The organism is Micromonospora sp. NPDC005205, assembly GCF_040608275.1.
Lineage (GTDB): Bacteria > Actinomycetota > Actinomycetes > Mycobacteriales > Micromonosporaceae > Micromonospora.
The window spans coordinates 1-57,671 of record NZ_JBEXHV010000024.1 but is presented as its reverse complement, the minus strand read 5'-3'; the positions used below and the strand labels follow the sequence as shown (position 1 = coordinate 57,671).

At 71.7% G+C, this 57,671-nt stretch carries 46 protein-coding genes (1 of these 46 running past the window's edge); 20 read left to right on the top strand and 26 right to left on the bottom strand.

The features are described 5' to 3' along the window. A protein-coding gene (murD, locus tag ABZU43_RS29725; protein ID WP_355009706.1) for a UDP-N-acetylmuramoyl-L-alanine--D-glutamate ligase crosses the window boundary here: on the bottom strand, nt 1-1,028 show its 5' portion. Its footprint begins 319 nt before the window's first position; 1,028 of the gene's 1,347 nt are visible here — the first part of the coding sequence; its start codon is at nt 1,026-1,028; its stop codon lies beyond the left edge, outside the window. A gap of 82 nt (nt 1,029-1,110) precedes the next feature. On the opposite strand from murD, the gene ABZU43_RS29720 reads away from it, so the two are divergent. Further along, nucleotides 1,111-2,463, top strand: a complete 1,353-nt coding sequence (locus ABZU43_RS29720; protein ID WP_355009705.1) for a hypothetical protein — start codon at nt 1,111-1,113, stop codon at nt 2,461-2,463. Between the two features lie 147 nt (nt 2,464-2,610). Here the strand turns inward: ABZU43_RS29720 and ABZU43_RS29715 are convergent, their stop codons facing one another. From ABZU43_RS29715 to ABZU43_RS29705, 3 genes are all read right to left on the bottom strand, one after another. Next, entirely contained in the window at nt 2,611-4,410 is a 1,800-nt protein-coding gene (locus tag ABZU43_RS29715) for a PucR family transcriptional regulator (RefSeq protein WP_355009704.1), read from the bottom strand. Between the two features lie 96 nt (nt 4,411-4,506). After that, entirely contained in the window at nt 4,507-5,958 is a 1,452-nt protein-coding gene (argG, locus tag ABZU43_RS29710; RefSeq protein WP_355009703.1) for an argininosuccinate synthase, read from the bottom strand. A 47-nt stretch (nt 5,959-6,005) separates the two neighbouring features. Then, nucleotides 6,006-6,827, bottom strand: a complete 822-nt coding sequence (locus ABZU43_RS29705; RefSeq protein ID WP_355009702.1) for an RNA methyltransferase — start codon at nt 6,825-6,827, stop codon at nt 6,006-6,008. A 118-nt stretch (nt 6,828-6,945) separates the two neighbouring features. On the opposite strand from ABZU43_RS29705, the gene ABZU43_RS29700 reads away from it, so the two are divergent. After that, on the top strand, nt 6,946-8,793 hold the full coding sequence (locus ABZU43_RS29700; protein WP_355009701.1) for a thiamine pyrophosphate-requiring protein: 1,848 nt from the start codon (nt 6,946-6,948) through the stop codon (nt 8,791-8,793). Nucleotides 8,794-8,921: 128 nt separating this feature from the next. Here ABZU43_RS29700 and ABZU43_RS29695 read toward each other — a convergent pair whose 3' ends face one another. From ABZU43_RS29695 to ABZU43_RS29680, 4 genes are all read right to left on the bottom strand, one after another. Beyond that, the gene (locus ABZU43_RS29695; RefSeq protein ID WP_355009700.1) at nt 8,922-11,120 is read right to left on the bottom strand and encodes a transglycosylase domain-containing protein; all 2,199 of its coding nucleotides are present in this window, start codon (nt 11,118-11,120) and stop codon (nt 8,922-8,924) included. A gap of 253 nt (nt 11,121-11,373) precedes the next feature. Further along, complete coding sequence (locus ABZU43_RS29690; protein WP_355009699.1) at nt 11,374-12,141, bottom strand: hypothetical protein; 768 nt, start codon at nt 12,139-12,141, stop codon at nt 11,374-11,376. 195 nt (nt 12,142-12,336) lie between these two features. Then, the gene (locus ABZU43_RS29685) at nt 12,337-13,443 is read right to left on the bottom strand and encodes an SPFH domain-containing protein (protein ID WP_355009698.1); all 1,107 of its coding nucleotides are present in this window, start codon (nt 13,441-13,443) and stop codon (nt 12,337-12,339) included. A gap of 4 nt (nt 13,444-13,447) precedes the next feature. After that, complete coding sequence (locus ABZU43_RS29680) at nt 13,448-13,921, bottom strand: NfeD family protein (protein WP_355009697.1); 474 nt, start codon at nt 13,919-13,921, stop codon at nt 13,448-13,450. 107 nt (nt 13,922-14,028) lie between these two features. Between ABZU43_RS29680 and ABZU43_RS29675 the strand changes: the two genes are divergently transcribed. Next, complete coding sequence (locus ABZU43_RS29675; RefSeq protein WP_355009696.1) at nt 14,029-15,330, top strand: serine hydrolase domain-containing protein; 1,302 nt, start codon at nt 14,029-14,031, stop codon at nt 15,328-15,330. Between the two features lie 22 nt (nt 15,331-15,352). On the opposite strand, the gene ABZU43_RS29670 is transcribed toward ABZU43_RS29675, so the two are convergent. Further along, nucleotides 15,353-16,165 carry a DUF3097 domain-containing protein gene (locus ABZU43_RS29670; protein ID WP_355009695.1) on the bottom strand — a complete coding sequence of 271 codons (813 nt, stop codon included), beginning with the start codon at nt 16,163-16,165 and terminating at the stop codon, nt 15,353-15,355. A 320-nt stretch (nt 16,166-16,485) separates the two neighbouring features. On the opposite strand from ABZU43_RS29670, the gene ABZU43_RS29665 reads away from it, so the two are divergent. Further along, nucleotides 16,486-17,280 carry a hypothetical protein gene (locus ABZU43_RS29665; protein ID WP_355009694.1) on the top strand — a complete coding sequence of 265 codons (795 nt, stop codon included), beginning with the start codon at nt 16,486-16,488 and terminating at the stop codon, nt 17,278-17,280. A gap of 35 nt (nt 17,281-17,315) precedes the next feature. Here ABZU43_RS29665 and ABZU43_RS29660 read toward each other — a convergent pair whose 3' ends face one another. The 4 genes from ABZU43_RS29660 to fabG all read right to left on the bottom strand — a co-directional run bounded on the left by ABZU43_RS29660 (nt 17,316) and on the right by fabG (nt 20,738). Next, nucleotides 17,316-18,095: an HAD-IIA family hydrolase gene (locus tag ABZU43_RS29660; RefSeq protein ID WP_091403868.1), complete on the bottom strand. Its 780-nt coding sequence runs from the start codon at nt 18,093-18,095 to the stop codon at nt 17,316-17,318. 15 nt (nt 18,096-18,110) lie between these two features. After that, complete coding sequence (locus tag ABZU43_RS29655) at nt 18,111-19,139, bottom strand: ferrochelatase (protein WP_355009693.1); 1,029 nt, start codon at nt 19,137-19,139, stop codon at nt 18,111-18,113. Nucleotides 19,140-19,238: 99 nt separating this feature from the next. Beyond that, nucleotides 19,239-20,006 (bottom strand): enoyl-ACP reductase FabI, encoded by a 768-nt coding sequence (gene fabI / locus ABZU43_RS29650; protein ID WP_088949179.1) that lies wholly within the window; start codon nt 20,004-20,006, stop codon nt 19,239-19,241. A gap of 27 nt (nt 20,007-20,033) precedes the next feature. Next, on the bottom strand, nt 20,034-20,738 hold the full coding sequence (fabG, locus tag ABZU43_RS29645; protein WP_355009692.1) for a 3-oxoacyl-ACP reductase FabG: 705 nt from the start codon (nt 20,736-20,738) through the stop codon (nt 20,034-20,036). Between the two features lie 154 nt (nt 20,739-20,892). Between fabG and ABZU43_RS29640 the strand changes: the two genes are divergently transcribed. From ABZU43_RS29640 to ABZU43_RS29620, 5 genes are all read left to right on the top strand, one after another. Then, a complete protein-coding gene (locus tag ABZU43_RS29640; RefSeq protein ID WP_355009691.1) occupies nt 20,893-22,122 on the top strand; it encodes a histidine kinase in 1,230 nt (409 codons plus the stop codon). Next, complete coding sequence (locus ABZU43_RS29635; RefSeq protein WP_355009690.1) at nt 22,119-22,781, top strand: response regulator transcription factor; 663 nt, start codon at nt 22,119-22,121, stop codon at nt 22,779-22,781. Before ABZU43_RS29640 ends, ABZU43_RS29635 begins: the two co-directional genes overlap by 4 nt. Before the next feature lie 99 nt (nt 22,782-22,880). Further along, on the top strand, nt 22,881-23,786 hold the full coding sequence (locus ABZU43_RS29630; protein ID WP_355009689.1) for an alpha/beta hydrolase: 906 nt from the start codon (nt 22,881-22,883) through the stop codon (nt 23,784-23,786). After that, complete coding sequence (locus ABZU43_RS29625) at nt 23,783-25,051, top strand: acyltransferase family protein (protein ID WP_355009688.1); 1,269 nt, start codon at nt 23,783-23,785, stop codon at nt 25,049-25,051. The genes ABZU43_RS29630 and ABZU43_RS29625 overlap by 4 nt, the downstream gene beginning before the upstream one ends. 62 nt (nt 25,052-25,113) lie before the next feature. Next, complete coding sequence (locus tag ABZU43_RS29620; protein WP_196925116.1) at nt 25,114-25,329, top strand: hypothetical protein; 216 nt, start codon at nt 25,114-25,116, stop codon at nt 25,327-25,329. 75 nt (nt 25,330-25,404) lie between these two features. Here ABZU43_RS29620 and ABZU43_RS29615 read toward each other — a convergent pair whose 3' ends face one another. The 3 genes from ABZU43_RS29615 to ABZU43_RS29605 are packed head-to-tail and all read right to left on the bottom strand — an operon-like array spanning nt 25,405 to nt 28,429. Continuing rightward, entirely contained in the window at nt 25,405-26,355 is a 951-nt protein-coding gene (locus tag ABZU43_RS29615) for a VWA domain-containing protein (protein WP_238682141.1), read from the bottom strand. Beyond that, the gene (locus ABZU43_RS29610; protein WP_355009732.1) at nt 26,352-27,353 is read right to left on the bottom strand and encodes a DUF58 domain-containing protein; all 1,002 of its coding nucleotides are present in this window, start codon (nt 27,351-27,353) and stop codon (nt 26,352-26,354) included. Before ABZU43_RS29610 ends, ABZU43_RS29615 begins: the two co-directional genes overlap by 4 nt. Next, entirely contained in the window at nt 27,332-28,429 is a 1,098-nt protein-coding gene (locus tag ABZU43_RS29605; protein WP_196924350.1) for a MoxR family ATPase, read from the bottom strand. Before ABZU43_RS29605 ends, ABZU43_RS29610 begins: the two co-directional genes overlap by 22 nt. A 240-nt stretch (nt 28,430-28,669) precedes the next feature. On the opposite strand from ABZU43_RS29605, the gene ABZU43_RS29600 reads away from it, so the two are divergent. The 3 genes from ABZU43_RS29600 (at nt 28,670) to ABZU43_RS29590 (ending at nt 31,234) form a co-directional block, all read left to right on the top strand. Continuing rightward, nucleotides 28,670-28,897: a hypothetical protein gene (locus ABZU43_RS29600; RefSeq protein ID WP_355009687.1), complete on the top strand. Its 228-nt coding sequence runs from the start codon at nt 28,670-28,672 to the stop codon at nt 28,895-28,897. 266 nt (nt 28,898-29,163) lie between these two features. Beyond that, nucleotides 29,164-29,673 carry a PH domain-containing protein gene (locus ABZU43_RS29595; RefSeq protein WP_355009731.1) on the top strand — a complete coding sequence of 170 codons (510 nt, stop codon included), beginning with the start codon at nt 29,164-29,166 and terminating at the stop codon, nt 29,671-29,673. Between the two features lie 43 nt (nt 29,674-29,716). Continuing rightward, on the top strand, nt 29,717-31,234 hold the full coding sequence (locus tag ABZU43_RS29590; protein ID WP_355009686.1) for a PH domain-containing protein: 1,518 nt from the start codon (nt 29,717-29,719) through the stop codon (nt 31,232-31,234). A gap of 138 nt (nt 31,235-31,372) precedes the next feature. Here ABZU43_RS29590 and ABZU43_RS29585 read toward each other — a convergent pair whose 3' ends face one another. Further along, nucleotides 31,373-32,449: a phosphatase PAP2 family protein gene (locus tag ABZU43_RS29585; RefSeq protein WP_355009685.1), complete on the bottom strand. Its 1,077-nt coding sequence runs from the start codon at nt 32,447-32,449 to the stop codon at nt 31,373-31,375. Nucleotides 32,450-32,576: 127 nt separating this feature from the next. On the opposite strand from ABZU43_RS29585, the gene ABZU43_RS29580 reads away from it, so the two are divergent. Further along, the gene (locus ABZU43_RS29580; RefSeq protein WP_030488289.1) at nt 32,577-32,981 is read left to right on the top strand and encodes a hotdog domain-containing protein; all 405 of its coding nucleotides are present in this window, start codon (nt 32,577-32,579) and stop codon (nt 32,979-32,981) included. Then, nucleotides 32,978-33,808, top strand: coding sequence for an MBL fold metallo-hydrolase (locus tag ABZU43_RS29575; RefSeq protein ID WP_355009684.1), 831 nt, complete (start codon nt 32,978-32,980; stop codon nt 33,806-33,808). Before ABZU43_RS29580 ends, ABZU43_RS29575 begins: the two co-directional genes overlap by 4 nt. Before the next feature lie 4 nt (nt 33,809-33,812). On the opposite strand, the gene ABZU43_RS29570 is transcribed toward ABZU43_RS29575, so the two are convergent. From ABZU43_RS29570 to ABZU43_RS29560, 3 genes are all read right to left on the bottom strand, one after another. Beyond that, entirely contained in the window at nt 33,813-35,639 is a 1,827-nt protein-coding gene (locus tag ABZU43_RS29570) for an RICIN domain-containing protein (RefSeq protein WP_355009683.1), read from the bottom strand. A gap of 283 nt (nt 35,640-35,922) precedes the next feature. Next, nucleotides 35,923-36,858 (bottom strand): carbohydrate kinase, encoded by a 936-nt coding sequence (locus tag ABZU43_RS29565; protein ID WP_355009682.1) that lies wholly within the window; start codon nt 36,856-36,858, stop codon nt 35,923-35,925. 114 nt (nt 36,859-36,972) lie between these two features. After that, a complete protein-coding gene (locus ABZU43_RS29560) occupies nt 36,973-38,136 on the bottom strand; it encodes an XdhC/CoxI family protein (RefSeq protein WP_355009681.1) in 1,164 nt (387 codons plus the stop codon). A gap of 368 nt (nt 38,137-38,504) precedes the next feature. Here ABZU43_RS29560 and ABZU43_RS29555 point away from each other — a divergent pair, with 368 nt between their 5' ends. Continuing rightward, the gene (locus tag ABZU43_RS29555) at nt 38,505-39,584 is read left to right on the top strand and encodes a lytic polysaccharide monooxygenase (RefSeq protein WP_355009730.1); all 1,080 of its coding nucleotides are present in this window, start codon (nt 38,505-38,507) and stop codon (nt 39,582-39,584) included. Nucleotides 39,585-39,680: 96 nt separating this feature from the next. On the opposite strand, the gene asnB is transcribed toward ABZU43_RS29555, so the two are convergent. Then, complete coding sequence (asnB, locus tag ABZU43_RS29550; protein ID WP_355009680.1) at nt 39,681-41,642, bottom strand: asparagine synthase (glutamine-hydrolyzing); 1,962 nt, start codon at nt 41,640-41,642, stop codon at nt 39,681-39,683. Between the two features lie 132 nt (nt 41,643-41,774). On the opposite strand from asnB, the gene ABZU43_RS29545 reads away from it, so the two are divergent. The 3 genes from ABZU43_RS29545 to ABZU43_RS29535 all read left to right on the top strand — a co-directional run bounded on the left by ABZU43_RS29545 (nt 41,775) and on the right by ABZU43_RS29535 (nt 47,948). Further along, the gene (locus ABZU43_RS29545) at nt 41,775-43,256 is read left to right on the top strand and encodes an aminopeptidase P family protein (protein WP_355009679.1); all 1,482 of its coding nucleotides are present in this window, start codon (nt 41,775-41,777) and stop codon (nt 43,254-43,256) included. Between the two features lie 861 nt (nt 43,257-44,117). Continuing rightward, a complete protein-coding gene (locus ABZU43_RS29540; RefSeq protein ID WP_355009678.1) occupies nt 44,118-46,010 on the top strand; it encodes a hypothetical protein in 1,893 nt (630 codons plus the stop codon). A gap of 291 nt (nt 46,011-46,301) precedes the next feature. Further along, the gene (locus tag ABZU43_RS29535; RefSeq protein ID WP_355009677.1) at nt 46,302-47,948 is read left to right on the top strand and encodes a hypothetical protein; all 1,647 of its coding nucleotides are present in this window, start codon (nt 46,302-46,304) and stop codon (nt 47,946-47,948) included. Between the two features lie 81 nt (nt 47,949-48,029). Here the strand turns inward: ABZU43_RS29535 and pulA are convergent, their stop codons facing one another. The 5 genes from pulA to ABZU43_RS29510 all read right to left on the bottom strand — a co-directional run bounded on the left by pulA (nt 48,030) and on the right by ABZU43_RS29510 (nt 56,551). Beyond that, nucleotides 48,030-53,573, bottom strand: a complete 5,544-nt coding sequence (gene pulA, locus ABZU43_RS29530) for a pullulanase-type alpha-1,6-glucosidase (protein WP_355009676.1) — start codon at nt 53,571-53,573, stop codon at nt 48,030-48,032. Nucleotides 53,574-53,682: 109 nt separating this feature from the next. Beyond that, the gene (locus ABZU43_RS29525) at nt 53,683-54,375 is read right to left on the bottom strand and encodes a cellulose binding domain-containing protein (RefSeq protein WP_355009675.1); all 693 of its coding nucleotides are present in this window, start codon (nt 54,373-54,375) and stop codon (nt 53,683-53,685) included. A gap of 151 nt (nt 54,376-54,526) precedes the next feature. Beyond that, nucleotides 54,527-55,201, bottom strand: coding sequence for a hypothetical protein (locus tag ABZU43_RS29520; RefSeq protein ID WP_355009674.1), 675 nt, complete (start codon nt 55,199-55,201; stop codon nt 54,527-54,529). A gap of 98 nt (nt 55,202-55,299) precedes the next feature. Further along, nucleotides 55,300-55,689 carry a hypothetical protein gene (locus ABZU43_RS29515; RefSeq protein ID WP_355009673.1) on the bottom strand — a complete coding sequence of 130 codons (390 nt, stop codon included), beginning with the start codon at nt 55,687-55,689 and terminating at the stop codon, nt 55,300-55,302. A 37-nt stretch (nt 55,690-55,726) separates the two neighbouring features. Next, on the bottom strand, nt 55,727-56,551 hold the full coding sequence (locus ABZU43_RS29510) for a hypothetical protein (RefSeq protein ID WP_355009672.1): 825 nt from the start codon (nt 56,549-56,551) through the stop codon (nt 55,727-55,729). A gap of 19 nt (nt 56,552-56,570) precedes the next feature. On the opposite strand from ABZU43_RS29510, the gene ABZU43_RS29505 reads away from it, so the two are divergent. Both ABZU43_RS29505 and ABZU43_RS29500 read left to right on the top strand, forming a co-directional pair. Continuing rightward, nucleotides 56,571-56,759, top strand: coding sequence for a hypothetical protein (locus tag ABZU43_RS29505; RefSeq protein WP_238671532.1), 189 nt, complete (start codon nt 56,571-56,573; stop codon nt 56,757-56,759). Between the two features lie 65 nt (nt 56,760-56,824). After that, entirely contained in the window at nt 56,825-57,547 is a 723-nt protein-coding gene (locus ABZU43_RS29500) for a hypothetical protein (RefSeq protein WP_355009671.1), read from the top strand. Nucleotides 57,548-57,671 lie beyond the last annotated feature (124 nt).

Genomic DNA, 57,671 nt, shown 5'->3' with positions numbered 1-57,671 from the left:
CGCCCGTCGTACGCGTCGATGGCGTGCATGGCCGCGTACGGGCTGGTGGCCAGGGTGTCGTCGACGAAGGTCAGCCCGGACGGGTCGGTGATCTCGGTGAGCCGGTGGGCCAGCCCCTGGAACTCGGCGACCGCAACGGCGAGGTGGTCCTTACCGGCCACCACGTCCACGCCGAGCGCGTCGAGAACAGCGAGCGCGACACACAGGTTGCCCTCGTTGTGCCGGCCGACCAGCGGCAGCACCGCACGCGGGAACAGCGGCTGGTCACCGAAGTGGAACCACTGCGTACCGTCGAGGCCGGGGGCGACGTGAGTGGTGTCGGGGCTTCCGGCGCGGACCGCCGGCAGCTCACCAAGCTCCGCGGCCAGCCGGGGGTCACCACCGTTGACCACGATCGTCTGCGGGTCGTGGGCGAGCAGGTTGAGCTTGTCCCGGTAGTACTCCCGCTCCCCGCCGTGCGCGTCCAGGTGCTCGGGGAAGAGCGCGGTGACCACCGCCACCCGCGGCGAGTCGGTGAGGTCGCTGCACTGGTAGCTGGACAGCTCCAACACGTACAGCTCCGCCTCCGGCAGGTCCAGGGTCGGCACCCCGATGTTGCCTCCGAAGACGTTCGGCCGCCCCATCGCGGTGAGCAGGTGACTGATCAGGCTGGAGGTGGTGCTCTTGCCCTTGCTGCCGGTGACCCCGACGGTGCGCGCGGCGTGGTCGGCCATCCACAACGCGGTGCCCTGGGTCACCATGACCCCGCGGCGGCGCAGCTCGACCAGCCACGGGTGGGTCTGGGGCACGCCCGGGGACCGCACCACCACGTCCGCGGCGGCCAGCCGCTCGAAGCCCGCCTCGCCGGTGACCAGCGGCGCCGCCTCGGCCAGGGGGCCGTCCCACGGCAGCGACAGGAAGTTCGCGCTGTCGTCCACGGCGACCATCTCGGCCGGGCCGTGCGCGGCGATGGCTGTCACAGCGGCCCGGCCCTCCCGACCGGTGCCCCAGACGGCGACGGTACGTCCGCGCAGGTCAGACAGGCGCACTGGTGTCTCCTCGGGGGTCACGGCGGCGGCTGGCAGGGCCCGGTCCGGACACGGCCGGACGAACCAGGGCCTAGTATGGCGTGTGCCCAACGAGCAGCTCCGGCGGATGGACGCCTTCACCTTCCCGTCCTACTCGATCGACTTCGCCACCGGCGAGGTGTTGTTCGACTACGCCCTGACCGGCCCGGCCGGCGAGCAGCGGTTCACCGAGGTGATCACGCTCCCGCTGCCAGCGGAACCGCCCTCCGACGAGACGGTGGCGACCCTCAACCGGGTGCTGGAGGTGCTCCACCTCGTCGCCGGGGTCAGCTATTACAAGGCCGCCGCGCCGCCCCGGCTCGTGCTGCCGACGCCGCTGGGCGCGGCCACCGTCGACTACGTCACGGCCGTCTACACCAGGGGCCTCGCCGAGTACGCGTACCGCAACCAACTGCCGCACGTGCTCGAACTGCGCCCCGAGGTGCCAACCGGTGTGGTGACGCCGGCCCGGGTGTACGACGACTCGGACCGTCGCCCGCTCTCCGCCGTCGGCGGCGGTAAGGACTCGATCGTCAGCCTGGAGGCGCTGCGCCGCGCCGAACTGGACCCGGTGCCGTTCTCGGTCAACCCGAATCACGTGATCGTCGCCGTCAACGAGGCGTCCGGGCTGGTTCCGCTGGCCGCCCGGCGGCGCATCGACCCGGTGCTGTTCGACCTGAACGCCGCCGGCGCGCTGAACGGGCACATCCCGGTCACCGCCATCAACTCCCTCATCGCGGTGGCCACCGCCGTCCTGCACGGGCTGGGCCCGGTGGTGATGTCCAACGAGCGTTCGGCGTCCGACCCGAACCTGGTCTGGGACGGTCACGAGATCAACCACCAGTGGTCCAAGGGCGTCGAGGCGGAGGGGCTGCTGCGGGCGTCGCTGGCCGAGCACGCCGGTCTGACCGACCCGTACTTCTCCCTGCTGCGTTCGCTGTCCGAGCTGCACATCGCCCGGCTGTTCGCCGAGTTCACCCGGTACGACGACGTGGTGACCAGCTGCAACCAGGCGTTCAAGCTGCGCGACGCGAGTGAGCGCTGGTGCCGGGACTGCCCGAAGTGCCGCTTCGTCTTCCTGGCCATGGCGCCGTTCATGCCGCGGGAGCGGGTCACCCACATCTTCGGCGGCGACCTGCTGGCCGACGAGTCGCAGATCCCCGGCTACCGCGAGTTGCTGGGCGTGGACGGGCACAAGCCGTTCGAGTGCGTGGGCGAGGTCGAGGAGTCGGTGGTGGCCCTCGGCCTGCTCGCCGAGCAGGACCAGTGGCGCGACGCCCCGGTGATCCAGGCCCTGGTCGACGCCGTCCCGGAGACGGCCTGGTCCGCAGTGGCCACGTCCGACGTCTTCACCCCCGGGGGCCCCAACCACATCCCCCCAACCTACGCAAAAGCCCTGAACGACCTAGCAACCTAACCCCTAACCCCACCCCCGCACCCCGCGCGCCCCGCACCCCTCCGTCCCCGCCGATCTTGCACTTCGTGTTGTCGATACGCCGTCTTCGCGAGGTTTGTCCCAGCAGAAAGTGCAAGATCGCGGCGTGAGGGGGTGGGGCGCGGGGGGTTACGGGGTTCGGACTGCGTCCAGGGCCAGCAGGGCCACGTGTAGGGAGAGGGCGGCCTCTACCGAGTCGAGGTCCACGTCGAGGATGCGGGCGATGCGGGCCAGCCGTTCGTAGAAGGCCGGTCGGGACAGGTGGGCGGCGGCAGCGGCTGCGGACTTGTTGCGCCCCTGCTCCAGGTAGGCGCGCAGGGTGTCCAGCAGCCGCTCCCTCGGGTGCCGGGCGTCGTACTCCAGCAGGGCGCCGAGTTCGCGTTCCACGAACGTCTGCAGGCGGGGCTCGTCGCGCAGCAGGTGCAGCAGACCGGCCAGCCCGACGTGCGGGAGCCGGAAGATCGGCAGGTCACGCCGGTCCCGTCGGGCCGCCTCGGCGATCTGCCGTGCCTCGACAAGCGACCGGCGGGCCTCCCGCAGTGTGCTCACCCCGGACCCGGCGGCCACGATCACGGCACCCGGACCAACACCTCGGGCCCCCTCGACACCTGTCCGAGCGGCCTCGACACCGGGAGCCGTGCGGGACGGCTCCGCGCCGGAGGAGGAGCGGGACACGTCGACGCCGGGTCCCGGCCGGCCGGCGCTGGCGTCGAGGCGTACCTGACGAAGGGCGCTGGCGAACGCGGACAGCGCGCGGTCCTCGGCGGCCGGGTCTGGCAGGGCCAACAGCGCGCCCACCGAGTTGTCGTCGACGGCGCTGGTCAGTGCGGTCAGCTTCGCCTCCCGCAGGGCCTGGCCGACGGCCTCGGAGAGATCACGTAGCCGGGCCTGGCCGACCTCGGGGCCGACTTCCCCGGCGGGGTCGTCGGCGCGGTGCCGGACCATCACGCCGACCAGGTGCCGCCGGTCGAGCACCACGCCGAGCGCCTTGGCCCGCAGTCCCACCTCGTCCACCGGGCGGGAGTGGTCGAGCAGCGCGGTGAGCAGGGTGCGGTGGATCTGCCGTTCCAGGCCCTCGGCGTCGCGGCGGATCAGCCGGCCCAGCGCGAGGGTGGACGCGGCCCGCTCGATCAGGATGGTGAGCCGGGTGGGCGAGCCCGCGCTCGGTTCGACGGCCTGGGCGCTGGGCACGTCGCCGCTGGCCGGCCAGCGCAGCAGCAGCCGACCCCAGTCCTGCCCCCGGGCGCCGACGGTGGTCACCAGCCAGCCGCTGTCCGGGTCGTACGCGGTCCGCCCGGCCGGACGGATCCGCCGGGAGTGCTGCTCCCAGCCGTCCAGCAGCAGCTCTGCGCTCTCCCCCGCCGGGTCGTACCCGAGCACCTGCCGGGACAGGTTCTCCAGCACCACCGGGCAGCCGGACAGCTCGGCGGCCTGTCGGATCACCTCGGCGGCGTCGGCGCCCTCCACGGACAGGTCGTTGAACCGCTGGTGAATCTCCTCGGTGGCGCGCAGCTCGGTGAGCTGCGCGTCGACGATCAGCGCGTGCACCGCCTCGGTGATCCGGACGAACGGGGTGGCCCGGCGCAGTTCCACCAGGGGCAGCCCACGCCGCTCGGCGGCGGCTGCCATCACCCGGGGCACACCGCTGACGTACCGGCGGCCCAGCTCGACGACGAGCCCGGAGACCCCGACGTCGGCGAGATCGCCGATGAACGCCCGCAACCCGGCGTCGTCCCCGGGCAGACCGATGCCGGTGGTGAGCACCAGTTCGCCACCGCCGAGCAGGGTGGCGATGTCGGGCACCTCGGCGACGTGCACCCAGCGGACGGGTCGGTCCAGCCCCTCGTCGCCGGCGACGACGCGTGGCGCGCCGTGGCGGACCGGGCCCAGGGCGAGGACCTCACGGACGGTAGGGAACACGGCCGACACGCTACCGTCCGTGACGCCGGATCTCGAACAGCGGCCGGCGACGCGAGCCGGGGCGGCGGCGTGGGCTGCCCCGGCCTGGCGGCGTGGTAGGAGGGATCAGTCGACGCCGAACTCCATAGCGGCGCGGTCGAGCGCCGCGTCCTCCGCCGAGGCGACGCCCCGGGACGCGATGGCTTCCGCGCCGCCCTCGGGCATCGCACCGATCAACCCGGTGGAGGCGGCCTGCGCGGCCCCGATCATCCGCTGCGGGTTTCCGCCGCCGACCAGGCCGAGGGAGGCGTACTGCTCCAGCTTCGACCGCGAGTCGGCGATGTCCAGGTTGCGCATCGTGAGCTGGCCGATCCGGTCCGACGGGCCGAACGCCGAGTCCTCGGTGCGCTCCATGGACAGCTTGTCGGGGTGGTAGCTGAACGACGGACCGGTGGTGTCCAGGATCGAGTAGTCCTCGCCCCGGCGCAGCCGCAACGTCACCTCGCCGGTGACCGCCGTGCCGACCCACCGCTGCAACGACTCGCGCAGCATCAGCGCCTGCGGGTCCAGCCAGCGGCCCTCGTACATCAGCCGACCGAGGCGGCGACCCTCGTTGTGGTAGTTCGCCAGGGTGTCCTCGTTGTGGATGGCGTTCACCAGCCGCTCGTACGCGTAGTGCAGCAGCGCCATCCCGGGCGCCTCGTAGATGCCGCGGCTCTTGGCCTCGATGATCCGGTTCTCGATCTGGTCCGACATGCCCAGGCCGTGCCGGCCGCCGATGGCGTTGGCCTCCAGCACCAGGTCGACGGCGCTGCCGAACTCCTTGCCGTTGATCGTGACCGGTCGACCCTGGTCGAAACCGACTGTGACGTCCTCGGTCGGGATCTCCACCGACGGGTCCCAGAACCGGACGCCCATGATCGGGTTGACCGTCTCGATGCCGGTGTCGAGGTGCTCCAGGGTCTTCGCCTCGTGCGTGGCGCCCCAGATGTTGGCGTCGGTCGAGTACGCCTTCTCGGTGCTGTCGCGGTAGGGCAGGCCGCGCTCCAGCAGCCACTCGGACATCTCCTTACGGCCACCCAGTTCGGTGACGAAGGCGGTGTCGAGCCACGGCTTGTAGATGCGCAGCATCGGGTTGGCCAGCAGGCCGTACCGGTAGAACCGCTCGATGTCGTTGCCCTTGAAGGTCGAGCCGTCGCCCCAGATCTGCACGTCGTCGGCGACCATCGCCCGCACCAGCAGGGTGCCGGTCACGGCGCGGCCCAGCGGGGTGGTGTTGAAGTAGGCCCGACCGCCGGTGCGGATGTGGAAGGCGCCGCAGGTCAACGCGGCGAGGCCCTCCTCGACCAGGGCGGCGCGGCAGTCGACCAGGCGGCCGAGCTCGGCGCCGTAGCTGAGCGCACGACCGGGCACCGAGGCGATGTCGGGCTCGTCGTACTGGCCGATGTCGGCGGTGTAGGCGCAGGGAATGGCGCCCTTGTCGCGCATCCACGCGACCGCGACCGAGGTGTCGAGGCCGCCGGAGAAGGCGATGCCGACACGTTCGCCGGTGGGCAGGGAGGTGAGAACCTTGGACACGGGGAAAATTATGCAATAGAACGCATGGCCATGCAAGCCGATGTGGTCTACCCGCCGTCGACCGGCGCGTCGTCGCGCCCCAGCTCCCAGAACGCGACCGCCGCCGCGGCGGCGACGTTCAACGAGTCCACGCCGCGCCGCATCGGAAGGACCACCCGCACGTCGCTGGCGGCCTGCGCCGCCGCGGTGAGGCCCGGCCCCTCGGCGCCGAGCAGCAACGCCGCCCGCTCACGCTGCGCCGGGGTCAACCGCTGCATCGGTACGGCGTCCGGCGCGGGCGTCATCGCGAGCACCGTGAAACCGGCCTCCCGCACCTGGTCCAGGCCCTCCGGCCAGCGGTCGAGTTTCGCGTACGGCATGGCGAAGACCTCACCCATGCTGACCCGGACGCTGCGCCGGTAGAGCGGGTCGGCGCAGGTCGGCGAGAGCAGCACCGCGTCGACACCGAGCGCGGCGGCGCCCCGGAAGATCGCGCCCAGGTTGGTGTGGTTGTTCACGTCCTCCAGGACGACGATCCGGCGCGCGGTAGCGAGCACCTCGGCCGCCGTCGGCAGCGGCCGGCGGTGGAACGACGCCAGCACCCCCCGGTGTACGTGGAAACCGGTGGCCCGTTGCAGCACGTCCTGGGTCGCGGCGTAGACCGGGGCGTCGCCGGTGTCCAGGTCGGCGAGCTGGTCGGCCCGCTTGGCGTCGACCAGGTACGACCGGGCCGGGTAGCCCGCGCGCAGCGCCCGGCGCAGCACCAGCTCCCCCTCGGCGATGAACAGGCCGTGCGGTGGTTCCCAACGGGTGCGCAACTCGACGTCGGTGAGCGCCCGGTAGTCGGCGATCCGGTCGTCGGCGGGGTCGGTGATCTGGTGGACGGGCACCCGACGATTCTGCCGGACGCGGAGCAGCGCGCTCCGCGGCCCGCCCGACGAGGTGTTTTGTCCGAAGAAGAAGGGGAATGACCGGCAGACAACGGACGTGACGGGAAGGACCAGCCAGGTGAGCGCAGACGACACCACCCCGGGCGAAGCGGGCGCCCTGCCCCGGCGTCCGACCGTCGCGGACCACATCGTGTCGCGACTGTTCAGCTGGGGCGTGCACCGCTACTTCGGCTACCCCGGCGACGGCATCAACGGCCTCACGTCCGCGCTGCAACGCACGAACGGACGAGCCCAGTTCATCCAGGTCCGCCACGAGGAGACCGCCGGCTTCGCCGCCTCCGCACACGTCAAGTACGGCGGCGGCCCGCTGGGCTGCGCGCTGGTCACCAGCGGGCCGGGCGCCATCCACCTGCTCAACGGCCTGTACGACGCGAAGCTCGACCACCAACCGGTCATCGCCCTGGTCGGGCACACCGCGACCACCGCCGAGGGCGGCGGCTACTACCAGGAGGTCGACCTGCTCGCCCTCTACAAGGACGTGGCGGCAGCGTTCCTGGCCCAACTCGACAACCCCGCACAGGTACGCCACCTGGTCGACCGGGCGTGCCGCACGGCGCTGGCCCGGCGTACCGTCACCGCGCTGATCCTGCCCCTGGACATCCAGGACGAGCCGGCTGTCCCGAACCCACCCCACGCGCACGGCTACTACCAGACCAGCAACGCGCCGAGCAGCACGCCGACGGTGCCACCGGAGGCGGACGTACGCCGGGCGGCCGAGGTCCTGCGCGGCGGGCAGCGGGTGGCCATGCTGGTCGGCCAGGGTGCCCTCGGCGCACGCGACGAGGTCCGCGAGATCGCTGATCGGCTCGGGGCCGGCGTGGCCACCGCACTGCTCGGCTTCACCGCCGTCGACCACCGCGAGCCGTGGGTGACCGGCGCGATCGGGCTGCTCGGCACCCGACCGAGCTGGCAGCTGATGAGCGGCTGCGACCGGCTGCTGATCGTGGGCAGCAACATGCCGTACTCGGAGTTCTACCCACAACCCGGGCAGGCCCGCGCGGTCCAGATCGACCTGGACGGCACCCAGCTCGGGCTGCGCTACCCGACCGAGGTGAACCTGACCGGCGACGCCCGCCCCACGCTGCGGGCCCTGCTGAACGAGCTGGGCCCCGGCCCCGGACCGACCGCCTGGCGGACGGAGGTCACCGAGGCCACCTCGGCGTGGCGTCGGGTGCAACACGACCTGGCTGAACAGGCCGCCGATCCGGTCAACCCGCAGTTGCTCTTCCACACCCTGAACGAACGGCTGCCCGACGACGTGCTGCTCGCCGTCGACTGCGGCACCACCACCGCCTGGTACGCCCGACACATCCAGGTACGCCCCGGCATGCTGGCCAGCCTCTCCGGCACGCTGCTGTCCATGGGCGGCGCCATGCCGTACGCGCTGAGCGCCAAGTTCGCCCACCCGGACCGACCGCTGGTCGCGCTGATCGGTGACGGTGCCATGCAGATGAACGGCGTCAACGAGCTGATCACCGTGGCGAAGTACTGGCGCAGCTGGGCCGACCCGCGCTTCGTGGTGCTGGTGCTCAACAACCGGGATCTGGCGTTCGTCAGCTGGGAACAGCGCTCCACCGAGGGGACGCCGATGTTCCCGGACAGCCAGCAGTTGCCGGACATCGCCTACCACCAGTGGGCGGAGGTGCTCGGGCTGCACGGCGAGTTGATCGACTCACCGGATCAGGTGCGCGACGTCTGGGACCGGGCGCTCACCGCCGACCGGCCGGTGGTGATCAACGCCCTGGTCGACCCGGCGGAGCTGATGCTGCCACCGCACTTCACCGTCGAGCAGGCCCGCAAGACCGCTGCGGCGGTGCTACGCGGCGACACCGACTGGGCCGGAATCATCCGCCGCGGCCTCCCCGCCACCCTGGCCAGCTACCGCCCCCGCCGCCGAGACCGCTAACCCCGCACCCCGCGCCGGCTCCCGCGATCTTGCACTTTCTGCACCGACAGAAGCTGCCAAAAGGGTGCTTCTCGGCCACCAAAAGTGCAAGATCGCGAGGGCTGGGGCGGGCGGGGACGGGTGGGTGGTCAGCCGCGGCGGTCGAGCCAGCGTTGCAGGGCTGAGCGGGGGTCCTGGGTGGGCTCCTGCTGACGCTCCGGGACCGCTGGCCGCTCGACCGGGCGGCGCGCGTCGCCGGCCAGCTCGCGGCTCGGTGCGACGAACGCCTTCTCCGGTTGGCCCTTCACGGCGGTGGCGATGACCCGGGCCACCGCGTCGATCACCTTGGTTTGCACGGCCGACCCCACCGAGTCGGCCGGGTCGTCCGGGTTGGCGGCGATACCGGCCACCGCGACCTGCGGGGTGAAGCCGACGAACGTCTCGGTGGAGTTCTGCTCCGAGCTACCCGTCTTACCAGCCACCGGTCGGCCGTCGAGGATGTCGTTCACACCGGTGGCGGTGCCGCCGTTGCACTGCCCGAACGCCGACTGCTGACCCACCGGGCAGCGCGCCGCGTCGGTCGCGGCACGCGCGACGTCCGCGTCGAGCACCCGCTTGCAGGACGGCTGCCCCACCGGCACCTTCGTGCCGTCCGCGCCGGTCACCGAGACCACCGGCACCGGCGTGCAGTAGGTGCCCTCGGCGGCCACCGTCGCGTACGCGTTGGCCAGGTCCAGCGGGGTGGTGGCCGCCACTCCCAGAGTGAACGAGCCCCAGTTCGCGGCGTTGTTCTTGGCGAAGGCCGCGTCCGAGTCGGCGCGGAACGTGATGCCGAGCCGCTGCGCCATCTGGACCACCTTGTCCTGGCCGACCTGCTCGGCCAGCCAGACGAAGTAGGTGTTCACCGAGCGGCCGAAGCCGTCCCACATCATCCGGTACCCGTCCATCCAGTCCGGGTTGGCGTTCGCCGGGCACCAGTGACCGTCACAGCTGCCCGGCCCCTCAGCGGGGTACCGGGTGGGCAGTTTGGCGGGCGCGTCGAAACCGGTGGAGAGGGTACGGCCCGACTCCAGCGCGGCGAGCATCGTGAACATCTTGAACGTCGAACCCGCCTGGTATCCGTCGACGCTGGCTCCGCCGGAGATCAACGGGTTGACGGTGTTCGGGTAGTTCGCCTGCCCGGCCGGGTTGTCGGCGAGGCTGTAGTGCCTGTTGACCGCCATCGCCAACACCCGCCCGGTCCCGGGCTGGACCGCCGCGATCGGCAGGGCGCGCTTGTTGTCGTACCCGTAGACCTTTGTGGCCTGCTGTTGCGCGGTGGCCTGGATCTTCGGGTCCAGCGAGGTGACCACGGTGTAGCCGCCCGAACGCAGCGCCTGCTCGCGCTCCGCGACGGTCGCCCCGAAGGCCGGCTGGGTCAGCCACCACTGGCGCAGGTAGTCGCAGAAGTAGCCCCAGTCGTCGTGGCCGTGGGAGACGGCGGTGCAGCCGTTGGGCTGGGCGGTGGGGCGCAGGGCCAGCGGCTCGGCCTTGGCCTGGGCGGCCTGCGCTGCGGTGATCGCGTTGGTGGCGACCATCGAGTCCAGCACGTACGACCGGCGGGTCACCGCCTCGTCCTTGTCGCCGCTGATCGGGCTGTACGCGTCCGGGGACTGCACCAGACCGGCCAACAGGGCCGACTCGGCGAGGGTCAACTGCGCCGGAGGCTTGCCGAAGTACCGCTGGCTGGCCGCCGCGATCCCGTACGCGCCGGAGCCGAAGTAGGCGATGTTCAGGTACCGGTCGAGGATCTCGTCCTTGCCGAGGTTCTTGTCGAGCGCGCTCGCGTACCGGATCTCCTGGATCTTGCGGCCCACTGTGGGATCGGTGGCGGCGGCGCGCTCCTCGGCGGTGCGGGTGGGGTCGGTCTTGAGCACGTTACGGACGTACTGCATGGTCAGCGTCGAGCCGCCCTGCTCGGTGCCGCCACCCTTGACGTTGGCCACCAGCGCCCGGGCCAGGCCACGCAGGTCCGCACCACCATGGTCGTAGAAGCGCCGGTCCTCGGCCGCCACGATCGCCTGCCGCATGACCGGAGCGATCTCCGACAGGGGTACGTCGGTGCGGTTCACGTCGTAGAACGTGGTGATCAGCGTCTTGCCGTCGTTGGCGTAGAGGTACGAACGCTGCGGCGTGGCCGGGGTCTTCAGCGAGGCAGGCAACGCGGCGTACGACCCGAGCGCGGAGCGGGCGGTGAGCCCGAGCAGCAGGTTGCCCGGCAGTGCGGCGACTGCCAGGACGAGCCCGGCCAACACGCCGGCGAGCAGCACGGTGAACAGCCGCGACAGCGGCGAGCGAGGGGCGGCCATGCTCCCCAGGATTGCCACGAAAGCCGCCAACCGACCACCCCCACAGCCAGATTGTCAGCAACTTCACGGCCCCCCACCAGCCAATCCCCACCCCAAGCCCCAACCCCGCACCCCCGCCCCGAGCGCGCGGGCCGGGCGGCCGACACTCGTTGATCATGAAGTTATTGCCGGGACACGCCGAGGGCGAGCGCAATAACTTCATGATCAACGGGCGCGGGGCAACCGGCGCGGGGCGGGACCCGGGCGGGTGGGGTTAGGGGTTTGGGGTGCTCAGGCTGGCGCTGGCGGCGTCTCTGGCGGTTTCGCGGGGCATCAGGCGGCCGGAGCGGTAGCCGATGCCGATGCCGGCGATCAGCACGAAGATCGCGCCGAAGGTCTGCAACGAGCCGATCAGGGCGCCGCCGAGGCCGAGCAGCGGCGCGGCGATGATCAGCATGACGCCGTCGCCGAGGCTGAAGGTGCCCGAGCGGGCCACCGCCCACCCGGTGAGGAACCAGCCCGCGCTGTAGAACGTCGCGCCGAGCAGGACCAGCGACCGCGCGGTGGCACCGAAGACCGGTGTCTGCTCCTCGAACCCGGCGAATGGCAGCATCAGCACGGTGCCGGCGATGCTGACCAGCAACCCGGCGGCGGCCACCCGGCGGCTGCGGGTCGCGGCCAGCAGCCCGGTGAGGGCCAGCAACGCGAGCAGGCCGAGCCAGACCGCGGCCACCCAGCCGATCAGGTAGACCGCTCGGCCGTCGGCCGGATAGGGGTCGTTGCCCACCCCTCCGTCGCTGGCCATCGCCACCGCGCCGTAGAGGATGGCGTACGCAGGCAGCAGCCAGACCGCCGCCCGCGCGAACCGACGCAACGACCAGGCCCAACTGGCGTTCGTGGCGGGGGCGCCCGGGGTCGGCTCGCCGACGAAGGGCAGTACGCCGAACCCACCACCGCTGCGCCGGGAGCCCAGCGGGGCGACCGGGTCGTGCGCGCCGGGCACCGGGGCCGAGGACCACATCCGATTCGCCGGATCCTTCATACGTCACCTCGCTCGCCGACGAGCGGTGCGGGACGCGCCGGGGCGCCCCGATTGCCTGGTCACCACCCGTCCTAGGACCGATCGTGGCAGGCGTCGGAGCGCCCCATGAGTCTTTTTCGTATTAAGGCCATGTGTCAAAGCCTCGGTCGAGGCTTTGACACAGACCCTTACCGGCCAGGTGGCCGGCGTAGGAGATCAGCCGCGTTCGCGCTGGTCGGCCGGGTCCTCGACGAGGCTGGCCGGCGACACCGGCTCCGGCGCGGGCAGCCCCTGCGGCTTGTTGCCGCCGGTGGCCTGCGCCTCGGCGACGCGTACCTCGTCGTGGATCTGCTGGGCAGCGTCCGCCGCCGCCTGCGCCGCCGCCGCGGCCTCCCGCTCGACCTGGCTCGCGTGCTCGGCTGCCTCCGGTGCGGGAAGGTCCCCCACCATCTGGCTCAGCCCGCCCAGCGCGCCACCCATGCCCTCCAGGGCCTTGGTCAGCTCGGCCGGGACGATCCAGACCTTGTTGGCGCTGCCCTGGGCGATCTGCGGCAGGGCCTGCAGGTACTGGTAGGCGAGCACCTTCTGACTCGGGTTGGCCTGGTGGATCGCGTCGAACACGGTCCGGATGGCCTTCGCCTGACCCTCGGCCTGCAGGATCCGGGCCTGCCGGTCACCGTCCGCACGCAGCACCGCGGACTGCTTGTCACCCTCGGCGGTGAGGATCACCGACTGCTTGTGCCCCTCGGCGGTGAGGATCGCCGCACGGCGGTCCCGCTCGGCGCGCATCTGCTTCTCCATGGAGTCGCGGATGCTGGCCGGCGGCTCGATCGCCTTGATCTCGACCCGGGTCACCTTGATGCCCCAGCGGCCGGTGGTCTCGTCCAGCACACCCGAGAGGTGCCTGTTGATCTCGTCCCGGCTGGTGAGCGCCCGCTCCAGATCGAGCGAGCCGATCACGTTACGCAGCGTGGTGACGGTCAACTGCTCGATGGCCTGAAGGAAGCTGGAGATCTCGTAGGTCGCCCGGACCGAGTCGACCACCTTGAAGTAGAGAACCGTGTCGATCGAGACCACCAGGTTGTCCGAGGTGATCACCGGCTGCGGCGGGAAGCTGACCACCTGCTCCCGCATGTCGACCTTGGTACGCACCGCGTCGATGAACGGCACCAGCAGGTTGAGGCCGGGGTTGAGGGTGCGCTTGTACTTGCCGAGCCGTTCCACCACGTCCTGGCGTTGCTGCGGCACGATCCGCACCGCCTTGGCCAGCGTTATCACGGCGATCAACGCCACCGCGATGATCAGCACACCTATGACCGTCATCGGTTCACCCTCTCGCTTCCGGCAATTCGCCGGCGGAAGAAACATCGTCCTGCCAGACCAGGGCTGTCGCGCCCCGGACCTTTATCACCCGAACCCGTTCACCGGGCTCGAAAGTCTGCGTCGTGTCGTACGACCGGGCGGTCCACAACTCACCGTCGATCTTGACCAGGCCGTGCTCGGCGTCCACTCGTTCCAACACCAGTGCCGTGGAGCCCTCGATCGCCTCCACGCCGAACGGCTGCTCGCCGCTCTCCAGCGCGGAGCGGCTGTGCCGCCGGATGACCGGTCGGACCACCACCAGGCTCAACGCCGACACCACAGCGAACACCAGTGCCTGCACCGCGACCGGCGCACCCAGTGCGGCCGCACCGGCGGCGGCGAACGCACCGACCCCGAACATGATCAGAAATAGCGTCGTCGTGAAAATCTCGGCGACGGCCAGCACCACACCCAAAACGATCCACACCACGGCGTCCACACCGCAAGGGTGACACGTTAATGCACGAGCAGCCCACCCGTGATGATCAGTAGGCTCGGCGACACGAGCGCCGTCCACCGCATTCACCGGCCGAACGAGGAGATTCCTTGACCCTGCTGCCCGCGACCGCCCGGCAGATCGACACCCAGGTCGCCCAGGCGCAGATCGACGGACGTACCCCGTCACTGGTGCTGGGCGTGGTCCGCGACGGCACGCTGGTCCACCTCGCCACCGCCGGCGAGCACCCCCGCCCGGACGCCGACCTGCAGTACCGGGTCGGCTCGATCAGCAAGACGATGACCGCCACCTTGATCATGCAGTTGCGTGACGCTGGCCAGCTCTCCCTCGACGACCCGCTGGACCGGCACCTGCCCGGCACCGCGGCGGGCGCGCTCACAGTGCGTCAGCTGCTCGGGCACGCCAGCGGCATGCAACGCGAACCCGAGGGCGACTGGTGGGAGCGGAGCGCGGGCGCCGACCTGGCCAGGCTGCTCGACGGCCTCAACGCCGACAAGATCGCCTACCCGCCGCACACCGCCTACCACTACTCCAACCTGGCCTACGGGCTCCTCGGTGGCGTGCTCGAACGGCTCACCGGAATGCGGTGGGCCGACCTGCTCGACGAAAGGGTGTTCGGCCCGCTGGGCCTGCGCCGCACCACCTACGCGGCCACCGAGCCGTACGCCCCCGGCTACGTCGTCCACCCCTGGCACGGCACCCTGCGCGAGGAACCCCGTACCGACACCGGCGCCATGGCCCCCGCCGGGCAGCTCTGGTCGACGATCGAGGACCTCGGCCGCTGGGCCGCATTCCTGGCCGACCCCGACCCGTCGGTGCTGGCCGCCGAGACGCTGACCGAGATGTGCGCCCCCGTGGTGATCAGCGACCTCGACTCCTGGACCGGCGGGCACGGCCTGGGGCTGGAGCTCTACCGCGACGGCGAGCGGGTGTACGTCGGGCACGGCGGCTCGATGCCCGGGTACGTGGCCGCCCTCATGGTGCACCGACCCAGCCGCACCGCCGTGGTCGGCTTCGCCAACTCGTACGGCTTCCCGATCACCGGGCTCGGCCGTCAGCTGCTGACCATGGTGCTGGACGCCGAGCCGGCGCTTCCGCAGCCGTGGCGGCCCGCCACCGCCGCACCCGACGCGGGGTCGGCCGAGCTGACCGGTCGCTGGTGGTGGATGGGCACCTCGCTGGACCTGAGCTGGGACGCGGGTGACCTGGTGGCCCACGTACGCGGTGAGCGGGTGAGCCGGTTCACCGCCGAGGGGACGGACCGCTGGCGGGGACGTTCCGGCCCGGAGAACGGCGAGATCCTGTCGGTGCTGCGCGACGACAGCGGACGGGCGCTGGCAGTCGACATCGCCACGTTCGTCTTCACGCGCAGCCCGGACGAGGTTCCCTGACCGGCCGCCGGGGGTCGGGCGGTCAGGCCGGCTCGGTGACGAAGTCGATGAGCCGTTCCATGGCGTTGATCAGAGGGGTCTCCACGTCGGCGAAGCTGTTCACCCTGGACAGGATGTGCCGCCACATGTCGGCCGGCTCGGCCACCCCGAGGGCCGCGCAGACCCCCTCCTTCCACGGCCGCCCCGGCGGCACGACCGGCCACGCCGCGATACCCAACGCCGCCGGTTTGACCGCCTGCCAGACGTCCACGTACGGGTGGCCGGTCACCAGCACGTAGGGCGAGTTCACCCGGGCCACGATCCGGCTCTCCTTGCTGCCCGGCACGAGGTGGTCGACGAGCACGCCGAGTCGCCGGGTCGGGCCGGGGCCGAAGTCGCGTACGTCGGCGTCGAGGGCATCGATGCCGTCCAGCGGCTCGACCACCACACCCTCGATCCGTAGGTCGTCGCCCCAGATCCGCTCGACCAGCGCGGCGTCGTGGATGCCCTCCACCCAGATCCGGCTGGCCTTGGCCACCTGGGCGCGGACGTTGTCCACCGCCACCGAACCGGACGGGGTGCGTCGACGGGCCGCCGGAACCGGCGCACGGGTGGGGCGGCGCAGCGTCACCGGGCGGCCGTCGAGCAGAAACGCCGCCGGCAGCAGCGGGAAGTTGCGCCGTTTACCGTGCCGGTCCTCCAACACCACCGCGCCGGCCTCGAAGCCCACCACCGCTCCACAGAACCCGGAGTCGGCATCCTCGACCACGAGATCCGGTTCGGCGTCCACCTCGGGGGTGACCTTGCGCCGTCGCCAGTCGCCCGCCAACACGTCCTCGCCGTATCGCCCCGCCATGTCGATCACGCTAGACCCAGCCCGCTCCCACCCCACCCCCGACACACCGCCCCGCCCCCGCCCCCCACCCCCACCCTCCACCCCCCACCCCTCCACGTCAGCCACCCCCCACCGCTGTCGATCATGCAGTTGTGGTGCTCCACGAAACGGCTACAACCGGTGCCTGTCACCCACCACCACTGCATGATCGACGCGACCCGGGGCGCGGAGACAGGGGCGGGCCGGAGCGGGGATCGGGGCGAACAGGGCAGTTGGGGGCAGGCCGGGCGACCGGAGCGGCAGCCGAGACAGGGCCGGTCGTGACCACGTACCCTTTCGGCATGTCCACCCCCGCAACGGGCGCGGTCACACTCGCGCCGCGCCGGTCCAGCCGGTTCGTTGCCTGGGTGCGCGCGTGGCGCGCCGGGTTGGTGCCCTTCGACGAGGTCGCCGACGCCATCGCCGGCGACGAGGAACACCTCGTTGCGGACGCCCCGGGCACCTGGACCGACGTCCCGCTGGGTGCCGCGCTGCCCACCCTGGCCAAGCTCTCCCCGGACGAGATCCGCCTGGTGCTGCCCGCGCCGGGCGACCCGAGGGGTCTGCCCGGCCCCGGTGACTTCGCCGGTGCGGCGCTGGTCACGGGTGAGGCGGTGGTCGCCGGCGGGCTGGGGTTGATCCCGGAGGTCCGCTCGCACACCTCCGGCTCGGGAGACTGTTTCGAGACGGTGCTGTGGCGGGTCTACCCGCTGCCCGCCAACGCCCCCGCCGCGTCACTCTCGTTGCCTGGCGCCGCCGAGGCGGAGGCCGAGTTGGCCACCGCGCTGGCCGAGACGACAGCCGTGCTGACCCGCCTCGACGTCGCCCAGTGGCGGCCCGAGTTGGCCGGTGCGCTGGCCGCGCTCCGCCGCCCGGACGGCACCACCGACCTCCCACCGGGCTTCGACCCGCGGGCCCGCCGACTCTTCGCCCGGGCCGCGGTGCTCGACCGGGTGCTGGCGTTGGCCGGGCACGCCGCCCCGGGCGGCGCGATCAACAACTACGAGGCGCAGCAGCGGGACGCGGCACTTCGCCCCCTGACCGCAGCCTGCCGGCAGGCGCTGGTGGCCGCCTGCAACGCCCCCCTGCGCCCCTGACCAGCGCCGGCACCAGACAGCAAGACCGGGGCAGGTCAGATCTCGTCGAGCAGGTCCGCGACCGAGTTGATGATCCGCGACGGGCGGTACGGGTAACGCTCCGCCTCGGTGCGGCTGCTGATCCCGGTGAGCACCAGGATGGTCTCCAGCCCAGCCTCCAGGCCGCACAGGATGTCGGTGTCCATCCGGTCACCGATCATCGCGGTGCTCTCCGAGTGGGCGTTGATGGTGTTGAGCGCCGAGCGCATCATCATCGGGTTGGGCTTGCCGACGAAGTACGGCTCGACCCCGGTCGCCTTGGAGATCATGGCGGCGACCGAGCCGGCGGCGGGTAGTGCGCCCTCCACGGACGGGCCGGTCACGTCGGGGTTGGTGCAGATGAACCGGGCGCCGTCGTTGATCAGGCGGACGGCCTTGGTGATCGCCTCGAAGCTGTAGGTGCGGGTCTCGCCGAGCACCACGTAGTCGGGGGCGAAATCGGTCAGCACGTAGCCGACGGCGTGCAGCGCCGTGGTCAGCCCGGCCTCACCGATGACGTACGCGGTGCCACCCGGGCGCTGGTCGGCGAGGAACTGGCCGGTGGCCAGGGCGGAGGACCAGATCGACTCCTCCGGCACGTCCAGCCCCATCCGGCTGAGCCGGGCCGTCAGGTCCCGCGGGGTGTAGATCGAGTTGTTGGTCAGCACCAGGAACGGCTTGCCGGAGGCGCGCATCCGGTTGATGAACTCCGGCGCGCCGGGCACCGGCTGGCCCTCGTGCACCAGCACGCCGTCCATGTCGGTCAGCCAACTCTGCACGGGCTTACGGTCATGCATGATGATCCTCAGAGGTCAGGGGCGACGGGTCGGCACGCAACAGACGGTGGCGCAGGTGTCCCACATCGGCAGCTCGCCCAGGCGTCGGCGCAGCTGCGCGCCGTCCGGGTCGGTCCGCTCGGTGACCAGCTCACGCACCATGGTCACGAAACGCGGGTCGGTGCCCGGCGTACCGGCCCGGACGAAGTCCAGGCCGAGCTGCTTCGCCGTCTCCAGCGCTTCGGTGTCCAGGTCCCACACGACCTCCAGGTGATCGGAGACGAACCCGATCGGGCTGACCACCACACCGGTGGTGCCGCCCTGCGCGAGGGCGGCCAGGTGGTCGTTGATGTCCGGTTCCAGCCACGGGACCTGCGGCGGGCCGGAGCGGCTCTGCCAGACCAGGTCGTACCCCAGGTCGGGTGCGGCGGCCGCGGCGACGAGCCGGGCGGTCTCGTGCAGCTGAGCCTCGTACCGGCCGCCGTGCGGGCCGGCGTTGGCCGCCATCGAGTTGGGGATGGAGTGGGCGGTGAAGACCAGCCGGGTGGTGTCCCGCAACGCCGGGTCGAGCTGGCTCAACGCCGCCCGGACCGCGTCGACGTGCGGCTCGACGAAGCCGGGGTGGTCCCAGAACTGTCGCAGCTTCTCGATCACCGGGGCGTCCGGGCCGACGGCGGCACGCGCGGCGGCGATGTCCTCCTGGTACTGCCGGCAGGAGGAGTAGCCGCCGTACGCGCTGGTGACGAAGGCCAGTGCCCGGGTGACCCCGTCGTCGCGCATCTGGGTCACGGTGTCGGCGAGCATCGGATCCCAGTTGCGGTTGCCCCAGTAGATGGGCAGGTCGACACCGTGCGCGGCGAAGTCGGCGCGGACGGCGGCCAGGAGGTCCCGGCACTGCTGGTTGATCGGGGACACCCCACCGAAGTGCTGGTAGTGCTCGGCGACCTCGACCAGTCGTTCGGGAGGCACACCCCGGCCCCGGGTCACGTTCTGCAGAAACGGCATCACGTCCTCGGGCCGTTCGGGCCCGCCGAAGGACACCAGCACCAGCGCGTCGTACGACATGGGGTCATTCTTGCCCCTCGGCCGGGACGCCACGGCGACGCCCCCTGGTCCGGACGCGTAGATCACGCGGACGGCGACCAGTGGGCGTCGCGGGGAGCGTCAGGAACCGATGGCGTGGTAGCCGCCGTCGACGTGGACGATCTCGCCGGTGGTGGCCGGGAACCAGTCGGAGAGCAGCGCCAGGCAGGCCTTGGCCGCGGGCTCCTGGTCGGTGAGGCTCCAGCCCAGCGGGGCCCGCTCAGCCCAGGCGTCCTCGAACTGGTCGAAGCCGGGGATCGACTTGGCGGCGATGGTCCGCAGCGGCCCGGCGGCGACAAGGTTGCTGCGGATGCCCTGCTTGCCCAGGTGCATCGCCAGGTAGCGCGACGCCGACTCCAGGCCGGCCTTGGCCACGCCCATCCAGTCGTAGACCGGCCACGCCTTCGTCGCGTCGAAGGTCAGGCCGACCACCGCGCCGCCGGGCGACATCAGCGGCAGCGCCGCCATGGCGAGCGACTTGTACGAGAAGGTGGAGACGTGCAGGGCGGTCGCCACGTCCTCCCAGGGCGCGTCGAGGAAGCCGCCACCCAGGCAGCTCTGCGGGGCGAAGCCGATCGAGTGCACGACACCGTCGAGGCCGTCGACGTGCTCGCGTACCCGGTCGGCGAGGCCGGCCAGGTGTTCGGTGTTGGTGACGTCCACCTCGATGACCGGTGCCGGCTCGGGCAGCCGCTTGGCGATCCGCTCGACCAGGGAGAGCCGGCCGTAGCCGGTGAGCACGACCTGCGCGCCGTTCTCCTGGGCGAGCTTCGCCACCGAGAAGGCGATCGAGGCGTCGGTGATGACACCGGTGACGAGCAGCCGCTTACCGGCGAGCAGTCCGGACATCGCTGATTTCCTCCGTAGTCAAAAGGGTTAGTGGCCCATGCCGAGGCCGCCGTCGACCGGGATGACGGCGCCGGAGACGTACCCGGCGCTGTCGGACGCCAGCCAGGTGACCACGTCGGCGACCTCGTCCGGGCTGGCCATCCGGCCGGCCGGGATGGACTTGAGGATCTCCGCCTTGCGGTCGTCGGTGAGGCCGGCGGTCATGTCGGTGTCGATGAAGCCGGGCGCCACCACGTTCGCGGTGATGTTGCGGCTGCCCAGCTCCCGGGTGATCGAGCGGGCGACGCCGACGAGGCCGGCCTTGCTGGCGGCGTAATTGACCTGCCCGGCGCCGCCGGCGAGGCCGACCACCGAGGAGATGAAGATCATGCGACCCCACTTGGCGCGGAGCATCTTGCCGGAGGCCCGCTTCGCGACCCGGAACGCGCCGGTGAGGTTGGTGTCCACCACGTCGGTGAACTGCTCCTCGGTCATCCGCAGCAGCAGCGTGTCGGCGGTCATGCCGGCGTTGGCGACCAGCACCTCGACCGGCCCCAGCTCGGCCTCGACGGCGGCAAAAGCGGCGTCGATCGAGGCGGCGTCGGTGACGTCGGCGCGGACGCCGAACAGCCCTTCAGGCGCCTCGCCGCTGCGGTGGGTGACCGCCACCCGGTCGCCCTGCTTGGCGAAGGCCTGCGCGATGGCCAGGCCGATCCCCCGGTTGCCCCCGGTCACCAGCACGGTGCGAGCCACTGTTCCCCCTTGCGATGGTCAGCACGGACGCGTCGGAGCCTAGGCGTTACCGGCAGGTAAGCGCTAACGGGAGTCGCGTCACACTGGGGTACGACACCGGGATCAACCCCTGGTGGCACGCCTCGTGGCGGGGTCGGCCCGTAGCCTCCGGGTGGTGAACCGGCATCCGATCGCGGTGGCCCTACGGGCCCTGCGGCAGACAGTTCTCGGCCCGGACGTCCGGCCCGAACGGCCGCTGCTGGCCCGGTGGCCCCGGCTGGCGCCGTACGCCGCGCCGGTCGGCCTGCTCGCCGCGCTCGGCCTCTTCCTGATCACGTTGACGGTGGAGAGCGACTGGGGCCTGCCGCCGCCGATCGCGCTCCTGTTCGCGGCGATGACGGTGGCGCCGCTGCTGGCGCTGCCCCGGCGTCCGCTGCTGGCCTGGCGGCTGACGGTGCTGGCCCTGCTGATCTGCACGTTCAACGCCCCGGCCGACCAGGCCTGGCCGTGGACCCCGCCGCTGGCACTCGGGTCGATCGCGGTGGCGGCGGTGGTCGTCGCACGGGTCGACCGCCCGGTGCTGGCCTGGGTGGTGGCGATCAGCACGGTGCCGGTGTTCACCCTGGTCCACCCCGACAACCGGGTCCCGGTCCTGCTGCTGCTCGGCGCGCTGGCGATCGCTGGCGACCTCATCCGGCGCAACCGGCTGTCCCGGCGGGCGCTGGTCGCGCAGACCGAGCTGAGCGAACGCGAGCAGGAACGTCGGGCGGTGCTGGAGGAACGCACCCGCATCGCCCGGGAGCTGCACGACGTGGTGGCCCACCACATGTCGCTGATCGCGGTGCAGGCGGAGACCGCCCCGTACCGGCTGACGGACGTGCCGGCCCCGGCAGCCGCGGAGTTCGTCGCCATCGCCGCGTCGGCCCGTGACGCGCTGACCGACATGCGGCGACTGTTGGGGGTGCTGCGCAGCGAGACGAGCGGGCCGCAGACCGCGCCGCAGCCGGACCTCACCGACCTGGGCGCGATGGTGGACGCGGCACGCCGGGCCGGGCTGCCGGTGACCCTGGACGCCGAGTCGGTGGACGACGACCGGGTGCCCGCGCCGGTCGGGCTGGCCGCGTACCGCATCGTGCAGGAGGGCCTGGCCAACGCGGCCCGCCACGCTGCCCGCGCCGCGGTGCGGGTCACCGTCCGCACCGGTCCGTCCGGTCTGGGGGTACGCGTCGAAAACTCCCCGGCCGACGTCCGACCGACCGATGACGGTGGCTCCGGGCACGGGCTGACCGGCATGCGGGAGCGGGCCACCTCGCTGGGCGGTACGTTCACCGCCGGGCCGCTGCCCGACGGGGGTTACGCGGTGGCGGCCGAGTTGCCGTACGACGCGGAGGGCGGGGACCGATGATCCGGGTGCTGATCGCCGACGACCAGGCGATGGTCCGGCAGGGTTTCGGCGCGCTGCTCGCCGCCCAACCGGATCTGCTGGTGGTGGGGGACGCCGCCGACGGCGCGCAGGCAGTGGCCGCCACCCGCCACCTCGACCCGGACGTGGTGCTGATGGACGTGCGGATGCCGGTCATGGACGGGCTGGAGGCCACCCGCAAGCTGCTCGGTGACCGGTCGACGCAGCGGCCCCGGGTGCTCATCCTCACCACCTTCGACCTGGACGACTACGTGTACGAGGCGCTGCGCGCCGGGGCCAGCGGGTTCCTGCTCAAGGACGCCCCGGCGGCCGACCTGGTGCAGGCGGTGCGGGTGGTGGCGGCCGGGGACGCGCTGCTCGCCCCGGGGGTGACCCGTCGGCTGATCGCCGAGTTCGCGGCCCGTCCGGACCGCCGCGGCCCGCGCCCCACCGACCTGGCCGGGCTCACCCCGCGCGAGACCGAGGTGCTGCGGTTGATCGCCCGGGGCCGCAACAACGCGGAGATCGCGGGTGACCTGGTGGTGGCCGAGCAGACGGTGAAGACGCACGTCGGGCGGATCCTGGCCAAGCTGGGTCTGCGCGACCGGGTCCAGGCAGTGGTGCTGGCGTACGAGACGGGTCTGGTGGCCGCCGGCGAGTAGCCCTGTGGAGCCAGCCCGGAAACGGCTCTGCGGGACGACGACCGGGCCCCGCCCCTGGGCGCAGTCTCCCTCCGGATGACATTCCGGAGGGAGACCGTGATGCGACGACGAGGTGCCAGCCGGGTGGCGATGGCCGCGCTGCTCGGCGTGAACCTGGTTCTACCGACCCGACCCGAGCCGGCCACGACGGTGGGGTTCGTCGAGGCGTACCCCGTGACGGCGGCGGCGATGCGCGCGGCCGGCCCCCCGTACGCGGACTGGGCGGCCGACGGACGCCGGTTCCTGCTGTTCGACGAGCGCGGTGACGGCCGCGCGGTAGAGGTTTTCGGCGACCTCGCCGACGCGGACCGGATCGCGGTGCTGGTGCCGGGGGTCGGCAGCACCCTCGCCGACTTCGACAGGGGGTTGGGCGGGGTGGCCCGGCGGGCGCCGGCGGTGCAGGCCGGGCAGCTCTACCGGGAGCTGCGGGCGCTCGACCCGGCGGCGCGGGTCGCGGTGCTGGCCTGGCTCGGCTACGACCCGCCCGACGGGGTCCTGACGGCCGCCGGTGGCGTCAGCGCGCGGCACGGCGCGGCCGGGCTGGGCACGCTGCTCAGAGAACTGGCCGGACGCCGTCCGGCGGCGACGATCACCCTGGTCGGGCACAGCTACGGGGCGCTGGTGGTGTCGCTGGCGGCGGCGGAGGCCCCGGCCCAGGTCACCGACGTGGTCAGCCTCAGCGGCGTCGGCGCCGGGGTGCAGCGCGCCGACGACCTGCCCGGCGGGCGGCGGTTCTGGGCGGCCGAGTCGCCGACCGACTGGATCCGTCGGGTACCGCCGGTGCGGCTGCCCGGCCTGGGTTTCGGCCGGCGACCCGGCGATCCGGCGTTCGGTGCCCGGCCCCTGCCGGTGGGTGGGGTGGCGGGGCACGACGGCTACCTCGCGCCGGGCAGCGCCACGCTGGTCGCGGTGGCGGCGGTCGTGCTGGGCGGCGTCGACACCGACGGGATCGGGGACGCCCGGTGAGCCGGGACCGTGCCGTCGACGCCTTGCGGGCGTACGCCATCGGCGGGGTCGTGCTCGGGCACTGGCTGGTCACCGGGTTGGTGCTGACCGGCGACGGCGGGCTGCACCAGGCCAGTCCGCTGACCGCCCTGCCCGACCTGGCCCCGATGACGTGGGTGTTGCAGACGCTCGGTTTGTTCTTCTTCACCGCCGGGTTCGGCTCGACCCGGTCGCTGGCCCGTCACCCGGGCGGCGCGGGCGGTTGGGTGGCCGGTCGGCTGCGGCGGCGGCTGCTGCTGCCCACCGTGGCGCTTCTCGGTGTGGGGGCCGCCGTGCTGCTCGCCGCGACCGTCGTCGGCACCTCGGACGACACGCTCGCCGTCGCGCTGCGGCTGGCGGTCAGCCCGCTGTGGTTCCTGCTACCGCTGGTGATCCTGGTCGTGGTGACCGGTCCGCTGCGCGTCGCCGTACGCCGGTGGGGGGTGGCCCGGTGCGCAGCGCCGGCGGTGACCGTGGTCGCAGCGGTCGACCTGGCCGTCCGGCTGCTGCCGTCCGGCACCGACCTGCCCCCGGTCACCGTGCTGGCGGCCTGGTCGGTGCCGTACCTGCTGGGAGTGGCGCACGCCGACGGGCGGCTGGATGGCCGGCGGGCGGGCGGCACGTTGGCGGCCGGTGGGGCTGTCGCGCTGGCGGCGCTGGTGGCGCTGGGCTACCCGGTGAGCGCGGTCGGCGTACCCGGGGCCGGGGTGTCCAACCTGAACCCGCCGTCGCTGCTGGTCGTGGCGTTGGCGGTGACCCAGGTCGGGCTGGGGCTGCTCGCCCGGCCGGCACTGCAGCGGCTGCTGACGCGACCGCTGCCGGGCCGGGCGGTGACCGAGGTGAACCGGTCCGCCGTCCGGATCTACCTGTGGCACCAGCCGGTACTGGTGGCGGTGACCGCGCTCACCGCCCGCGGCGGGCTGGCCCTGCCCGGTCTGCACACCGCCCCGGACGGCCCGGGGTGGGTGCTGGCGCGCTGCTGCTGGCTGCCGTTGCTCGCCGTGGTGCTGGTCACCGTGGTGCGGGTGGGTCAGCCGAGGTCGTTTCGGCGGGGCGTACGCGCTGGTGGCGGGTGGCGTCGCCAACCGGGCGGTGGAGGGGCGGCCGACCGGTCGGCCGAGTGCGTTCCGTCGGTACCGCAGGTGTACGATCATCGACGTTCCGGCCCGCCCGACTTGCAGGAGGTGATCGCTGTGCGAGATAGCGATCCTCCCAGTCGTGGCCGGGCCGATGGTCAGTCCCGCTGAGCCACGACTCAGTCTGGTGAGCTGACCCCGCTCCGCTCCCCACCGCGTCGGCAACTGCCGAGGTGAGTGTGCCGCGCCGCCCGATCCCGGGCGGTCGCCGGGAGCCGCCCGGTCACGACTTCGTGTGCGCGTCCCCACCCCCTGCGGTCCGCCCCCGCACGCGGACCGTCCAGCCGCCACCCGGAGCCGTCATGAGCCGCTACGTCGCCCCGCTGGGCTTCACCCTCGCCGCCGTCTGGGTGGCCATCGTCTTCGTGCTCGCCGGTGGCGGTCACTGACCGCTCCGGCCCGGCAGCTCGCGCTGCCTGGTGCTGGTGCCGGCGGCGATCGTCGACCGCCGCCGGCGCAGCCGTTCACAGCATCCGGGACGACCACAGCAGACTGAACGCGCCCGCGCAGAGCGCCAACAGCAACGCCACCCCGGCGTACCACTGGGTCACCTCACGCGGCTCGGTGCGGAACCCGATCGAGCTGCCCATGTCCTGATAGACCTGCTTCAACTCGCTCACCGAGGCCGCCTCGTAGAAGTAACCCTCGGTGGTCTCGGCCAGCTCGGCGAGGGCCATCCGGTCCACCGGCACCCGCTGCAACTGCCCGCCGATGTCGACCTGACCGGTGTCGGTGCCGAAGGCGATGGTGGAGACCGGAACGTTTGCGGCCTGCGCGGCCGCCGCCGCCTCCTCCACCGCCCGACCGGAGGTCCGGAAACCGTCGGAGAGCAGCACGATCCGGGCCGGCGGAATACCCGCCGCGCCATCGGCCGGCACCGACCGGATCGCCTCCAGGCAGGTGAACACCGCCTCGCCGGTCGCGGTCGCCTCAGCCAGCACCAGCCCGTCGATGGCGCTGGTCACCGCGTCCCGGTCCTTGCCCGGCGGCACCAGCACGTTGGCCGCCTTGGCGAACGACACGAGGCCCAGGTTGTAGCTCTCCGGCAGCTCACTGACGAACTGCTTGGCCGCCTCCTGGGCCGCCTCCAGCCGGTTCGGCGCCACGTCGTCGGCCTGCATCGACAACGACACGTCGATGGCGAGCATCACCGTGGCCCGCTCCAGCGGTTCCTTGGTGTCCACAGCGGGACGGGCCAGCGCGGTGGCCAGCACCAGCAGGCAGAGCAGGAAGGCGGTCGCCGGGACGTGCCGACGCCAGCCCAGGCCCTTCGGCGCGACGGTACGCAGCAGGTCCACATTGGTGAACCGCATCGCGTACGCCCGGCGGTGCAACTGCCGCCAGACGTAGAACGCGGCGAGGGCGAAGACCGGCAGCACGGCCAACAGCCACCACGGTTGCAGAAAACGGATCATCGTGTCGTCCCCCGGGTACGCGCGTGCCGCTGCGCGGCCACGAATCGCACCATGTCCAGCAGCCAGTCTCGGTCGGTACGCAGACGCAGGTGGGCCGCGCCGGCGCCGCGCAGGGCAGCGGCGATCGTGGCCCGTTGGGCGGTGGCGGCCTCGGCGTAGCGCTGCCGCAGCCGCGGGTCGGCGGTCTGCACCTCGTGCAGCTCGCCGCTCTCCGGGTCGACCACCGGCAACACGCCCACGTCGGGCAACTCCAGCTCACGCGGGTCGACCACCTCGATCGCCAGCACGTCGTGGCGGACGCGCAGCTTGCGCATCGGCCGCGCCCACTGCTCGGCCGGCGCGAGGAAGTCCGAGACCACCACGGCCACCCCACGACGGCGGGGCGGACGGTTGAGCATCTCGATCAGGGCGCCCAGATCACCACGGCCGGGCTGGATGGCGGTGCCGGCGACGGCACGCAGCAGGCCCTGCGCCTCCTTGCGCCCGGAGCGGGCCGGCAGCCGGGTGAGCACCCCGGGCCCGGCCGGCGGTGGTACGCCACGCCAGCGTCGGACCGGGGCGGACACTCCGCCACCGGTGCCGATCACGGCGCCGATCCGGTTACCCCCGCGCACGGTCAGGTGGGTGATGGCAGCCGCGGCGGCCACCACCACCTCCCGTTTGAGCCACTGCCCGGTCCCGAAGTCCAGGCTGGCGGAGAGGTCCAGCGCGAGCCAGGTCTCCAGCTCCCGGTCGGCGACCGTACGCCGCACGTGCGGTGTGGTGGTCCGGGCCGTGACCGGCCAGTCCATCCGGCGTACGTCGTCGCCGGGGCGGTACTCCCGGGACTCACCCGCCTCACTGCCCGGTCCGGGCAGCAGGCCGGCGTAGTCGCCCTGGAGCAGACCGTCGAGCTTGCGGGTGACGAGCAGCTGAAGCCGGGACAGCACGGCTTCACTACGGTCGGCCAGGGGGGCCGGACGAGGGGTGGGTGAGGTCACGGGCGCTGCCCGGGCCAGCCAGCGCCCGGCGGCGGCGCGATCGACGGCGGGGTGGCCTGCTGCCGGGGAGCGACCGCCGGGAGCGGAATCGTCGACATCACCCGCTGCACGATGTGGTCGGCGGGTACGTCGTCGGCGAGCGCGTCGTAGCTGAGCACCAACCGGTGCCGCAGGATGTCGGGCGCGATGTCCTGCACGTCCTGCGGCAGCGCGTAGTCACGCCCGCGCAGCAACGCCAGGGCACGCGTGGCCCGGACCAGACCCAGCGAGGCACGCGGGCTGGCCCCGTACTGGATCAGTTGAGCGACGTCCGGCATGCCGTGCTCGGCCGGGGCCCGGGTGGCCAGCACCAACCGGACCGCGTAGTCGACCAGGGCGTTGTGGACGAAGACCTGGTCCGCCTTGCGTTGCAGGGCGATCAGCTCCGGGGTGTCGAACACCGCGGTCGGCTCGGGCGCGGCCACGCCCATCCGGTAGACGATCTCCCGTTCCTCCGCGTCGGTCGGGTAGCCCACCACGATCTTCATGAGGAACCGGTCCCGCTGCGCCTCCGGCAGCGGGTAGACGCCCTCCTGCTCGATCGGGTTCTGGGTGGCCATCACCAGGAACGGGTCGGGAACCCGGTGGCTCTCCCCACCGATGGACACCTGCCGCTCGCTCATCACCTCCAGCAGCGCGGACTGCACCTTCGCCGGCGCACGGTTGATTTCGTCAGCGAGCAGGAAATTGACGAAGACCGGCCCCAACTCGACGTCGAACTTCTCGCTCGACTGCCGGTAGATCCGGGTGCCCATGATGTCGGCGGGCACCAGATCCGGGGTGAACTGGACCCGGGCGAAAGACCCACCGACGACCTTGGCGAGGGTCTCCACCGCCAGGGTCTTGGCCACCCCGGGCACGCCTTCGAGCAGGCAGTGACCTCGGGCGAGCAGCGCGACGAACATCCGCTCCACCATCCGGTCCTGCCCGACGATCACACGTTTGATCTCGAACAGGCCCTTCTCCAGCAGAGTGGCGTCCTGCGCTGGTGTGGTCACCGGGGCGGGTGCCGCTCCGTTCGGCGTCGGGGCGTCGGGCATGGTCGGCTGGGCCACCGGTCCTCCACAGCGTTTGTCGGTCGTCGCGGCTCGTGCGGTATCAAGACTCGCACGCCTTGCTGAGTGTCGAGGGAGGGAGAAGCCGATTTCGGGCGCGCCGTCCCCGGCAGCCGATTCGCGCATCTCGGGTGTGCACACACCGGCCTGCCGCGTGTACGATTCACCCCGTCGCCGGGCGGCTCCCCCCGTGGTCGCCCGGCGCTCAAGCTTCCGTCCCGCCGCCCTAGACTGGCCGGGATGAGCACCCCCTCCCCCGCCGACGCCCTGATCTGTTCGGCCCGGGGCTGCCGGACCGTCGCCGTCTGGGCGCTGGAGTGGAACAATCCCCGCCTGCACGACGCCGATCGGCGCAAGACCTGGTTGGCCTGCGATGGGCACCGGGCCAGCCTCGGTGACTTCCTCGACGCTCGAGGCTTCCTGCGTGCCGTCACTCCGGTGCCCGGATCGCCTACGCTCGACGTGTGAGCGGCGACCCTCCGGCTTCCCCCGGCCCCACCTCCCCGTCCTGGCCGCCCACCCCGGCCACCGCACCACCCGGCGTCGACCCGCCGCCCGGCGCGTTCCCCGCACCCGGCACGCTCGGCCCGGAGCCCACCGCGCCGGATGTCTCGACGCCCGCCCCGCTGCCACCGGGTGCGCTGCCACCCGGTCACCGGCCGGCGCCCGCCGCCGACCAGCGCCCACCCGACCTGCCGCCTCCCGGCCTCCTGCCGCCCGACTCCGGCGCGCTGATGACGGCCGTGCCGGGGGGCCGGGGTCCGCTGGAGCCCTGGCCGGACACTGTCAACTGGCAGCCGATCTCCACCGACCTGATCTGGGTGGAGCTGATCCGGCTGGCGATCGTGGTCGCCATCGGGCTGGCGGTCACCGGGGTCGCCTGGGCGTTCAGCGGCCACTGGTTGTTCGGGCTCGCCGTGGCCGTCGTGCTGGTGCTCGGCGCGTGGCGGGCCATCGCGATCGTCCGCGCGGTCCGGGCCTGGGGGTACGCCGAGCGGGAGAACGACCTGCTGGTCCGGCACGGGCTGCTGGTGCGCCGACTCTCCATCGTGCCGTACTCGCGGATGCAGTTCGTCGACGTGAGCGCCGGGCCGTTGGAGCGCGCCTTCGACCTGGCCACCGTGCAGCTGCACACGGCGGCGGCGGCGAGCGACGCCCGGGTGCCCGGGCTGCGCCCGGCGGAGGCGTCCCGGCTGCGCGATCGACTCACCGCGCTCGGCGAGGATCGGGCGGAGGGGCTGTGAGCACCCGCGCGGGCAGCCGCAGACCACACCGAGGGCCGCTCCGATGAGCGACGGGCCCGCCGAACCGAGCACCGTGCCGCCCACCGGCCCGACACCACCGGGGCCGTTGCTGCCCGCTGGCACGGCTCCTGATGGCGCGACACCGCCTGGACGGGTGCCGCCTGGCGCGGCACCTGATGGGCCGGTGCCGCCCGGGGCTCCCGCGCCGTGGCCGGCACCACCGGGCGGTGGCGAGGGCGAACCCCGGCAACGACTGCACCCGCTCAGCCCGGTGCTGCACGGCGCCAAGTCCCTGGTCGTGGTGATCGCCGGGCTGTCCTGGTCGACGCTGTCGCGGGTGGGCTTCGGCTGGTTCGCCGCCATGGTGGCGGTGCTGGCGCTCGGCGCGACAGTGCTGTCGGTGATCAGCTGGTACAACACCGGCTACCACGTCGTCGGCCGGGAACTACGGGTGTACGAGGGGCTGCTCTGGCGGCGTACCCGGGCCATCCCGTTGGAACGGTTGCAGGCCGTCGAGGTGGTCCGGCCGCTGCTCGCCCAGCTCACCGGCCTGGCCGAGCTGCGCCTGGAGGTGGTCGGCGGAGGCAAGACCGAGGCGCCACTGGCGTACCTCGGGGTGGTCGACGCGGCAGTGCTGCGCGAACGGCTGCTGGTGCTGGCCGGGCGGGTGGCGCAGCAGCCCGTACCCGGCGACGCGGCGGCCCCGGTGGCCCCGGGTGCGACGGCGCCCCCGGCGGCCGTACCGGGCCGGCCACTGCACGCGGTGAGCAACCAGAACCTGCTGATCAGCCAACTGCTCACTCCCCAGGCGTTCCTGCTCCCGTTCGGTGTGGCCTTCGTCGGGGTGCAGTTCCTCACCGCCGGTTCGTGGTCGTTCGTCGCGGTGGCGAGCACCCTGACCGCGATGGCGGGTGTGCTGCTGCAACCGATCCGCCGCGTCCTCGACGACTGGAACTTCCGGCTGGCCCGCGACGGCGGCACGCTGCGGGTGCACAACGGCCTGCTGGAGACACGGGCGCAGACCGTGCCGCTGGAGCGGGTGCAGACAGTGCGGGCCACCTGGCCACTGTTGTGGCGGGTGAAGGGCTGGCTGCGGCTGCGGCTGGAGGTGGCCGGTTACTCCGTCGCGGAGGCCGACGACCGTAACCGGCCCGACCGTCTGCTGCCGGTCGGCGACCTGCCGACGGCGACGATGATCGTCGCCGAGGTGCTTCCCGGGGTACGCCTCGACGCTCTCCCGCTGAGCCCGCCGCCGCGCCGGACCCGTTGGCTGCACCCGCTGGGCCGTGCCGCGTTCGGCGCGGGGCTGTTCGAGCGGGTGTTCGCCACCCGGTCGGGGCGGCTCACCCGGCAACTGGTGATCGTGCCGTACGCCCGGATCCAGAGCGTGCGGGTGGTCCAGGGGCCTATCCAGCGCCGTCTCGGGTTGGCCACCGTGCACGCGGACACCGCAGGCGGCTCCGGCGCCACTGCCCAGGACCGCGACCTGGCCGAAGCCTGGGCCCTGGCAGCCGACCTGACGACAAGAGCCCACCAGGCCCGCACCACCCCCCAACCCTGACCCCCACCCCCTCCCCCCGTGACCGCCTGGCCCGACCCTCTCCCCTCGCGGTGATCATGAAGTTGTTGCCCCGACACGCCGCACGGGAGGGCAATAACTTCATGATCAACGGGGTCGGGTGGGGGCCTTGGGTGGGGGTTAGTGGTCGGCGGGGACCTGGGGGTGGGTGGTGGCGCTGTTCGGTTCGCGGGGGGTTGGGGGGTCGGGCTGAAGGGTCGGGGGGTCGGCGGGGTCGGGGGGCGGTTGCGTTCCGGGCTTCGGGTGGCGGACACGCCACGCCGCCCAGCCGCGCTCCGCCAGACCGACCACCAGGAAGGTAAGCCCCACGTAGGCCCAGCCGACCAACACGTCGATCACGTAGTGCTCACCCGAGTAGACCAGGGTGAAGGTCATCGCCAGCGGGTACGCGAGCAGCAGCGGCCACCAGCGACGACGGGTGGCGGTCAGGAAGAACAGCACCACGAACAACGCCCAGGCGGTGTGCAGCGACGGCATCGCGGCGACCGGGTTGGAGGCGATCTGGCCGGCGTTCAGGACGTTGCCGGCGCCGTGCATGCCGAACGCCTTCCAACCCCGGGTGGAGATCCGGGCAACCTCGGTGAGCAGGCCGTTCTGCGCCGCCCACCAGGGCGGGGCCGCCGGGTAGATGAAGTAGGTGACCAGGCCGGCCGCGCAGAGGAAACCCCACCGCCGCATGTACGCGGCCCAGCGGTGCCGGTCGCGCATCCAGAGCACCGCGGCGGCGGCCAGCGCCACCACGAAGTGGGAGAAGTACACCCAGCTCGCCGCGACATCCCACCAGTGCACCTGCGGGTGGTAGAGGTGCTGCTGCAACCAGACGGTGGGCACCTCACCGCCGGTGGCCCAGCCGAACATGAACCGGTCGGCGACGATCAACTCCATCGCGTGCGGCGTGGCCCCGTTGTCGGCGAACCCGCGCGAGAGGTTGTAGATCACGAACAGCAGCACCACCGGCACCCAGTCCCGGGCGAAGCGCAGGTGGCTACGCCACGGCCGATCGCTGTTCCAGGCGATGGTCGCCAGCCAGATCCAGACGAAGGCGTACGCCGGGTCGGTGGGCAGCCCGATGGCCAGCCACGCGGCGACGAAGGCGACCGCCCAGACGGTCATGGCGACGACGCGCCGACGACCCCCGTCCGGGGACGCGGGCGGGTCGGTCCGGGCGGGGGGCTGGGGGTCAGTCGCGACGGCCATCGGGGTCAAGGTTAACGACGGGTACGGCATCGACCGACGGGGACCACCCGTTGCGCGTCCGGCGTGGTCGCGTCCGGATCGTCGGGCGCGTGCTCGACGGGTCCAGCGAGCACCTAGGCTGACGACCATGCAGGAGCAGCCCGAGCCGGCCTTCGCGCCGGGTCTGACCGCCCAGGTCGAGTTGACCGTCACCGACGCGGATACCGCCCAGGCGGTCGGTTCCGGGGACGTACCGGTGCTCGGCACCCCCCGGGTGCTGGCGCTGGCCGAGGCGGCCACCGTCGCGGCGACGGCAACCGGGATGCCGCCCGGTTCCACGACGGTGGGCACCCGGGTCGAGTTGGAGCACCTGGCGCCGACAGTGGTCGGCCGGACGGTCCGCGCGCAGGCGCTGCTGGCGACCGTCGACGGTCGCCGGCTGTCGTTCGAGGTCACGGTCAGCGACGGCGACCAGACGGTGGCCCGGGGCCGGGTGGACCGGATCCTGGTCGACCGGGGACGCTTCGTCGAACGGGCCGGGCGGGCGTCGTGAACGCCGCTTTCGTCGAGGTCGCCGACCGGGTGCACGTGCTGGCCGAACCGCTGCTGCGGGTCAACGTCACACTGGTCGTCGGCGACGACGAGGCGCTACTGGTGGACACGCTCTCGTCGGCCGCCCAGGCCACCGAGCTGGCCGCGGCCGTCCGGGCGGTCACCGACCGTCCGCTGACGCTCGTCAACACCCACCACCACTACGACCACTGCTTCGGCAACGCCGTCCTGGCCGGCAACCCAACCCGCCCGGTGTACGCGCACGAACTGGCCGCCGCCGCCCTGCGCGAGGAGCCGGAGCGGCTGCGCCGGGAGGCGTACGAGGAGTTGCGCACGGAGCACCCGGCGCTCGCCGCCGAGCTGGCCGACACCCCGCTGCTCGCTCCCACGCACACCGTGCACGTCGAGACGGTGCTCGACCTGGGCGGTCGACAGGTGCTGCTGCGCCACCCCGGGCGGGGGCACACCGAGGCCGACCTGGTGGTGCACGTGCCGGACGCCGACGTGCTGGTGGCCGGGGACCTGGTGGAGCAGAGCGGCCCGCCCGCCTTCGAGGACTCGTACCCGTTGCGGTGGCCGGACGCGGTCGCGGACCTGCTGCGACTCACCACCGCGCGCACTGTGGTGATCCCGGGCCACGGCGACCCGGTGGACGTCGACTTCGTCCGGGCCCAGCACGCGGAGCTGGCGAAGCTGGCCTGGCTGATCCGGGCCGCGCACACCGGCAGCGCCCCGCCGGAGCGGGTGGCCGCCGAGGCCCCTTTCGGGGCCCGCCCGGCCCTGGTCGCCGCCCAGCGCGGCTACCTGGAACTGAACGGCACGGCCTGACGGCCTACACCGAGGTGCGTCGCCACTGCTGGTTGGTGCCGGTGCCACACGTCCACTGCACCGCGCGGGCACCGTCGGTGGTGGCGGAGTTGAGCACGTCGAGGCACTTGCCGCTGTGCCGGGCGACGAGCTGCACGTAACCCGTGCCGAGGTCCTGCACCCGCCACTGCTGGTTGGTGCCGCCGTTGCAGGTCCACTGGGTGACCCGTACCCCGTCGGCGGTGGCGCCCGCGCCGCCGTACACGTCGAGGCACTTTCCGCTGTGCGCGCTGACCACCGTCTGGTAACCCCCACCCGCGTCCTGGAACCGCCACCGCTGGTTGGGCTGACCGTTGGCGGCCCACTGCACCACGTCGGCACCGTCGGTGGTCGCGCTGTTGTTCACATCCAGCAGCTTGCCGCTGTGCCGCGCGGTGAGGGTGTACGCGCTCGGCACCGGCACCGTGGTGTCCGGGGCGAGCCGGTACAGCCCGGCGCCGTGGGCCGGGAGCGACCGGGTGAGGGTTCCGGTCGCCGTGCCGAGGGCCGCGCCGGACCACAGGTCGGTCACGGCGGCCGACCCGATCCCGAGGTCGGCGAGGTTCACCGACACCTGCACCGCGCTGCTGTCCCTGTTGAACAGGGCGACGTACCGCTGGTTGCTGCCCGGCACGTCGGCGACCCACACCTGCCGGCTGCCGCCGTAGAGCTGACGGTTGTTCGCGCTGTTCTGGTTGACTCTCAGGACCGCAGCGTTGGTCATCAACGCCAGCTCGGCGGCGCGGTTCTCGATCAGGTTGCCGCCCCACATCAGTGGCGCCCGGTTGATCGCCCACAGTGACATCAGGGTGCGCTGCTCGTCGGACGTCAGGTTGGAGTATCGCGGCGACCCGACCGGCCCGTACTTGGAGAGCCGGCCGATCGGGATCATGTCGGCGTCGGGCCAGGCGCCGGTGGCGCGGTACGGGGTCCAGTTGCGCAGTTGGTCGAAGAGCGCGTCCAATGACGACCAGTTGTCCCACAGATCGTTGACGATCCGCCACATGTGCGCGTTGGCCTGGACGTGTGCGCCGCTGGACAGCGAGGTCGGGCCGGGCGAAAGGCTCAGCACCATCGGTCGGCCGCTGCGCTGGATGGCCGTCCGGTACCCCTCGACCTCCGACTGCCGGTACGTCGGAGCGGCGATGTCGTCCACCTTCACGTAGTCGACACCCCAGGACGCCAGCAACTGGAACATCGAGTCCAGGTAGGTCTGCGCGCAGGGGTTGGACATGTTCAGGCCCCACATGAGGTTGAGCCAGGCCGCGGTGGTGGTGTTGTTGATCTGGTTGGCGCGGCAGGTGGTGCCGAGGATCGGTACGTTGTCGGCGACCGCCTGGCGGGGAATGCCCCGCATCAGGTGGACGCCGAACTTCAGCCCCTTCGCGTGGACGTAGTCGGCGAGCGGCTTGAACCCGTTGTCACCGGCGGCGGAGGGGAACCGGGTGGTGTCCGGCAGCAGCCGTCCGTTGGCGTCCATCCGGAGCCGGGGTTGCAGGTTCGCGTCCTGGTTGGGGCTGTTGTTGTGTTGACCGGGGTAGTACCAGGCCCAGTCGATCACCACGTACTCCCAGCCGAACTGCCGCAGGTTCGTGGCCATGTAGTCGGCGTTGGCCCGGACGTCGGTCTCGGTGACCCGCCAGTTGAACGAGTCGTAGCTGTTCCACCCCATCGGCGGGGTGTCGGCCACCCCGTTGTCCCACGCGGCCGCCCGCTCCGGCGGGTGGGCGACGACCATCCCGGCAGCCACGAGCAGCATGACCAGTAGAGCCGCAACCTGCCGGAACGCCAGAGGTACCAGAACCACCCGCATCAGAACCTCCCCGACGACGCCAACGTTTCCATCGCGCGTCATCGATGTTAACGTTCACAAATCCCCGAGGTCAACCCTCTCCCCCGCCGCACACCCCCGCCTCCCGCCCGCCCCGCCCGAGCGCGCGATCTTGCACTCTGTGCGGGGTGAAAGCGGGGCGAAGCTGACGAAACGTCAACAGAAACTGCAAGATCGACGCCGGGGAAGGGGCGCGGGCGCGGGGCGTGGGGTTGGGGTTGGGCGGGTTGGGGTTGGGGCGGGTTGGGGTTGGGGCGGGTTGGGGTTAGGTGTTGAAGCGGTTTTGTACTGCGGTGCGGGTGGGCATGGCGGTGGCGCCGCCCGGGGATTCGCAGACCAGGCCGGCCACCCGTAGCGCGAAGGCCACCCGCTCGGTCCAGCCCGACGGGCTGTCCGGCTCGCCGTCGACGAGCAGGTCGGCGATCAGCGCGGCCATCACCGAGTCACCCGCGCCGGTGGCGTCGATCGCGTTGACCTTGGGGGCCGGCACCCGGACCGGGTCCGCGTCGGCGGCAGCCAGCACCGCACCGGCCGCGCCGAGCGTCACCACCACGGTGGCCGCCCCCAACTCACGCAGGTACGCCGCCACCCCCTCGACCGGCTCACCGGGATAGAGCAGCAGAGCGTCGGCGGCGCTCAGCTTGACCAGGTGCGCGCCGGCGGCGAACTCGGCCACCACCTCGCGCAGCCCCTCCAGCGCGCCCGGCCCGTTCAGCAGCCGGGGACGTACGTTCGGGTCGAAGACCCGCAGGCCGGCGGCGAGCGACCAGGCACGGCGGGCGGCGGCGAGCGTATCGGGTCGGAGCAGCACTATCGAGCCGCAGTAGAGCACGTCGGCGCCCTCCAGCAACGCCAGGTCCAGATCGTCGGGACCGAGCAGTCCATAGGAGGCCGGCTCGCCGTAGAAACGGAAGTCCGGCTCCGGCCCGGCGTACGTGACCACTGCGAGCGTGGTCGGCGCCGGGACCGTGATCGCACCGGCCACCCCGACGTCGGCCGCGGTGAGGAAGGCGCGGATCCGACCGCCCAGCGCGTCGTCACCGAGCGAGCCGACGAACTGTGCCGCACCGCCGAGGCGGGCCACCCCGACGGCGACGTTCAGCGGCCCGCCGCCGATGGCCTGCCGATAGACCCGCTCCCCGTCGAGCTCGCTGTCGAGCAGGTCGACGAGCGCCTCACCGAGCACCACCGCGTATCCCATGCCGATCCTCTCGTCGTCGCCACCGGCCGCCGATCGCCGAGCCGATCTCCGTGGCACCAGGCTGGCACAGCGCACGGCCCGATGGGCGCCGAAGGCCACGCACCGCCGGGCGCGCTACCCCGGCCGGTGGATCGGCCCGTCGAGTACCGCGAGGGGGCGACCGGTGCCACCCCACCGGGCCGCGACGATCTGCGCGGCCACACTCACAGCGGTCTCCTCGGGGGTACGACCACCGAGATCCAACCCGATCGGGGAGGCGAGCCGGGCGAGCTGCGCCGGGCTGAGCCCCGCCTCGCTCAACAGCTTGTGTCGCTCGTCGTGGGTACGTCGTGAGCCCATCGCGCCCACGTACGCCAGCGGGTGGCGCAGCGCCAACTCCAGCAACGGCACGTCGAACCTGGGGTCGTGGGTGAGGACGCACACCACCGTCCGCTCGTCGAGCCGATCGGCCGCCAACTCGGTACGCAGGTAGCGGTGCGGCCACTGCACCACCACCTCGTCCGCCTCGGGAAAGCGCCGCGCGGTGGCGAAGACCGGCCGGGCGTCGCAGACGGTGACCCGGTAGCCGAGGAACGCGCCGATCCGGGCCACCGCGGCGGCGAAGTCGATCGCACCGAAGACGATCATCCGGGGCGGGGTGGCGTACGCGGTCACGAAGAGGCTGACGCCGCCGCCTCGGCGCTGCCCGTGGTACCCGTACCGGAGCATGCCGCTGTGCCCGGCGGCGAGCAGCCCGAGGGCGTCGGCGCCGGCCGCGTCGTCGAGCCGGTCGTCACCGAGCGAGCCGACGGACCGCTGGCCGGTCAGCACGAGCCGCCGGCCGAGCCGCCGGGCCGGGTCGGTCGGTGAACTGCCGGCGTCGGCGGGTGGATCGTCGTTGGCGTCGGCGGCCACGCAGGTGACGATCGCCGCCGGGTGGCCGCCGCTACGGGCTGCGGCGACCGCGTCCAGCGCCGGCAGGGCGCTCGCGTCGACGCGCTCCACGAACACGTCGAGGATGCCGCCGCAGGTCAGGCCCACTGTGTACGCGTCGTCGTCGCTGATTCCGTAGCGGCACAGCTCGGGTTGGCCGGTGTCCAGCACACGGCGGGCGCGTTCGTAGAGATCGGCCTCGACGCAGCCGCCGGAGACGCTGCCGATGACCGTGCCGTCGGTAGCGACCACCATGGCGGCGCCGGGTGGCTGCGGGGCGGAGTGCCAGGTGGCCACCACGGTGGCCAGCGCGACCGCCTCGCCGTCGCGGCACCGGCGGTGCACCTCGTCGAACACGTCCGGCACCGGCGGCCGCCTCCCCGTCCCCGCTCCCCGTACGCAGGATATGACGTCCAACGACGACCGGCGGGTCTTCTCATACATCGAGGAATGACTATTGCGCTCGGCCTCCGCGGCGTGGTGGGATGACGCGTACCGGGCGGTGCGAGGGCTGCGGCGCCGCCGGTTGCCGGGTTGGTTAGACGCGAGGGCACCGGTCCAGGACAGGACCGTCGACGGCGCACGTCCACCGGCTGTTTTCCGCCGAGGCACGTCGCCGTGATCGTCGCACCGCTCACGACAGCGGGGCGATCACGCCACATCCCACCCGATTGCGGCGGGGCGGCTCAGCCAGCGCCCCTCGCGAGTCAGGAGAACCTGTGAACCGTTCCCGTATGGCCGCCTTGCTCACCGCGGCCATGACCCTCGCGCTCGGCGCTGTCGCCCTGGCATCCACTCCACAGCCGGCCGCCGCGCACGGCGCGGCGATGACGCCCGGCAGCCGCACCTACCTGTGCTGGCAGGACGGCCTCAGTACGACCGGTGAGATCAGGCCGACCAACCCCGCGTGCTCCGCCGCCGTGGCCCAGAGCGGGACGAACTCCCTCTACAACTGGTTCAGCGTGCTGCGCTCCGACGCTGGCGGCCGGACCACCGGCTTCATCCCGGACGGGCAACTGTGCAGCGGCGGGGCCACCGGTTTCCGCGGCTACGACCTGCCCCGCACCGACTGGCCGCTGACCCACCTGACCGCCGGGGCACGGTTGGACTTCAAGTACAGCAACTGGGCGCACCACCCGGGCACGTTCTACTTCTACGTGACGAAGAACAGTTGGAGCCCGACCCGGGCCCTGGCCTGGAGTGACCTGGAGGAGCCGTTCCTGACGGTGACCAACCCGCCGCAGCGCGGCTCGGTCGGCAGCAACGACGGGCACTACTACTTCAGCGGCAACCTGCCCTCGGGCAAGAGCGGCCAGCACATCATCTACTCCCGCTGGGTCCGCGCGGACTCACAGGAGAACTTCTTCGGCTGCTCCGACGTGGTCTTCGACGGTGGCAACGGCCAGGTGACCGGCATCCGGGGTGGCACGACGTCGCCGACCCCCACGCCGACCACGCCGACGCCGGGTCCGACCGACCCGCCGCCGACCACCACCCCGCCGCCGGCCGGTGGCGCCTGCACGGCCAGCTACAAGGTGTCGGGTTCCTGGCAGGGTGGCTTCCAGGGCGATGTCACGATCACGAACAACGGCAGTTCGGCGTTGTCCGGCTGGACCGCAAGCTGGACCTGGCCCAACGGGCAGGCGATCAGCCAGATCTGGGGCGCGACACAGACGTCGTCCGGCTCGTCCGTGACGGCGACGAACGTGGCCTACAACGGCACTGTCGCGCCGTCGGGGACCGCGACGTTCGGCTTCCTGGCCAGCTCCACAGGGACCAACGGCGTCCCCACGGTGAGTTGCGCCGGCCGCTGAGGCCCAACCCCGGCTAGATGATCAAGAGGTTTGCGTCACCTGGAGCAACTCGGGTGACGCAAACCTCTTGATCAATGCTGGAGACGTTGGGCCGGGTCAGCGGACCATGGAACCGACCACCGGCTTCGTGAGCAGGGCGGACTGGTTGCGCTGGATACCCGGGTCGAGGGTCTTGGCCACGAAGATCGCGTGCCAGATGCAGAAGATCAGCACCGTCCACACCTTGCGGGAGTGGTCGGCCTCCTCCCGCTTGTGCTCGTCGAGCAGGCGCAGCGCGTACGACAGATCCAGCAGGTCACCCGCGCCCGAGGTGCTCAGCACGTGCCGGGCCCACTCGTACATCTCGCCACGCAGCCAGACCCGGGTGGGGGTCGGGAAGCCCAACTTCTTGCGGTTGACGATGGCTGGCGGCACGACACCCTGCAACGCCTGACGCATCGCGTACTTGGTGGCGTCGGAGCGCGGCGGCAGCTTCAGGTCCACCGGGATCTTCGCCGCGACGTCGAACACCTCACGGTCGAGGAACGGCACCCGCACCTCCAGCGAGTGCGACATCGAGATCCGGTCGGCCTTGACCAGGATGTCGCCGCGCAGCCAGGTGTAGAGGTCGACGTACTGCATCTTGGTGACGTCGTCCAGCTCGGTGCACTCGGCGTAGATCGGGGCGGTGACGTCCGTGTAGCGCACCGAGGGGTCGTAGCGGCGCATCAGGTGCTGCTTCTCCTCCTCGGTGAACATCCGGGCGTTGCCGTAGTAACGCTCCTCGATCGGGGTGGTGCCGCGCTCCAGGAAGCTCTTGCCCTTGACCCCCTGCGGAATCGCCTTGGAGACCGCGCGCAGCCCTTTCTGCACACCGCCGGGCAGACCGTTGACGCTGCCGAGCGACAGCGGCTCCCGGTAGATCGTGTAACCGCCGAAGAACTCGTCCGCGCCCTCACCGGAGAGCACCACCGTGACGTGCTCGGCGGCCTTCTTCGCCACGAAGTAGAGCGGCACCAGCGCCGGGTCGGCCACCGGGTCGTCAAGGTGCCAGACGATCTTCGGCAGCGCGTCGATCATGTCCTGCGGACCGATCTTGGTGGGGATCGTGGTGACGTCGAGGTGCCGGGCCGACTCCTGGGCGACGTCGATCTCCGAGTAACCCGGCACGTCGTAGCCGACGGTGAAGGTCAGGATGTTCGGGTTGAACTCCCGCGCCAGCGCCACCACCGCTGTGGAGTCGATGCCACTGGACAGGAACGAGCCGACCGGCACGTCGGAGCGCATGTGCATGCGCACGCTCTCGCGCAGCGTCTCGCGGATCTCGTGGTAGAGCCTCTGCTCGTCGTCGACCGGCGCCGGCCGGAACACCGGCCGGTACCACCGGCGTACGTCGATCCGGCCGCCCGGGGTCCAGTTCAGGTACTCCCCGGAGCCGATCCGGCTGATGCCCTTGTGCAGGGTGCCGGGCTCGGGGACGTACTGCAGGGTCAGGTAGTGGCTCAGGTTCGCCGTGTCGACGCCCGCGTCGCCCTGGTAGTTGCTGTGCGCGAACGGCAGCAGCGCCTTCTTCTCCGAGGCCAGGTAGAGGCCGTCGGCGGTCTCCAGGTAGTGCATCGGCTTGATGCCGAAGTAGTCGCGGGCACCGAACGCCCGCCGTTCCTGCCGGTCCCAGATGACGAAGGCGAACATGCCCCGCAGCCGGGTGAGCACCTGCTCACCCCAGAAGTGGTAGCCCGCGACGATCACCTCGCCGTCACCGGCGGTGGCGAACTGGGCACCGAAGTTTCTGATCAACTCCTCGCGCAGCTCGATGTAGTTGTAGATCTCGCCGTTGAAGGTCAGCAGGTAACGGCCGTTCGCGTAGGGCAGTGGCTCGTGGCTCGACGCGACGTCGATGATGGCCAGCCGCTTGTGGGCGAACACGCCGTCCGCGTACCGGCCGGAGGCGTCGCCGACCACCTCGACCCCTGTCTCGTCGGGGCCGCGGTGGTGCAGGCATTCCAACGCTCCGGCGATGTGGTCGCGATGCGCTGCGGCGTTGCCGTTCGCGCTGAAGAAGGCCAGAAGTCCGCACATGGTGGCCATCTTTCCACGCGCGCTGTCGGCCCTTGCAGCCGTCCGTCGATCCACCCGACTCCGAGGGGGCGTCACCGCCAACCGGACGCGCGGTACCGTCGGGACCAGCAACGAAGCGGAGGGAGCGGCGCAATGACCGAGGGACAGACCGACGGTACGCCGACGGACGGTACGGAATCGCACGATCCGGACTTCCCGGAGGCGTTCCTGTCCTTCATGCGGCAGGGTTGGAGCGACACCGCGCTTCCCGTGACGCCCCGCCCGGAGACGCCCAACTACGCCAAGCGGCGGGCGGCCCTCTCGGCGGCGTTCCCCGGCGAGACGCTGGTGATCCCCACCGGCACCGAGAAGGTCCGGGCCAACGACACCGACTACCCGTTCCGGCCGGGCAGCGACTTCGCCTACCTGACCGGCGACCACGACGCCGACAGCGTCCTGGTGCTACGCCCGAACGGCTCGGGGCACGACGCGACGCTGTACATGCGGCCCCGGTCCTCCCGGGAGACCGACGAATTCTTCCGCAGCCGCAACGGCGAGCTGTGGGTGGGCCGGCGGCACACCCTCGGCGAGAAGTCGACCGAGGTGGGCCTGCCGACCGCCGACCTGACCGGCCTGGAGGCGACGCTCGCCGACCTGGCTCCGGGGCGTACCCGGGTGTTGCGCGGTTTCGACGCCCAGGTGGACGCGGCCGTCCGCCCCTACGACGGGCCCCGCACCGAGGGCCAGCCGGCCCGGGACCGCGAGCTGGCCATCGCCATCTCGGAGATGAAGCTGGTCAAGGACGAGTGGGAGATCGGCCAACTCCAGGACGCGATCGACGCCACCGTACGCGGCTTCGAGGACGTCGCCCGGATCCTGCCGGACGACCGGGCGGTCTCCGAGCGGCTGCTGGAGGGCGTCTTCGCGCTGCGGGCCCGTCACGACGGCAACGACGTCGGGTACAGCTCGATCGTCGGTGCCGGCGAGCACGCCACGATCCTGCACTGGGTCCACAACCACGGCGCCACCCGACCGGGTGACCTGCTGCTGATGGACATGGGCGTCGAGGGCCGCAACCTCTACACCGCCGACGTCACACGGGTGCTCCCGGTGAACGGTCGGTTCACCGCGCTGCAACGCCAGGTCTACGACATCGTGTACGCCTCGCAGCAGGCCGGCATCGAGGCCATCCGCCCCGGCGTGAAGTTCAAGGACGTTCACCTGACCTGCATGCGGGTCCTCGCCGAGGGCCTGTCCGACCTGGGCCTGCTGCCGGTGAGCGTGGACGAGGCGATGGACGAGAAGTCGACCGTCTACCGGCGGTGGACGCTGCACGGCTTCGGCCACATGCTCGGCATCGACGTGCACGACTGCTCCAACGCCCGCAAGGAGACGTACCGCGACGGCGCGCTGGGCGAGGGCTACGTGCTCACCGTCGAGCCCGGTCTGTACTTCCAGCCGGAGGACGAGCTGGTCCCCGCCGAGCTGCGGGGTGTGGGCATCCGGATCGAGGACGACGTGCTGGTCACCGCGACCGGCGCGGTCAACCTGTCGGCCGGGCTGCCCCGCACCTCCGACGAGGTGGAGACCTGGCTGGCCGAGCAGCGCGAAGCCGGCCCCCGCCTGCCCAGCTGACCCGCCTACCCGCCTGACCCGCGCGACCAGGCTGACCCGCAAGACCCGCCCGCTCGGCTGACCCGCGCGACCAGGCTGACCCGCAAGACCCGCCCGCTCGGCTGACCCGCTAGACCAGCTGACCCGCTAGACCAGGCTGACCCGCCAGTGTCCCCGCCCCGGGGGCGCTGGCGGGTCACGCTCCGCCCCTGGCCCGCCCACCCCTCGCTGAGGGCCGGCGGCCGGGGGCTTTTTGCCGTGATCAACTCGGTTTCCGGGAAGTCGCGCTGTCCCGGTCGCTCGATGCCGCGTTTTTAGCGAAGACGAGTGGATCACGCCCGGAGGGCGGGCACCGTTCGGTATCCGTACACCTGACGGCCGGGGACGGCGCATCGGCGGCGACGCTTGCACGACGACCGCCCCGATCGGACGAGACGACGGTGCCCGCGACCGGGCGGCGCTGGGCCGGGCAGCCGTACTCGGGGAGGGGCGAGAGGACGGTCCCTCGACTCGACTCGACTCGACTCGACTCGGCGCGGCGCGGCGCGACTCGGCGCGGCGCGGCGCGACTCGGCGCGGCGCGGCGCGACTCGGCGCGGCGCGGCGCGACTCGGCGCGGCGCGACTCGGCGCGGCGCGGCGCGGGCCGATTGTCGTGCGTCGTCCGCCGGTGTTTGTGCTGCTCGGGTCCTTTCCGCCGGCCCGGACCGGTTGGCCGCCCTCACCTGACCTGTGCCAAATGCGTGGTTATCTCGGATACGTCCGCCATCGCGAAGATGGTTCTCATACGGTGAGGATCAGAGGCTACAACCCATTTGTAGCTGGTCGTGGCGCCTCGGGCGGTGCGATCCCGTCTGGTAGCAGGAAAGGGCGGAAGGCTCTGATGTCCAACGACGTAACGAGTACCGACGGCGGGGCCTCGACAGCTCCGCCAACACGGCGAAGGCGGGCCCTCTGGGTCGCCGGCGTAGCCGGACTGACCGGCGTGGTCGGCCTGGCGGCCCTCGGCGGCGTCGCCGCTCGGGACGACAAGCCCAAGTCCGACCAGGTGTCGGACGCGCAGCCATCGACCAACCGAGAGAACGTCAGCGACGACGGCGGCGCGGACAAGGGCGGCGCCAAGGACGACGGCGGTCAGGACGACGAGTGGGGCGGCGACGACTGGAGCGGCTTCGACGACCAGTCCGGCAAGGATGGCAAGGACCGCGAGGACGGCAAGCACGACGAGAAGGACCGCACCAGGCAGGTCCCGTGCGACTCCGACAAGCTGATCCAGGCGATCACGTTCGCCAACAACGATGACGGCGGCGTGCTGGAGCTGGCCAAGGGCTGCACCTACACCCTGACTCGCAACCAGGACGGCAATGGCCTCCCGGTGATCACCGAGCGCATCACCCTCAAGGGTGAGCACACCACCATCGGCCGCGAAGCCACTGCCGACTACTTCCGCATCCTCAACGTCGGGGCTGGCGGGCAGCTCACTCTCAAGGGCCTGAGCATCAGGGGTGGCCAGACCCTTCAGTACCCGATAGCCGCCGACCCGGCGACGGTCTGGGCGCCGTACTCGGCCCAGGTCCGCTCGACCACTGCCACGCCACCGGCAGCGGCGGCGCCCGCCGCGAAGCCGGCGACCGCTGCCGCGCCCGGCGCCAAGCCAGCGGCGGCAACGGCAACGGCAACGAAGCCGGCAGCAACCGCCGCCAAGCCGGCCGCGAAGGCAGCGCCTGCCAAGGCCATCGCCCAGGCAGCGCCTGCCAAGGCCACCGCAAAGGCAGCCGCCAAGCCGGCCGCGACAGCAGCGCCAGCCAAGCCCGCAGCGGCAGCAACCAAGGCCGCCCCGGCCAAGCCGGTAGCCGCGGTGGCGAAGCCGGCGGGTGCCGGTACGGCGGTCGTGCCGCTGGTTGAGCAGCCTGGGTTCACCGACGGTGCCGGGGTGCTGGTGCAGCCCGGTGGTCGCGCAGAGATCCTGGACAGCGAGTTGCTCTACAACCAGTCCGGCGGCAACGGCGGCGGGTTGGCCAACTTCGGCAGCACCAGGCTCAGCAAGACGACGGTTGCGCACAACACCGCGTTCTTCTTCGGCGGCGGCGTCTTCAACGCGGGCGTACTCCAGATCGACGAGTCGAAGATCAAGGACAACACCGGGATCGTCGGCGGCGGCGGCATCTCCAACGGCGCAGCCGACATCTTCACCGAAGACGTCGACGGCGGATCGGTCTGGGTCTACAAGAGCGAGGTCTCCGACAACGAGACGCTCGGCTTCGGCGGCGGCGTCCTGGATGTCGGGGGCACCACGACGTTGCACGAGACGACGGTCAGTGACAACACGGCGGGGCTCGACGGTGGTGGCGTCGCGGTGGCCGACAGCCAGCTCACCCTCAAGGACGCCACTGTGGTCAAGAACAGCGCCGCTCGCTCGGGTGGCGGTGTGGCCGCCTTCGACAGCGTGGCGACCATCGAGAACAGCCGGATCAACGACAACACTGCGGGCTCTTCCGGCGCCGGCCTCTTCAACGAGGAGAGCGTCACCACGCTGCGCGACAGCGAGGTGTCGGGCAACCGGGCCGTCGGTCCGTTCGCCCGCGGCGGCGGCATCCTCAACACCGAGGGCGGCGAGGTCACGCTCCACCGGACGAAGGTGGCGTACAACTTCTCCACCCTCGAGCCGGGGGGCATCTTCAACAGCCTCGGCGGCACGGTGAGGCTGGACGACGAGTCCGCCGTCACCGCCAACCGCCCGACCAACTGCTTCAACGTTTTGGACTGCTTCGCCTGATCGGGTGGGGCCGAACCACATAGAGGGCGCGCCCCTTCGAGCCGTGACCGGCTCGGAGGGGCGTACCCATTTGGGCAGGTCAGGCGCGTGCAGGCCGGCTTGGGCGGCCGTGTGCCGGTCCGGGCCCCGGTGGGGGCAACATGAACCGAATGTGGGCTTCTCTCGGATAAGCCCGCGAGGCGAGGAACCTTCTCATACGGTGGTTTTGGGAGCTACAACCGATTTGTAGCAGGGGACGCCCGTCTGACGGCGGCGACCCTGTCTGGTACGAGGAGAGGGCAGAGAGCTCCGATGTCCAACTACCTAACGAACAACGAAGCCTCCGGGCGGGCGACGGCCAAGAGCCGCCGCAAGCTCTGGCTCGCCAGTGGCGTGGCCGGTTTGACGGGCGTGATCAGTCTCGCGGCGGTGGGCGTCGCGGGCAGCGCCGGAGCGGTCGGCTTGAACTGGAACACCGCGCAGGTCAGCAAGGACGGCGACCAGCGGGGTGACGAGGCGCGCGACTGGAACAAGGACGAGGACCGGAACAAGGACAAGGACCGCGACAAGGACCACGAGCGCGGGAAGGAGGTGCCCTGCGACACCGACAAGCTGATTCAGGCGATCGTGTTCGCCAACAACAAGCACGGCGGTGTGCTGGAGCTGGCCAAGGGCTGCACCTACAACCTGAGCCGCAACGACTACCAGGGCAACGGCCTGCCGGTGATCACCGAGCGGATCACGCTCAAGGGCGAGCACACCACGATCTCCCGGGAAGCCACCGCGGACTACTTCCGCATCCTGAACGTCGGCGCGGGCGGTCACCTCACCATCAAGGGCCTGACCATCAAGGGTGGACAGACCCTCGAACTGTTCAACAGCGTCGAGCCGGCGGCCGTATGGGCGTCGTACTCGGACTCCGAGGCGATCGCGGCTCAGGTCAAGGCGGGCGTTCCGCTGAACCAGGCGCTCACCGCCCGGCAGGCCAACCCGAAGGCGGGCCTGACGGCCGCTCCGAAGGTCACGGCCAAGGCCGCGCCGGCTGCCAAGGCGGGCGTCGTCACGCCGCTCGTCGAGTACCCGGAGTCCACCGACGGCGCCGGCATCCTGGTGCAGCCGGGCGGCACCGCAGAGATCCTGGAGTCCGAGGTCGTCCTGAACCAGTCGGGCGGCAACGGTGGTGGTGTGGCCAACTTCGGCACCACCAAGATCTGGCACAGCACCGTCACCCGTAACACCGCCTTCTTCTTCGGTGGCGGTGTCTTCAACGCCGGCCTGCTCAAGGTCGAGGAGTCGAAGATCACCGACAACACGGCCATCATCGGTGGTGGCGGTATCTCCAACGGCGCCGCTCGGATCTTCGCCGACGACGTCGACGGCGGAACGGTCGAGCTCAAGAAGGCCGAGATCAACGACAACGAGACGCTGGGCTTCGGCGGTGGCTACCTCGACATCGAGGGCAACACCACGGCGTACGGGACCAAGTTCGTCTCGAACACCGCGGTCCTCGCCGGCGGCGGCCTGGCCGCGGCGGACAGCCAGCTCAACCTGCACGAGGTCTCGGTGGAGCGGAACAGCACCGCCGGTGTCGGTGGCGGTGTGGCCATCGCCTTCGACAGCGCTGTCACGTTCGAGAAGAGCAGCATCAAGGACAACACCGCCGGCTTCTTCGGCGGCGGGCTCTTCAACGCCTTCAGCGTCACGACGCTGCGCGACAGCGAGGTTGCCGGTAACCGGGCCATCGGCCCGATCGGGGTCGGCGGCGGCATCTTCAACATCTTCGGCGAGGTCAACCTGTCGAAGACGAAGGTCTCGCACAACTTCTCCACCTTCGCCCCGGGCGGTGTCTTCAGCTTCTTCGGAGACGTGAACGTGGACGACAAGTCCGCCATCACCGCGAACCGTCCGACCAACTGCCTGGCCATTCCGGGCGGCACCATCGAGAACTGCTTCGCCTGATCACCTCAGGGTGAGCACAGCGTAGCGCCAGCACAACGGGCCGGCCCCCTTCCGCGAGACGCGGAAGGGGGCCGGTTCACGTCACTTCTGGACGAAGACCGCCACGCTGCGCGCCGGTACGGTGAAGGTGCCGGCCGCCCGGTCGAACGAGGCGGTACGCAGCACCGGGTCGGCCGAGTCGACAAGCACCGGGTGCAGTGCCACGTCCGCTCCGCGCAGTCCGGTCACCGTCTGGTCGACCGTCGACGGGGTGCTGTTGAAGACGACGGTCAGCGACTTCCACGGCCCGCCCAGCCCCTTGGCGTCCAGGGTCATGGTCAGCACACCCGGCGTCTCCTGCGCGCCGGACAGCGGGAACGCCACCCGTCGCTGTACCTGCTCGGCGGTGGCCAGCCCGAACACCGGCGACGACGCCCGGACGCGCAGCAACTCGGCGTACCGGGCATCGGTGGTGTTGATCGCCGCGCAGTCCGGCACCAGCGCCGGGTCGGCCAGCAGCGGCTTCGCGTACGGCCACTTGTCCTCGTTGTCGGGTGCGGGCGGCAGACCGGCGCCGAACCCGTTGCCCTCTTCGCAACCCCAGCGGATCTGGTTGAACCAGTCACCGGAGTTGTACGAGTTGCGGTCCAGCGACTTCGACCGCAACCGTTCGGTGCCTGCGGTGACGAACCCGGTGCCCTGTCCCAGCACCACAGTGCCCAACGCCAGCACCTGCATCCGGGAACGGTCGGTCGCCGAGGTGGCCTGCGGCAGTTTGTACGCCAACGCGTCGTACAGGATCTCGTTGTCGTGCGCGTCGGCGTAGGTGACGGCCTCCCCGGGCGCGGCGGTGTAGCCGGCCGGGGAGCCGTTGTAGTCGACCTGCGCCCCGGTGACCTCGTGCCCGGCGCTGTCGGTGAACCGGTAGTCGCGCAGGTTGCCGGTGAGCCCCACCTTGATCAGGTCGTGGGCGCGCAGCAGCCGGGCCTTCTGCTCGGCCGGCGACCCGTTGACCGGGTCGCCGTTCGGGTCGGTGTAGAGCCCGGAGGCGAAACCCTGCACCCTCGGGTTCTCGTCGAACGGTCCGCCGCCGCGCACCGCGTCGCGCAGCCGGTCGTTGAAGGTGCCGATGCCGGTGCCGGCCATGTTGGTCTGGGTGGCCTGGACGAAACGGGCGTCGTTGGCGACCTCGCCGAAGTTCCAGCCCTCGCCGTAGAGCATGATCGCCTTGCCGTCCACGCCGTCGCGGGCGACGGTCAACCGGTCCAGGGCCGCCCGGACGGCCAGGATGTTCGCCTTCGGGTGGTGGCCCATCAGGTCGAAGCGGAAGCCGTCCACCTTGTACTGCCGTGCCCAGGTGACCAGCGAGTCAACCACCAGCTTGCCCATCATGGCGTGCTCGGGAGCGGTGTTGGCGCAGCAGGTGGAGTTGGCCACCGCGCCGTCCTCCAGCAGCCGGTGGTAGTAGCCGGGCACGATCTGGTCGAGCACCGACTTCGCGTCCGTGCCGGCCGCCGACGTGTGGTTGTAGACCACGTCCATGACCACCCGCAGCCCGGCGTCGTTCACCCCGGCGACCATCCGCCGGAACTCGGTGGTCCGCGCCGCGCCGACCGGGTCGACGGCGTAGCCGCCCTCGGGCACTGTGTAGTGCAGCGGGTCGTACCCCCAGTTGTAGCCGTCGGTCTCGGCGACCGCCGCCACGCACTTCTGCTGCTCGGCCGAGTCCGGCGGCAGCGCCGCCAGGTCGCAGGCCGGCTGCCGCTGGTCGGCCCGCTTCTCGGGGATCGTCGCGAAGTCGAACGCCGGCAGCAGGTGGAGGTAGTTGACCCCGGCGTCGCCGAGCGCCCGCAGGTGGGTCATGCCGGCGGTTCCCGGGTCGATGAACGCGAGGAAGGTCCCCCGCCGCTGGGCCGGCACGGTGGCGTCGGCGATGGAGAAGTCCCGCACTGACAACTCGGTGATCTGCGCCTTCGCGGCCGGCACCGGTGCCGGTTTGCGCAGCGTGCGCCACCCGGGGGGTGCCAGCGCCGGGTCGTTCAGGTCGACGAGCTGGCTGTGCGTGGAGTCGGCCGCGAGGGCCACCGAATACGGGTCGGTCACCGACGCGGTGACCATCCGCTGCGCCGCCGGCTGCCACGCCCGTACCTCGTACCGGTAGAACTTGCCGGTCCAGGTGTGGTCGCCTCGCACCGACCAGACGCCGGTACGGTCGTCGCGGCGCATCGGCACCGACTTCGGTGCGGCGGTGGGCGAGTCGAACAGGTGCAGGCGCACGCTGTGGGCGGTCGGTGCCCAGAGCGCGAGGCTCGGCGTCCGCCCCGCGAAGGTGGGCCCGAGCGTGGCGTCGGTCGCGCGGGAGTACACGTCGTCGAGCACGCCGGGGATCTGCACGCCGGTCGCGGCGAGCAGCGCACCCTCGGCGTCGCGCTCGGTGACCAGCAGCTGCCCCCGCAGCGCCGCCGGGACCTTGGCCAGGTCCGCCCGGTCCAGGGCGAAGCTACGGTACGACCACAGGTGCGGGAAACTGTCGCGTTGGGCCTCGGTGAGCCCGTTGCGCTGCGCCCGCAGCGGCATCGTGGTGTACGTGCCGGTCAACTCGCCGTCGACCACGCTGACCCCGCCGGTGGGGCCGGTGACCAGCGCGTACGTCCTGCCGTCGGTCGGCGGTGTCCGCCACGCCACAGTGGACCTGTCGATCCAGTGCGCCTCCTGCTTGCCGATGTCGGTGTCTCCGCTGGCGGTGGTGGCCGTCGACGGCAGCAGGCGCCCGGGCGTGGCGGCGAGCAGCCACACCTCCCGGCCGGCGCTGGCGAAGTCGAGCCGCTGGTCGTCGGGCAGGTCCTTGGTGTCGCCGTTGTGGATGATGTAGTTCAGACCGGTGGCACCGGTCGCCAGTGGCACCCGGAACACCGCCCCGAACGCGTCGACGGTGCTCGGCCGCAGCGGGGCGGACCACTCGGTCGGGTTGGCCGCGCCGTCCCACAGGTGCAGGCCCCAGCCGTCGTAGTTGCCGTCGGCCCGCCGATAGTGGAGCACGGCGGTGCCCTCCTCGACCGGCGGCTCCGGTTCTCCGGCGGCCGCCTGCCTGCTCGGGTAGATCGCCGGGTCGCCCTGCTTGAGCCAGATCTCGCCGGTCTGGGTGACGTCGATGCTGCGGTCCTGGGCGACGTCCTTCGTACCAGCCTTGTCGACAACCAGGAAGTTCACCGACGTCGCGCCCGGCTTGAGTTTCACCCAGGCGAACCGGCCGTAGGAGTCCTCACCCGCGAACGGCTGCCCCTTCGGCCACTCGGTGACGTACGCCGGGTCGATGTCCCCCCAGGCGTACAGCCCCCAGTCGTCGTACCCTCCGGCGGGGCGCTGGTAGTGCACCACCGCCCACTCCCGGGAGCTGCCCTGCGGCGGGGTTCCCACGACGGCGGTGGACCGGGCGGTGGCGGTACGGCCCCGGCCGTCGCGGACCACCGCCTTGTACTCGACCCGGGTGCCGCCGGCCAGTCCGGTCAGGTCATGCTGCACCGTGTACGGGGCGTGGTCGGCGCTGCCCAGCAGTGTCCACCGGCCGCCGGCAACCCGCGCCGCGACGGTGACGGTGGCCAGCGGGTCGCCGGTCACCCGGGCGGTGACCGCTGCCCTGGTGGCGACCGCCGAGTCCGGAACCGGGCTGGTGATGGTGATGGTCGGCTTGTCGGCCGCCGGTGCGATGGGCTTTCCGGCCCGGTACACCGCCGCCGACAACGGCGGCACGGTGAGGGTCAACTCACCGTCACCGTTGGCCCGCGTCGAATGGGCCGCGGGCGCTCCGGCGCAGCATGAGCCGCCGGCCTGGTCGTCGCCCGAGCCGCCGTAGATGCCGGTGAAGGTGGTGCCGGCCGACCAGGTGTCCACCGTGACAGTCTGCGCGGTGTCGGCGTTGTTCACGGCCACCACGTACTCGGTGCGGTCGGACGGGAGGATCCGGGAGGCGGCGAAGACGCCCGGCCCGTCAGCCGCGTACCGGGTGACCTGCACGCCGTCGCGCAACGCCGGGTGGGCCTGGCGCAGCCGGCCCAGGTCGGCAATGGTCCGGTACAGCGGGTGGGTCGGGTCGAACTGGTCGCTGGCGTGCGTACGGTCGGTGCCGAGCAGGTCGTCGTCGAGGTAGTCGGCAACCTTCGACGCGAACATGTCCTGCCGGGCGTCCTTGTCCCCGCCGGGGCCGGTGAAGCCCTGTTCGTCGCCGGAGTAGACCACCGGCTGGCCCCGGGTCAGGAACATCAACTGGTGCGCGAGCTGGTCACGACGCAGGTGACTGGCCGGGTCGCTGCCACCACCGGCGATGAACGATCCGATCCGGCCCATGTCGTGGTTGCCGAGGAAGGTGGTCAACCGACCCGCGTCGGTGTCCCGGGCCGCGTAGAGGTCGTCGCGGGCGTACACGTCGGCGAGCGCCTTCGCGGAGCCGGCGCCGGCGGTGAAGCCCTTCGCGGCCTCCTGGAAGGCGAAGTCGAGGGTGGCCGGCAGGCCACCCTGGCGGACGTAGCTGGAGCTGATCTCCGGGTCGGCGCTGTACACCTCGCCGAACATGAAGAAGTCCTTCTTGCCGGCCTTCTCCGCGGCCCGCTCGATGCCCTGGCTGAACTGCGGCCAGAAGTCCATGTTGACGTGCTTCACGGTGTCCAACCGGAAGCCGTCGACGCCGGTCTCGCCGATCCAGTCCCCGTACGCCTTGGTCAAACCCCGCACCACCTCGGGACGCTCGGTCCACAGGTCGTCGAGGCCGAAGAAGTCGCCGTACTCGCTGTTCTCGCCCGCGAAGGTGGAGTCACCCCGGTTGTGGTACATGGTCGCGTCGTTCAGCCAGGCCGGGACCTTGACGCTCGCGTCCTTCGAGTCGGCGAATGTCGGCGTGTACGGGAAGGACTCCCTGTCGACCGGCGGGAACGCCCGGGAGCCGTCGGCGTAGTTGCGGTCCTCGAACGCCCGGCCCTGCGCGTCGGTGTACGGCGAGGTCGCCTTGTCCACGTACGCGTACCTGTCCTCGGCGTACTTGATCACGTCGGCGGTGTGGTTGACGATCACGTCCAGGTAGATCTTGAGGCCGCGCTGGTGGGCGAGCTTGACCAGCCGCTTCATCTCTTCCATCGTGCCGAAGTGCGGGTCCACCTGGGTGAAGTCGGTGATCCAGTAACCGTGGTAGCCGGCCGAGATGTCGTTGCCGGCACCCTGTACCGGCCGGTTCTTGAAGATCGGGGCGAGCCAGATGGCAGTGGTGCCCATCCCCTGGATGTAGTCCAACTTGTCGATGACGCCCTTGAGGTCACCGCCGTGGTAGAAGCCCTTGTCGGTCGGGTCGAGGCCGGTCCGCAACCGGTCGCCGGTGAGGCCGCCCCGGTCGTTGCCGGGGTCTCCGTTGGCGAACCGGTCCGGCAGGACGAAGTAGAACTGCTCGGCTCGGGCAGAGTTGCCGCCGGCCTTCAGCAGCGCCTCGGCGGTGGGTTCGGTGCGCCACTGGGTCGCGCCGCCGATCGCGGTTGAGGCGTCGGCGGACGGCCGGGGGCTCGCGGCGGCGGGTTGCACGGCGACCGGAGCGCCGACGAGCGTGACGGTGAGCAGGGAGGCAAGGGCCAGCAGAGCGGTGCGCGGTATCGGCGGGGGTTTCATCGACGCCTTCCTCTGGTCGCTGATTGGCCGCACGCTAACCCTTGCCGAAACATTCTGCAATACCTTGCAAACATGGTCGCAACACAGCACGTCCTTGCGGAAGCGCCGGTCAGAGCCCGTTGCAGCGCGTCCCGTCGACAGTGCACTCCCGTGGTGTGGTGGGGGCCCGCTCCAGGTGGAACCGCAACGACACCGAACCGCCCGGCGACACGTCGACCCCGCTGACGTACGTGAAGCCGTCGTCGAACTGGCGGATCGTCCCCTGTGGGACGCCCTCCACCCAGGAGGTCACCAGCCGTCCACCGGCGAACTCCAACCGCACCGTCCAACCACGGCTGCGGGTGGACGTGTTGACCATCGCCACCTCGCCGATGAATCCCCCGTCGAAGCTCTGCACCACCCGGTACCGCCCGATCATCGCCGGCTGCCCTGGCGCGGCCCGGCTCGGCGACAGCGTCGCCGCCGGCTTCCCGGTCGGACCGGCCGTCGGTTCGGCCGATGGTGACGCGGACCCGGCCGCGGCGCTCGGCGGCAGCCCGTTCGCACGGCCGGATATCCCCGGCAGCACCGGTGCCGGAGACGGCACCGAGGTGGGCACGCTCGGTGCCACCACCGCCGACGGCACCGGCAGCGCCGGCGGTTGAGCGCCGTCCGGCGCGGGGCTACGTCCCCGGTACGCGCCCAAAGCCACGATGAGCAGGACCACCATCACGACGACACCGGCGCCGACCACGATCCAGGGTGACGTGGCGATCGCCACCGGACCGTGTGGTGGGCGCGGAACACGGCGCATGCCGGACATGTACCTCCTTCAGCGGACCGTCCGCGCAGCGTAGCGATCGGCGGCCCGGCCCGGAAAGCCTTGGTGGCGCAGCGGCGCAGCGGTGCGGCGGTGCGGCGGTGCGGCGGTGCGGCGGTGCGGCGGTGCGGCGGTGCGGCGGTGCGGCGGTGGCTCAGCCGATCCGGCAGTCGACCCCGTTGACTGTGCACTTGACCGGTCGCTGCGCCGAGTCACCCCAGCCGACGCGCAGCCGCAGCGTCCGAGAGTCGCCCGCGTCCAGCGAACGGGTGCCGCGCAGGACGAACTCCCCGTGCCCGCGCCCCTGCACCGAGACGCCCGAGTCATCACCCACCCGCAGAGCCCAGGTGTCGTCGTCGAAGAGCAGTTCCACCTGCCAGTCCGCCGACCGACTCGACTCGTTGGCGATCGACAGGACCGCCGAATCCCCGTCCCGGCCGTTCGAACCGACCTCGTACCGGGCGCTTACCGCTTCTTGCGCCGGCGGCGCGACCAGGACGCTCGTCCGGCCCGGGGTGGGCGAGCCGGTGACGGTGGCCCGCGGTGACGGCGTCCGGCTACTTCGCGACGGTCGCGGCGACACCGAGCGCCGCTCCACGGCGGCCGGAGTCGGCCCACCGGTGGCCGACGGGGCGGCCGGCGTGGTCGGCAGGAACGCCGGAGGCGCGGCCTGCGGAGGCGCGTCCCGCTCCCTGGTCCGGAACGACAACAGCGCGATCACCAGGAGCACCACCAGCGCGCACACACCGAGGAGCACCACGATCCACGGCACCGACGCCAACACCCGCGCCGCCCGCGAAGCTGCCGCACCGTCCGGCCGCACCGCCATCAGGTCTCCCCTCGTCCCCCACCGACGCGACAGCGTAGCCAGCGCCGCACGGACCCGAAACCGGGTGGGTACGGATCGGGCCAACCGGCCCCCGTCGGTCAGCCCGTCCGGACGACAGTGCAGATCAGAGGGCCGTCATCCGAGATGCGCAGCAGGTAGCGGTACCGCTCCCCTGGCACCGCCTGCCCCCGGCAGTCCAGGAACTCCCACTCCACCGCCACCATCGTCAACAGCGCGGACACCGGCTGCACGTCCTCGATCCGGGCGTGGGCAGCGACCAACTCCCGGGCCTGGTAGTCGGGTGCGGCGCCCACGAAGGACAGCGCCACCGCCGCCGCTGACGTGAACGAGAAACTGTAGGTGTCAGCCACCACCAGCCCCGGCAGGGCGTAGCAGCCGGCGATGGCCGGCAGGTCGCCTGAGGTCAACGCCACGCCGTACCGGTCGAAGAAGTCGGCCAACGTGTCAAGATCCGTGGAGGCGTTCACGGCCACAGCAATTGCCGGTCACCGGCCAGCTCAAACCTCAGCGCGGCGGCACCTGAACCTCGATCTCGGAACCCAACCGGGCGTCGCCGGCCAGACCAAGGTCGTCCCCGCTCCAGAACCGCCCCGGGTCGTACCAGTTCGGACGTCGACCCGCCGGCAGCAACCCCATTGCCTCATAGGTCACCGCCACCACCTCGGCGCAGTACGCCGTCTCCAGCGCCCGGTCCCGCTCCCCCGCCGACCGGGCCGAGCTGACCGGGCCGGAAGGGTTGGCGCGGTCGGTCGGGTTGGGGCGGTCAGCACGCTCGGTCGGGTCAGCACGGGCGGTCGGGTTGGGGCGCTCGGTCGGGTCGGGGTGAGGTGTCGGCTGGCCGAGGCGTGCCAACGCCGACAGGCCACCGAGGTGCGGCAACGCGGGAAGCCGGCCGGGACGCGGCAGCGCCGGCACCCGACCCCGCACCCAGCGCCACGCCAACTGGGCGGTCGACGGGAACGGCGTGCCGTCCAGCCGCGCGATCGTCCGCAGCACCGCCCGCTCCATCTCCGCGTCGGCCGGCGGGTCGAGCTGCCGCAACCAGGCCCGTTGGCCGTACCGGTTGGCCCAGACGCCCACCGCGTCCCGCAGGTCGTGCAGCTGGACGCCACGTTGGTGGCTGCCCGACCACAGGTCCGGCAACGATTTGCCCAACTCCGCGTGCCACATCAGCGGCGGCATGTCGTCCAGCACCACCGCCATCCCGACGTGATTCACCGGGCTGTTGGTGGTGAACTGGATCGCCCGGTCCGGCACGCTGCGGCCCCGGAACACCCACACGTCACCGGTGCGGGTCAACTCGACGGCCTCATCCAGGCTGATGCTCATGAGGGTCTAGCCTAGGCCGATGCGGCAACGAATGCGGTGGTGGAAGGTTCTCGGGCTGGCCGGGCTCGCGGGTGTCGCGGCCTCCGGCGTGGTCATCGCGCGGGCCGAACGGCGTCGGCGCGCGTACACCCCGGAGGAGATCCGGCAGCGGCTGCTGGAGCGGCATGCCCAGGCCAGCGACGCCGCGAAACCCGGTGACCCGACCTGACCCACCGTCCTCTGTAGATTGTCGTTGGGGCAGCCCGGCAGGTCGATGATCGATACGATGTGGCCATGACGACGCCCGTCGCACAACGGCCCTTCGTCCTGTCCATCCCGGCCGCGCCTGTCGAACGACACGGCAACGTCGACCTGCACCTGCCCACCCACACCGGTCGCGCGCCGGCCGTCGTGGTGGTGCACGGCGCTCCGCTGCCACCCGACGCGCCCGACCCTCGCGACTGGTTGCTCTACCGCGGCTACGGCGCGCTGCTCGCCGCGAGCGGCGTGGTCACCGCGCTGGTCAGCTACCAGGTGTCCGACCTGTCCGCGCTGCCCGCCGCGGCCGACGACATCGCCGCCATGGTCGAGCAGGTCCGCGCCGATCCGCGGGTCGACCCCGAGCGGGTGGTGCTGTGGTTCTTCTCCGGCGGCGGCCTCTTCGCGGCCGACTGGCTGCGCGTCCCGCCGGCCTGGCTGCGCGGGATCGCACTGACGTACCCGCTGCTCGTTCCGTTCCCCGGCTGGGAGGTCGACGCCCGGTTCCTGCCGGTCGAGGCACTCAGCTCGGGCACCGACGTGCCACTGGTGCTGACCCGCGCCGGTCAGGACATCCCGCCGGTCCTGGCCGGCATCGACGCGTTCCTCCCCGCGGCGACCGCCCAGGGCTGGCCGATGCAGGTGATCGAGGTGCCGGACGGGCAGCACTCCTTCGACATCCTCAACCACGGCCCGCAATCCGAGGCAGCCGTCCTGGCCGCCCGCGACGCCGTCCTGGAACTGCTCGACGCAACCTGACCACCTCCACCCGGTACCGATGCAGGGCGGCATGATCGACTCGGGTTCCGTGATGTCGGGGGGTCTCCGGCTTCGGGACACCGCGTTTTCAGGGAACCCGAGTGGATCATGCGGTTTCGGCCGT

What these genes read in the sequence shown, in the direction of transcription:
- pulA (WP_355009676.1), bottom strand. Translation starts at nt 53,573, where the DNA reads ATGAAACCCCCGCCGATACCGCGCACCGCTCTGCTGGCCCTTGCCTCC.
- ABZU43_RS29500 (WP_355009671.1), top strand. Translation starts at nt 56,825, where the DNA reads ATGACGACGCCCGTCGCACAACGGCCCTTCGTCCTGTCCATCCCGGCC.
- ABZU43_RS29655 (WP_355009693.1), bottom strand. Translation starts at nt 19,139, where the DNA reads ATGTCGTACGACGCGCTGGTGCTGGTGTCCTTCGGCGGGCCCGAACGG.
- ABZU43_RS29535 (WP_355009677.1), top strand. Translation starts at nt 46,302, where the DNA reads ATGTCCAACTACCTAACGAACAACGAAGCCTCCGGGCGGGCGACGGCC.
- ABZU43_RS29660 (WP_091403868.1), bottom strand. Translation starts at nt 18,095, where the DNA reads ATGCATGACCGTAAGCCCGTGCAGAGTTGGCTGACCGACATGGACGGC.
- ABZU43_RS29545 (WP_355009679.1), top strand. Translation starts at nt 41,775, where the DNA reads ATGACCGAGGGACAGACCGACGGTACGCCGACGGACGGTACGGAATCG.
- fabI (WP_088949179.1), bottom strand. Translation starts at nt 20,006, where the DNA reads ATGTCCGGACTGCTCGCCGGTAAGCGGCTGCTCGTCACCGGTGTCATC.
- ABZU43_RS29520 (WP_355009674.1), bottom strand. Translation starts at nt 55,201, where the DNA reads ATGGCGGTGCGGCCGGACGGTGCGGCAGCTTCGCGGGCGGCGCGGGTG.
- ABZU43_RS29630 (WP_355009689.1), top strand. Translation starts at nt 22,881, where the DNA reads ATGCGACGACGAGGTGCCAGCCGGGTGGCGATGGCCGCGCTGCTCGGC.
- ABZU43_RS29525 (WP_355009675.1), bottom strand. Translation starts at nt 54,375, where the DNA reads ATGTCCGGCATGCGCCGTGTTCCGCGCCCACCACACGGTCCGGTGGCG.
- ABZU43_RS29600 (WP_355009687.1), top strand. Translation starts at nt 28,670, where the DNA reads ATGAGCACCCCCTCCCCCGCCGACGCCCTGATCTGTTCGGCCCGGGGC.
- ABZU43_RS29670 (WP_355009695.1), bottom strand. Translation starts at nt 16,165, where the DNA reads ATGGCGGGGCGATACGGCGAGGACGTGTTGGCGGGCGACTGGCGACGG.
- ABZU43_RS29570 (WP_355009683.1), bottom strand. Translation starts at nt 35,639, where the DNA reads ATGCGGGTGGTTCTGGTACCTCTGGCGTTCCGGCAGGTTGCGGCTCTA.
- ABZU43_RS29580 (WP_030488289.1), top strand. Translation starts at nt 32,577, where the DNA reads ATGCAGGAGCAGCCCGAGCCGGCCTTCGCGCCGGGTCTGACCGCCCAG.
- ABZU43_RS29665 (WP_355009694.1), top strand. Translation starts at nt 16,486, where the DNA reads ATGTCCACCCCCGCAACGGGCGCGGTCACACTCGCGCCGCGCCGGTCC.
- ABZU43_RS29505 (WP_238671532.1), top strand. Translation starts at nt 56,571, where the DNA reads ATGCGGCAACGAATGCGGTGGTGGAAGGTTCTCGGGCTGGCCGGGCTC.
- ABZU43_RS29565 (WP_355009682.1), bottom strand. Translation starts at nt 36,858, where the DNA reads ATGGGATACGCGGTGGTGCTCGGTGAGGCGCTCGTCGACCTGCTCGAC.
- ABZU43_RS29695 (WP_355009700.1), bottom strand. Translation starts at nt 11,120, where the DNA reads ATGGCCGCCCCTCGCTCGCCGCTGTCGCGGCTGTTCACCGTGCTGCTC.
- ABZU43_RS29595 (WP_355009731.1), top strand. Translation starts at nt 29,164, where the DNA reads ATGACGGCCGTGCCGGGGGGCCGGGGTCCGCTGGAGCCCTGGCCGGAC.
- ABZU43_RS29510 (WP_355009672.1), bottom strand. Translation starts at nt 56,551, where the DNA reads ATGAGCATCAGCCTGGATGAGGCCGTCGAGTTGACCCGCACCGGTGAC.
- ABZU43_RS29555 (WP_355009730.1), top strand. Translation starts at nt 38,505, where the DNA reads ATGGCCGCCTTGCTCACCGCGGCCATGACCCTCGCGCTCGGCGCTGTC.
- ABZU43_RS29540 (WP_355009678.1), top strand. Translation starts at nt 44,118, where the DNA reads ATGTCCAACGACGTAACGAGTACCGACGGCGGGGCCTCGACAGCTCCG.
- ABZU43_RS29615 (WP_238682141.1), bottom strand. Translation starts at nt 26,355, where the DNA reads ATGATCCGTTTTCTGCAACCGTGGTGGCTGTTGGCCGTGCTGCCGGTC.
- asnB (WP_355009680.1), bottom strand. Translation starts at nt 41,642, where the DNA reads ATGTGCGGACTTCTGGCCTTCTTCAGCGCGAACGGCAACGCCGCAGCG.
- ABZU43_RS29685 (WP_355009698.1), bottom strand. Translation starts at nt 13,443, where the DNA reads ATGACGGTCATAGGTGTGCTGATCATCGCGGTGGCGTTGATCGCCGTG.
- ABZU43_RS29690 (WP_355009699.1), bottom strand. Translation starts at nt 12,141, where the DNA reads ATGAAGGATCCGGCGAATCGGATGTGGTCCTCGGCCCCGGTGCCCGGC.
- ABZU43_RS29590 (WP_355009686.1), top strand. Translation starts at nt 29,717, where the DNA reads ATGAGCGACGGGCCCGCCGAACCGAGCACCGTGCCGCCCACCGGCCCG.
- ABZU43_RS29635 (WP_355009690.1), top strand. Translation starts at nt 22,119, where the DNA reads ATGATCCGGGTGCTGATCGCCGACGACCAGGCGATGGTCCGGCAGGGT.
- ABZU43_RS29585 (WP_355009685.1), bottom strand. Translation starts at nt 32,449, where the DNA reads ATGGCCGTCGCGACTGACCCCCAGCCCCCCGCCCGGACCGACCCGCCC.